Genomic DNA, 56,058 nt, shown 5'->3' with positions numbered 1-56,058 from the left:
TGGCCATCTTGGCGGCCTCCTCGGCCTTGTTCTTGCCGGCGGCCCGGCCAACGCCCATGTGAGCCATACCGGCATTCTGCATGACGGCGGTCACGTCGGCAAAGTCCAGATTGATGAAGCCGGTATTCTTGATCAGGTCAGAGATGGACTGCACCGCCTGGCGCAGCACATCATCGGCGATCTCGAAGGCATTCTGGAAGGTGATCTTCTGATCGGTGGCAAACTTCAGCCGCTCGTTTGGGATGATCACCAGGCTGTCCACCCGGGTGCGCAGCTCCTCAATGCCCTTTTCCGCCTGCATCATACGCCGGCGGCCCTCAAAGTTGAAGGGCTTGGTGACCACACCCACGGTGAGGATACCCATCTCCTTGGCAATGTCGGCTACGATGGGAGCCGCACCGGTGCCGGTGCCGCCGCCCATACCAGCGGTGATGAACACCATGTCGGCGTCCTCCAGTGCCTTGGAAATCGCGTTGCGGCTCTCCTCGGCGGACTTACGGCCCACCTCGGGGTCGCTGCCCGCGCCCTGACCGCCGGTGAGCTTTTCACCGATCTGAATCTTAAAGGTCGCGCTGGAAACGGCAAGCGCCTGCTTGTCCGTATTCACAGCGATAAAATCAACACCCTTGGTTCCGGATTTCACCATCCGGTTGACTACGTTGTTGCCGCCGCCGCCGACACCGATCACCTTGATCGTGACCACATTATCCGGCCCGGTGTCCAGTCCAAACGCCATAACTGCTCCTCCTATGTAGAACGTATTCGTGAAATACACACGTAGAAAAGGCAGGACCTGTTATCTTTGGTCCTCCTTGTGGGAAGATACTATATCTAGTTGATTTATTGTATCTCTCTTTTGCTTCGAGGTCAATAGTTCCCGCCGGATTTTAGCAAAGTTTTGGAACATACGGGTGCCAAAGACCACCACTGCCGCCAGGTACAGAGGGATGCCCAATTTCTGCCCCAACCAGGTGAGAAAAGCGGCGATGGCGGCGTTTCCGATGGTGCCCGACAGGAACACCGACAGCCGGAACTGTTTTTCCAGCCGGGCGCAGTAGCCGCCCAGGGCGGAGTCCAGCGCCGCCAGCAGTCCGGCGGCCACATAGAGGGAATATTGACTGGGAATGGTCCAGGGCACCAGAATGCCCACCAGCACACCCACCAGCAAACCGATCAATTCCAGCATTTACTCGCCCCCCTCTTCGCTCTCCGGCACCACAGTGTGGGCATATTGATACTCCACCGTGCCGTTGTACTTGGGGATGAGCAGCAAGTCGCTGGCTGTCACCTTCACCGAAATTCCCCACTGGCTCAGCACATCCACCACGCCGTTGCGCATGGTAAGCGCGCTGTACAGGGTATCCGGGTCGCCGATGGCAAAGATCACATAGGGGGCGGCATACCGACGGCCATTCACCGTCACCACCGCGCCGGTACAGCGGATCTCACTGTTGGCCAGCAACCGCTCCCCGTTGAGGGAGATGGCCTCCGCCCCAGCGGAGCGCAGCTCGTTGACCACCGACAGCAGGTCGTTGTCGTGAATGAGATAGTCCGCCTCTTCACCGGTCACATTGCTCTGGGTGGAGTCCTCCAGGATCACGGTAACACCCGGCCCCTCCACATCGGTGCGGCCGGCGGTGATCTCCAGCTGTTCCACTTCCTTCCGCAGGGCCTCGCTGCCCTCGTCGCCGGAGGCCGCCTGGTCCCGGTAAATGGCAAGCTCGCCCTGCAGCTGGGCCACCTGATCCTCCAGGGCGTCGTTCTGCTTGCTCTGCTCGTTATACAGCTCCTGCAGGGTCTCCAAGCGGCTGGCATTGGTGGCGTCCGCCGCACCGGTGAGCTGGACCGTCCGCAGCTGTGCTGCCAACAGATAGCCCACGATGATGCACACCACCACCACAGCAAACTCGCCTTTGTTGCGTCGTTTCTTTTCTGCCATGAAATACTCCTTGCTCTTATTGCTCCGGCGCCTGTTCCGGTACCGTGGGCGTATGGGACGGCTGGGCCGGCGCCTCCGGCTGGACCGATTCCTCCGGTTGCACGGATTCCTCCGGAGGAGTTGTGGTCTCCGTCTGGGTCTCTCCGCCAGAGCTCTCCGGCTGCTGCGTGGGCTCCGTGGGAACCTCCAGGGGACTCCAACCCTCTGGCAGCCACCGCTCAGGCAGCAGGTGGATCTTCCGCTCATCATAGTTCTGGTCCAGGGTACCTGTCCGGGGCAGGCCCCGCTCATCCATGGTCTCCAGGGCCAGCTTCAACTCATAGGTCTCCTCGTCAAAGTCGCCGTTCATAGGGAATACCACCGTCAGATTTTCGCCGTAGCCGAAGCGGATCTCATTGCCGGAGGACAGATCGATAAAGCTCTTCAGGCTTCCTGTCATCACCCGGCTGCGAATGGCCTTCAAAAAGGCCTGGAGCCGCTCCAGCTTGTCCTGCTGCTCAAGGGCCACGGTGAGCACATTGCCCACCGTTGGGTTGACCGGGTCCAGGCCCAGCACCTGGGGCTTGCCCTGGACCAGAACGGCATCTCCTACCTCCAGCAGCTTGCACTTGTCGTCCAGCAGCCAGTAACTGCCGCCGCTCTCTACCCAGGCTACACCGGTGCTCTCCGTCACCTCAAAAATCAGGGTGTCGGGCAATTTTCGGCTGATGGCCACGTCATCCACATAGGGCAGCTGAGTCAAAATCCGGTCGGCGATCTGGTACTTGTTCAGCGTGAACAGGTTGTCCCCCTTCTCCACGCCGGCGGCCGCCAGGATCTCCTCCTGGGTATAGCGGGAATTGCCCGCCACCACCATGGTGTTCACCCGGAAAAAGATGATGCAGCCTACCAAAATGGCGGCAAAGATGAGCAGAATGGACAGCAGCTTATAGAGGACGCCAAAGCGCCCCCGATTCCGCCGCCGTCTTTTTCTGTTCCGTCTTGCCGCCATTGTGCCGTTCTCCTGTTCTTTTTTCTCCATCCTCGCACAGAATGGTTGATTCTTTGCTAAGAAATTCTTACGATTTCCTCAAACTTATCTCACACCCGCCGGATCTGGGCCCCCAGCCGCTGCAAATCGTACTCCAGAGACTGATAGCCCCGGTCGATATGGTGCAAACCGGTGACGGTGGTGATTCCCTCCGCCCCCAGAGCGGCCACCACCAGAGCGGCCCCGCCCCGCAGGTCGGAGGCCATGACCGTGGCGCCGTGAAGCCCGGACACCCCGTACACCACCGCCACCCGGCCCTCCACCCGAATGTCCGCCCCCATACGGATGAGCTCATCCACATGGCGGTACCGGCTTTCAAACATATTTTCCACAAAGACCGTACAGCCGGTTCCGCCTGCCAGGGCCGCCATCAAAGGGGCCTGGGCATCTGTGGGAAAGCCGGGATAGGGCGCCGTCCGCACCGGACGCACTCCCTTCAGCACGCCGTCACTCCCAAGGCAGATCCGGTCCACCTCACTGTGTACCTGGCAGCCGGCCTCTTTCAGCACTGCCGTCACCGTGGACAGGGTGCGCCAGTCTACGCCGGTTACCTCTACGTCGCCTCCCGCGGCGGCAGCCGCCGCCAGGTAGGTGGCAGCCACGATCCGGTCACCCATCACCCGATAGGCTCCGCCGTGGAGGGGGATGCCCCCTTCCACCGTAATGACCGAGCTGCCCGCCCCCCGGACCTGGGCGCCCAAAGCCTGCAAAAAGCCCTGGAGGTCCACAATCTCCGGTTCCCGGGCGGCGTTGGTGATGGTGGTAGTGCCCTGGGCGCACACTGCCGCCAGCATGGCGTTCTCGGTGGCCCCCACGCTGGGCAGAGAGAGGACGATGTCCGCGCCCCGCAGCCTGCCGGAACAGGAAAGTCCCCCTTCCCGGTCCTCCACCCTGCCCCCCAGGGCACGGATGGCAGCCAGATGCAGGTCAATGGGGCGGGGTCCCAGCTCACAGCCGCCGGGCGCGCACAGCCGCGCCTGTCCCATCCGCCCCAGGATGGCCCCCAGGAAGATGACGGAGGAACGCATCTCCCGCATCAGAGCGTCGGGCACATCCCAGCGGCTGGGGGCGGAGGCGTCCACCACCACGCCGTCCCCCTGCCATTCCGCCCTGCAGCCCAGATGGCGCAGGATGGCCAGGGAGGCCTCCACATCGGAAAGGCGGGGACAATTCTGGATCACACAGGCCCCCGGAGCCAACAGACAGGCGGCCAGGATGGGCAGCACACTGTTCTTTGCTCCGTGGACCATCACGGAACCCTCCAGCGGCCGGCCCCCTTCTATCACGTATGCACTCATAGCTTCCATCCTCCGCATTCAGGATTTATGTACGCCATCCTATGCGTCCGATGGAAGGCCGGTTCATTTTGCCCGCTTTTCCAACAATTCCTTCAGAGTCTGATAGATTTTTTCCGCCGCGTCGGGAGAGCCCATCTCCCGCAAAGCCCGGCTCATCTTTTCCCGGCGGTCCGGGTCAGCCAGCAGCTGATTGACCAGATCGTAGAGCTTCTCGCCGCTGGACTCGCTCTCAGGCAGCAGCACCGCCCCGCCGGCATTGGCCAGCACCCGGGCGTTCTTGGTCTGATGGTCGGCCACCACATTGGGGGATGGTACCAGCACTGCCGGCCGGGCGATGGCGGTAAGCTCCGCGATGGTGGAGGCACCGGCCCGGCAGAGCACCAGGTCGGCCGCCGCCATCACCAGAGGCATATCATAGATGTACTGCCGCACCTCTATTCCTGGATACTGAGCCAGGTCAATGCCCTGCTCTTTCAACCCGGCCAGGACCTGCTCATAGTTGCGGCCTGCGCCGTGGATATGCCGCCAGGGCGCGCCCGCCCGGCACTCCCGGACGATGCAGTCGGTGATCTGCTCGTTCATTACCTTGGCGCCCAGGCTGCCCCACACCGACACCACCAGGGGCCGTCCGTCGGTAAAGCCCAGCTTTTCCCGGGCCTCCTTCCGGTTATAGCGGAAGAAGGCCTCCCGGACCGGGGTGCCGGTCACCACCACCTTGGAGGGGGCGTCATAGTGGCTGCGGCTCTCCTCAAAGCCCACCATCACCGCATCCACCACCTTGGACAGAGTCTTGGTGGTAAGGCCGGGAACGGCGTTGGACTCGTGGACGGCGGTAGGGATCCCACGGGCTGCCGCCGCGTTGACCACGGGATAGGAGGCATAGCCGCCGGTACCCACCACCAGGTCGGGCCGGAACCGATCCAGAATAGCGTTGGCCTGCTTCTTGGACTTATTCATATTCAACAGGGTCTTAATGTTGTGTCCAATGGCCGCCGGGGTGATGGACCGCTGGAAGTTGGTAATGGTCACTGTCTGGATCTCATAGCCCTCCTTGGGCACCAGCCGGGTCTCCATACCGCCGTCGGCTCCCACAAAAAGCACCTGACAGCCCGGATTGCGGGCCTGGAACATCTGGGCCAGGGCCACCGCGGGATTCACATGACCCGCGGTCCCGCCGCAGGTAAAGAGGATTTTCATTTACCCATTTCCCTCCTGCATCGCACTATTCTTGTTTGGGCGCCGGTATTTGTCGTGATACTGACAATACCATACCCATCTCCGCCAACTGGATCATCAATGCCGTGCCTCCATAGCTGAAGAATGGCAAGGAGATACCAGTGGAGGGGATCAGGTTGGTGACCACAGAGATGTTCAGAAAAACCTGTACAGCCGTCAGGGTAGTAATGCCTACCACCAGCAGGGCACCGAAGCGGTCCCGGGCATGGACGGCGATCCAGTACCCCCGGATCACCAGCAGGATAAACAGCAGAATAACAATGGCCGCCCCTACAAAGCCCATCTCCTCGCACCAGATGGAGAAGATATAGTCGTTTTCCGACTCGGGCAGGTAGAGGAACTTCTGGCGGCTCTTGCCGAAGCCCACGCCCAGCAGGCCGCCGGAACCAATGGCATAGAGGGACTGGATGATCTGGAAGCCCTTGTCCCGACCATTCATTCCGTCGTTCCACGGGTCCTTCCAGATGGCCAGACGGGTAGCCATGTAGCTGGTCTGGGTCATGATGAAGAAAAGACCTGCTGCCGCCACGGCGCCGCCGCCGATAAACCAGTACAGCTTAATACCCGCGGCAAAGAGCACCGACGCACCGCCCACCAGCACCAGGATGGTACCCGACATATGGGGCTCCATCAGCATCAGAATGGCCACCAGACCCAGGATGAGGAAATAGGGGATGGGTTCCAGGACCCCCTTCTCATCCAGCCAGGCATAGAGGCCGCTGAGGGGGTGACGGGGCGGCAGCCGCTTGTGCTTCTCCGTATTGCGCTTGGACAGGCGGGCCGCAAAATACATGATGACGCCCACCTTGGCAATCTCAGAGGGCTGGAAACCGCCGATGATGGGCAGACTGATCCACCGCTGGGCGCCCACGGTGCTCTTGCCGTAGCCGAAGGGAATGACCAGCACCAGCAGGATAATAGAGATGCCCAGCACGAAAATGGACAGGCCACGGAAGGTCTGATAGTTGATCTTGGAGATCAGGAACATGGCAATCAGGCCCACCACGCCAAACCCGGCCTGCTTGATAAAATAGTTGGCCGGATCCAGCCCCTCCTGCATGGCGGTGGGATAAGACGCAGAGAACACCGCAATCACACCAATGGCGGTAAGGATCACCACCAGCATCAGAAACGGGATATCGATAGGCCCCCGGGCCAGCTGCTGCATCACCGTCAGGTCTCGTCTGCGTTTTACCATGGTCTGTCACCTCCCGTATCACGATGCCAATGGGTCAGCGGTACATGACCCCCCAGAAAGCCAGCGCGCACATCACCAGGGTAATCCCGGTAAACACGCAGAATAGTTTGACCTCACTCCAGCCGCCCATCTCCAGATGGTGGTGAAGGGGGGCCATGCGGAAGATCCGCTTACCGTGGGTCAGCTTAAAGTATCCAACCTGTATAATGTCGGACAGGGTCTCCGCAATGTAGATGATGCCCACCAGGATAAGCACCAGAGGGATATCCAGGGCGAAAGCCAGGCCGCACACCGCGCCGCCCAGGAAGAGGGAGCCGGTGTCGCCCATGAATACCTTAGCAGGATGGAAATTGTAGATCAGGAAACCGGCCAGGCCGCCCAGCAGAGCACCGGAGAAAATACCCAGCTCATAGTGGCCCCACCAACAGGCCACGGCGGTGAAGAAGAGCATCACCGGCATGGTAACGCCGCTGGCCAGACCGTCGATGCCGTCGGTGATGTTGACGGCGTTGACGCAGCCCACCATGACAAAGGCGGCAAACACCATATATACCGGCCAGGGCACCGACAGGGTCACGTTGAAGAAGGGGATATACAGGTCGGGGGTCAGATAGCCGAAGTTGCGCATGAGCACCGTGAACAGGATGGCTGCCGCCAGCTGCAGAATGAACTTCTGGGGGGCGGTCAGGCCGGTGTTCTCATGCTTCTTTACCTTAAAATAGTCGTCGATATAGCCGATGATGCCAAACACCAGGGCAAAGAGCAGAACAAATCCGCCGCCGAACTTCCCAGCGGCAAAATCCTGCCAGCTCAGAGCGGCCACCGCCACGATGGCGGCGATGATAAACATGAGTCCGCCCATGGTGGGGGTACCCTGTTTGGACATATGCCAGGTGGGGCCAATCTCCTTGATGGACTGGCCAGCCTTCATGCGCCGCAGCACGGGAATGAGCACCCGGCCCGCCAGAGCGGCCACCACAAACCCGATCAGGCAGCTGATGACGATCCTCAACATCTCTTTTGCAACCTCCAAAGCCTCTTACAGCTCAAATTTTGTCCGTTCCAAATGGACCAACGTGGTATTCTATCACAGACTGTCCCTGGTTTCCACTCTAAAATGCAACAAAGTTCTGCTTCTCTCCGGCAAAAAAGGAAGCTACTTCCTCTCTCTCGTCCAGATGATACTGCACACCGCCGATCTCCTGATAGGTCTCATGGCCTTTACCCGCCAGCACCACCGTATCCCCAGCCTGGGCAAGGGAGAGGGCCAGAGCAATGGCCCGCCGCCGGTCTGGTTCCACATGGCGCTGGGCTCCGGTGCCCTCCATCCCCTTCAGGATGTCCTGAATGATGGCCTGGGGCTCCTCTGTGCGGGGATTGTCGGAGGTGACCACCGCCACATCGGCCAGCTGCCCGGCGATGGCTCCCATCTGGGGACGCTTGGACCGGTCCCGGTCGCCGCCGCAGCCGAAGAGACAGATCACCCGGCCCTGGGTGAAGTCCCGGACGGTGGTAAGAATGTTCTCCAGAGCATCCGGGGTATGGGCATAGTCAATGAGCACTGTGTAGTCCGCCGGTACCGGCACCACCTCAATGCGGCCCTTCACTCCCTTGGCATTGGCCAGGGAGGATGCGATCTGTCCCAGGGGCAGGCCCAGGGTCAGGCCACAGGCAATGACGCCCAGGGCGTTATAGATGGAAAAGCCGCCGGGGATGGGCAGACGTACCCGGGCGATGGAATCCATGGTCACCGCCTCAAATTCCACCCGGTCGGGAAAGAGCCGCAGATTTTTGGCGGTGAGATCCGCCTCATCCCGGCTCTCGGAGTAAGTAAAGGAGGGACAGGGTACGCTCTGGGCGTAATACCGCCCGGCCTCGTCGTCCAGGTTGAGCACCGCCGTCCCACACTGCCGGAACAGCAGGCCCTTTGCCTGACGGTAGGCCTCCATGGTTTTGTGAAAGTCCAGATGATCCTGAGTCAGATTGGTGAAGATGCCCGCCTGGAAGAAGATTCCGTCCAGCCGGTGGAGCACCAGGGCGTGGGAGGAGGCCTCCATCACCACATGGCTGCACCCGGCGTCCGCCATCTCCCGCAACAGCTTCTGCACCTCCCAGGACTCCGGAGTGGTGCGGTGGGCAGGCAGAACCTCCTGGCCGATCATATTCTGGTTGGTGCCGATGAGACCGACTTTCGCCCCCAGCACCCCCTCCAGCATGGCTTTCAGCAGATAGGTGGTGGTGGTCTTGCCGTTGGTACCGGTAACAGCCAGCACCGTCAGTTCCTCCGCTGGATGTCCAAACCAGTTGGCGGATACCGCAGCCAGGGCCGCCCGTGGGTTTTCTGTGACCAGCCACGGGCCCTCTTCCGCCGGCGGGCGGCGGCACAAGATGGCCGCCGCCCCCTGATCCAGCGCCTGCTGAATGTACTTGTGGCCGTCGGTCTTGTAGCCCGGCAGGGCCACGAAGAGGCAGCCGGAAATCATATCTCGGGTGTCATAGCAGACGCCTGAAATTTCCACATCCTGGATGTGGCGGGCCGTTAGTCTTACACCCGCCAACACTTCATTCAGCTTCATGCTCACACCCCGCTTTCTCCCCACAGGGAAAGGTAATTACAGGCCCGCGCCGCTGGCCGTGGAGTCGGTAAAGCGCACCTCAATGGTGGTGCCCCGGTCCACGCTGGTACCCGCCGGGGTGGATTGCTCATAAGCCACCACAGTGGAACCGAACTCAGAGGCGCCGCTGGCCTTCAGGTAGAGGCCCTGGGCGGACAGCTTCGCCTTGGCCTGCTCTACGTTCAGGCCGATGACGCTGGGCACCTGGACCTGGTCGGTGGGAACTTCGGCGCCCATATAGACCACCACTTCGCTGCCGCCGGGGATGGATGCTCCCTTGGCCGGGATCTGGCCGGTGACGGTGTCGCCGTCGCCCACCACCCGGATGGACAGGTTATTCTTCTTCAGGGATGTGGTGGCGTCAGCCAGATTCAGACCGGTCAGGTTGGGTACCATCACATCGGCGGTGGCAGAGTAGCTCTTCTCCACGCCCAGATAGTCCAGAATCTTTTCCATCAGCTCGCCAGCCTTGAGGGCAGCCATATTGCCGCCGCTGATGTACCAGTTGTCCGCCGTATAGTTGGAGCCGGGGCTCACCGGCTTGGGGCTGTCGTAAGCCAGCAGGATGACCACCTGGGGATCGTCCGCCGGGGCGAAGCCCAGGAAGGAAACGATGGTGTGGTCGTCGCCCTTCAGGGTCTGGGAGGAACCGGTCTTACCGCCGATGCGGTAGCCCTCCACGGCGGCGTTCTTACCGGTACCGCCGTCCACCACCTTTTCCAGGATGGCCCGGCACCGCTCGCTGGTCTGCTCGCTGATGACCTGCCGCACTTCGGTGGGCTCGGTGTGCTGGAGTACGTTGCCGTCGGCGTCGGTGATCTGGCTCACCACATAGGGCTGCATCAGGTGGCCGCCGTTGACCACGGCAGAGGCGGCGGTGATGAGCTGCAGGGGGGTAACCTGGAAACGCTGGCCGAAAGAGGCCACCGCCAGGTCTACATTGGTAAAATCGTCCCGGCTCCAAATCACGCCGGTGGTCTCACCCTGCATATCGATTCCGGTCTTTTCCAGGAAGCCGAAGTCCTCCAGATAGTCGTAGAACTTCTCCGCTCCCAGCCGCTTGCCGATCTCGATGAAAGCAGGGTTACAGGAGTTGGCCACCGCCTTGGCCAGATCCTGGTCGCCGTGGCCATCGCGCTTGGAACAGCGGATGGGGTCACCGTTCCACCCATCTACCTGGGCCACACCGCTGCAGTAGAAGTGGTCGCTCTCACTGATCACGCCCTCCTCCAAGGCGGCAGCCAGCACGATGGACTTGAAGGTGGAACCTGGCTCATAGGAGCTGGTTACCGCCTTGTTGGCCCACTGGCTGTAAAGGACCTCCTTCTCCGCCTCCTGGACGGCCGCGTCGTAGGCCTCCTGAGCGGTGGCGCCCTCAGCCAGCGCCTTCGTATAGGCCTCCTCCTTGGTGTATCCGCCGCTCTTGATGTCCTCCAGATACTGGAGAAGCACCGGGTCGCTGACAGTCCAGGGATCGTTCAGATCAAAGGTGGGGGAGTTGGCCCACCCCAGGATGGCCCCGGTATTGGGGTCCATTACCAGGCAGAAGGCACCGTCTTGTATATCGAACTGCTCCACACCCTCCTGGAGGATACTCTCACAGTAGGACTGAATGGTGGCGTCGATGGTGAGGGTCAGATTGTTGCCGTCGGTGGCGTCGTAGTAGTCCTCAAAGCGGTAGAGCAGCTCGGTGCCCACACCGTCCTTGGCGGTGACCACCCGGCCGGTCTGACCGGACAGTTCCTCTTCGAACTGGGCCTCCAGCCCGTAGGCGCCCACATTGTCGGTATTGGGGTTGACCCAGCCCACCACATGGGCTGCCAGGCTTCCCTTGGGGTAGTACCGCTTGCTGGTGGGCATCAGGTAGATGCCGTGGGACAGGTGATTCTCGGTGATAAATTCCTGTACCGCCTCCGACTCCTCTGGCTCCACCCGGTATTTGATGATCTCATACTGGGAGTTCTTGTTCTCCAGATGCTTCATCACATCCTCAACTTCCAGGTTCAGGATGGACGCCAGGTTCTCCGCCACAAACTGGTCGGTAGGCTCCGGATAGTCGGGCAGCGTGCCGCCATTCTCCTGAGCGTCCTCCACCTTCTCCCGATAGGTCTCCTGGGTCTCCAGCAGATCCTTGGGGGAGAGCTGCACATTGTACACCGTGGCGCTCATGGCCAGCACGGCCCCCTGGCTGTCATAGATGGTACCCCGGTTGGCGGTAACGGTGCTGTCTCTGGTTTGCTGCTGCACCGCCAGTTCCTGATAGTAGTCATGCTGGCTGATCTGGATCTGCCACAGTTTGAAAAACAGGGGGATAAACACCACCAGTCCGAACAGCACCATCAGGAACAGGCTGCGGATCAGAATGGTGCGGTTGGCCCGCCGGTCCGGCTTCTGCCGGATGATTCGAGTGCCTTTCTTTCTTTTTTCTGCCATTTCCGGCTCACCTCGCTTGGGATCATACAGCACTTGTATGCTGCTCCACGGCTTGAAATACCGCAGGAGGGCGTAAGAAAATTTCTTTTCTTACGCCCTCTCTCTCACTCACTTGCTGCCTTCTGCTATAGGCGTTCAAGGACGCCCGCTTCCTTTTCTGCCCGCTGATGCAGTATATGGCGCTGATCAACTGAAATATTCCACAATCTCCGTAAAGATGGAATGCATACTCTCCACGGCCCCCTCCACACCGGTGGCCTCCTCTTCCTGCTGGAAGTAGGTCACCGAGTCAGGCTCGGACAGGTCCACGTAGATGATTTGACCATTCTGGGGCTTGACCATGGCGCCGCTGTCGGTCAGGTTCTGCTCGATGCTCTCCAGATCGTAGGCCAGCTCATACTGGGCCCGCAGCTTGGCCTCCTCCGTCTTCAGGCCGGTCAGATCAGACCGCAGGCTTACCACCTGATCGGAGATCACCGCCAGCTGCACATAACTGAACAGCAGCAGCACCGCGAAAACCAGTACCGCCAGGAAACCCACCACGGCAAAGGGAGAGACGATACCCTCCTCCCGTACCCGAACCTTGGGACGGACCACCGCCCGTTCCCGGGGCCGGACCAGCGGACGGGGACGCAGGACCTCTTCCTGCTCCAGCTGCCGGGCTGCGGAGCCGTCATACATGGGGAAAGGGATGGTATCATATTTGGAATATTTTCTGCGCTTCACGGCAGTTGCCATGGCTGCTCCACTCCATTCTCATTTGTAAATCTGCCGTTATCTCTCTCTCAGCTTCTCCGCCACCCGCAATTTGGCGCTGCGGGCACGGGGATTCTCTTCCAGTTCTTCCGGACCGGATACAATGGGCTTCCGGGTAATCAATTTAATCTGAGGCTTTTTCCCGCACACACATACCGGGAAATCGGGGGGACAGGTGCATCCTTTTGCATACTCCGCCAGGCCGTTCTTGACGATGCGGTCCTCCAGAGAGTGGAAGGAGATCACCGCCAGCCGGCCGCCGGGGTTGAGGCGGGGCACTGCGGAGCGCACCATCTTGTCCACCGAGCCCAGCTCGTCGTTTACCGCAATGCGGATGGCCTGAAAGGACCGCTTGGCAGGGTGCTGCTTCTCCCGCAGGGCGGAGGCGGGCATAGCCCCCTTGATGATGTCTACCAGTTCCAGGGTGGTCTCCACCGGCTTTTTCTCCCGGGCGCGCACAATGGCTCCCGCAATGGCGGAGGAATAGCGCTCCTCGCCGTACTGCCACAGAATGCGCCGCAGTTCCTCCTGAGGCCACTCATTCACCACGATGCGGGCGGTCAGTCCGTCGGACTGGTCCATCCGCATATCCAGCGGCGCGTCCGCCATATAGGAGAAGCCTCTGGATCCGTCGTCCAGCTGGGGAGAAGACACACCCAGGTCGAAGAGCATTCCGTCCACACCCTCCAGACCCAGCCCGTCCAGAATGGCGTCCAGCTCGCAGAAGTTGCTGTGGACCAGGGTAACCTTGTCCCGCCACTGGGCCAGCCGCTCCTCTGCCGCGTCCAGGGCCGCCTGGTCCCGGTCCACGCAGATCAGCCTGCCGCTGGTCAGCCGCTTGACGATCTCCCGGCTGTGACCTGCCCGGCCCAGGGTGCCGTCCAGATAAACACCCTCCGGCTTGATATTCAGCGCTTCTATACATTCCGGCAGCAGTACCGGCTTGTGAGAAAATCCCGTTTCACTCATCTCAGAACCCCAGCATCTCCATACAGGCGGACATCTTCTCCGGCGTCATTTCTTCCTCTTCCTGGGCCTGCCAGGCATCGGCACTCCAGATCTCGGCCCGATCATTGACGCCGATGATGACCACGTCCTTGTCCAGTCCGGCATACTTCCGCAGCTTCTGCGGAATCACAATACGGCCCTGACTGTCCAGTTCGCACTTAGCGGCATTGGCAAAGAGGGGACGCATGGCTTTGGACTGGCTCATGGGAAGGGAGGAAAATTTTTCTGTAAACCGGTCCCAGGTGGACTGGGGATAGATGGCCAGACAGGCGTCCACGCCCATAGCCAGATAGAAGGTGACCCCCAGTTCCTCCCGGAGTTTGGCGGGAATGAACAGGCGTCCCTTGCCGTCGATGCTATGCTCGTAGGTACCGGTCACGCCCTTCACTTCCCTCCACTTTGGTGTTTTTAAGCGGGGTTTTCCCCCATTTCGCTCCACCGTCTCCTTCAGTATAAAGGTTCTGTAACGGAATTGCAATAGTTTTTTACTCTTTTTTAACCCCCAAACTCCCTGTTTTTCATACGAAAGTCGTGCTTTTTTGCATCAAAAACATACGTTCGATCTCTTTTCGTTTCCAATCGGCAGCAAAAAGCACCATACCTGGTGGTATGGTGCAAAAAAAATCACAATTTTATCGCATTATGTAAATAGGATAATGAAAAAAAACGGCTCCCCGCCGCAGTCGGTCAGGGAGCCGTTTTGCTGTTATTCGTCGGCCTCAGCATCGTAGGGCTGACGGCTGTTCTGGGGGCTGCTGCCGCCGGCCACCGCCCGGAACCGGGCACGGGACTTCTTGATCTCATCATAGGCCTCGGCCACCGCCTCCTCGGTGCGGCGGAGGGCGTCCTCACAGTAGTCGTTGGCCGCCTTCCGCAGGTCCCGGCTGCGCTCTTCGGCGGTACGCATCATCTCGTTGGCCTTCTGCTTGGTCTGGGCCAGCAGTTCGTTCTCAGACACCATCTGGCGGGCCTGCTCCTCGGCCTGCTTGCGGATGAGCTCGGCCTCCCGCTTGGCGGAATTGATATAATCGGTACGGGCGGCGATCAGCTTCTTGGCCTCGCTGAGCTCCATGGGGAACTGACCCCGCACTTCATCCAGCAGATCCAGAGCCTTGTCCCGCTCCAGAATGCACTTATCGCTGCTCAGGGGCATATTTTTGGCGTCTTCAATCATCTCATAGAGCATATCCAGTAATTCTTCCACACCGGTGGCCATCAGCGATCCCTCCCGCTTTCGATTTTTTGCCGGACATCCTCGATGATCTCACGGGGGAGAAAGTCCGACAGATCCGCTCCGTAACGGGCCATTTCCTTGACCACGCTGGAGCTGACATAGGTGTACTTGGCGCTGGACGGCAAAAACATGGTCTCCAGCCTGGGATTGAGTTTTCGATTGATGAGGGCCATCTGCAGCTCATTCTCATAATCGGACACTGCCCGCAGACCCTTCACCAGGGTGCAGGCCTTCTTCTGCCGGGCGTACTCCGCCAGCAGAGTGGAGGAGCAATCCACCTCCACATTGGGCAGCTTAGCCACCACCTTGCGGATGAGCTCCGTGCGCTCCTCCGGGGTGAAGAGGCCCCGGTTCACCTTCTCCGAGTTCACCAGCACGCAGACGATGAGCCGGTCAAAGCAGACGGCTGCCCGCTTGATAATATTGAGATGCCCCAGCGTGATGGGATCAAAGCTGCCGGGGTAGATGGCTGTCTTCATAAGGGCTTCACATCCTGTTGCCGACGGTACGGTGATAGAGGGTGAGTTTGATCTTGCCGTAGCGGTACTCCCGGCCCTTCTCGTAGGGGCCTTCCAGCTCCGGCAGCACCGACTCGGCGGCGCTTTCGCAGACTATTATACCATTTTCCGTCATGATGTCAATCTTGGCGATGGTCTCCAGGGCCTTTTCCAGCATACCGGTGCCGTAAGGCGGGTCCAGGAAAACCAGGTCAAATTTCTCCCGGCAGCCGGTGAGAAAGGCCAGATAATCCCCCTGGATCACCTTGGCACTGTCCGCCAGCTTGGTGTGGGCCAGGTTCTCCCGCACCACCGCCGCTGCTTCCCGCCGCAGATCCACGAAGGTACAGAAGGCCGCCCCCCGGGACAGGGCCTCGATGCCCATCTGGCCGGTGCCGGCAAACAGGTCCAGCACCTGCCGGCCCTCGATGTCAAACTGAACGATATTGAATACCGATTCCTTCACCTTGTCGGTGGTGGGACGGGTCTCCAGACCGGGCAGCTCCTTCAGCTTTCGGCCCCGGGCAATTCCGGTAATCACTCTCATGCGGGTCCTTCCCCTTTCGGATGAAAATAGTCAAATACCGCTTGAGCGGTGTTTTTGGGCACCACTTCCGCCAGCTGGGCCTGGGTGGCTTCCTTGATCTTTTTGATACTCTTGAAGTGCTTGAGCAGGTCGCTCCGCCGTTTCTCCCCCACGCCGGGGATCTGGTCCAGCACCGAGCCTTTCACCCGCTGGTTCTGCTGCTGACGGTGGAACTCGATGGCAAAGCGGTGGGTCTCCTCCTGGATCTGGCCGATGAGGGAGAAAATGGCCTGATTACCCTGGATGCCGATCTCCCTACCCTCCGGCGTCACCAGGGCCCGGGTACGGTGGCGGTCGTCCTTCACCATGCCAAAGATGGGAATGGACAGTCCCAACGTCTCCAGCACCTTCACCGCCACATTGGCGTGATTGACGCCGCCGTCGATGAGCAGCAGGTCAGGCTTGTCCGCGAATTTCTCGTCCCCTTCCAGGTAGCGCTTGAACCGCCGTGTCAGCACCTGTTCCATGGAGGCGTAATCATCAGGGCCGTCCATATCCTTCAGCTTGAAATGACGGTAATCCCGCTTCAGAGGACGGGCATTCACATACACCACCATAGAGGCCACGATGTCGTCGGCGCCCTGGTTGGAGATGTCGTAGGACTCGATGCGCCGGGGCGGAGCCGCCAGGTCCAGCATCTTCCCCAGCAGCTCCATCAGCTTGCTCTGCCGCTCCTCCCGAGTGGTCCAGCGCTCCACTTCCTCCACCGCGTTCTTGTTGGCCAGACGGATCAGGTCCATCTTGGCCCCCCGCTGGGGGGTCACCAACTCCACCTTGCGGCCTGCGTCCTCGGATAGCATCCGCATCAGAGGCACTTCGTCCTCCAGCTCACAGGGCAGCAGGATCTGCCGGGGCAGGTTTCCCCGGCCTCCATAGTATTGCCGCACCAGGGCGGACAAAATGTCCGCTGTTTCCTCCTCCATGGGGGTATCGATCAGGTCCCAGTCCTTGGCGGCCAGCTCGCCCTCCACAAAGTGGAGCACCACAAAGCAGCTCTTGGTGGCCTCTCCCTTGTGGAAGCCTACCACGTCGGTATCGGCCAGGGAACCGGCCACCACCTTCTGCCGCTTGCCCAGCAGTTCAATGGCCTTATAGCGGTCCCGCAGTTCGGCGGCCTTCTCAAAGCGCAGCTCCTCGGCGGCCAGTTCCATCTCCGCCTTCAGCTCGTCCCCCACCTCCTGAAACTTGCCCTCCAGCAGGCGGACGGCCTGGTCGATGGCCTCCCGGTAGCGGCTCTGATCCATGTCCTTCCGGCAGTAGCCGTCGCACTGGCCCATGTGGTAGTTGAGGCAGGGCCGCTCCTTGCCGATGTCCCTTGGAAACTTTTTGTTACAGGAGGGCAGGCGCAAGGCCACCCGCAGGGCGTCGATAATATTCTGGGTGTTGCCTCGGCTGCCGTAGGGACCGAAGTACCGGGCCCCATCCTCCGCCGCCCTGTTGGCTAGAGAGAACTTGGGGTACTCCTCCTTCACCGTCAGCCGGATGTAGGGATAGCCCTTGTCGTCCTTGAGCAGGATGTTATACCGGGGCTGGTGGCGCTTGATAAGGGAATTTTCCAGCACCAGAGCCTCAAACTCGGAGTCAGCCACAATGACGTCAAAGTGGTCGATCTGGCTTACCATGGCCCGGGTTTTTTCGGTGTGGGAGGCCAGGTTGGCAAAGTATTGGCTCACCCGGTTCTTCAAGGCCTTGGCCTTGCCCACGTAGATGACCACATTTTTGGCATCCTGCATGATATATACGCCCGGCTTCAGCGGCAGGGCATGGGCTTTCTCTTTTAATTCGTCAAAGGTCATAATAGAAGCTACAGGCCCTCCTCTTTGCCAGATTTATTATGCCCTGCCGCTGGGAGCGGCAGCGACCCGGCGCTCTGCGCCGTCCGAGCCTTTGGCCGTCGGCCAAACCTCGCCGCAGGGGCAATTCACTTGCCCCGAGGATGTCAAATCATCCCCTGGGGGTCCCCAAAAGGGCTCTGCGCTTTTGGGGGAATGGGGCATGGGCTTTTTCTTTCCGTTCATCCAGGGTCATAGAGGTGCGTCATGCCCTCCTTTCTGCGTAGCAGGGCGGTTATCTCATCATCGCCAGAAACGCATAGCCCAGAGTGGCTCCAAATCCATTTATAATCCCGTGGGTAATCATACTGGCGCCGATGCTTCTGGTCTTCCAGGCCACGAGTCCAAGGCCCAGCGCACCCAACGGCACTAAAAGAAAAGCGGATATGTTATAAACCCCCACATAGTAGACGTGGCCCGCTGCGAACAGCAGCGCCTGGAACAGCCAGATCCAGTGATCCTTCCAGCCACATTTCCGCAACCGCCCCCACAGAAAGCCCCGGAACAACGGCTCCTCCGCCGCAGCGGCATAGTCGATCTGATAGAGGACCCCATACGACAGCCGTCCCCCATGCAGCATCTGTCCTACAGACGGAAGTGTCGACACATCCACCATCTCCCGGAGCTGAAACGACGACAGGAATCCCCATATAATTGCCAACGCCGCACCGGCCAGCACCGCCGTACCGATGCAGCCTGCCGTCCGGCCTGCTCCCCGCCGGGGCAGCACCGGCCGCCGAAGGAGCAGTGCGATCAGAAGCATAACGGCAAGGACAGCCTTGATCTCCTGCCCGGGCAGGGCGTAGCCGCCCGCCATTCTCCCGACCAGCACGGCAATGGGCGCACACACCAGCAACACCAGAGCCAGTCTGTCCACATGGTACTCCGCCAGCCGCTTTCGCTCCAGAAAGATCAGGAGAAATGTCAGCAGGCAAGTCCCCACTTCAAAGATCACCGTAATCTGAATACTGTATGCAGGGGCAAAAACTCTACCCAGTATAATCCACGGAAACCGCAGGAACAGCAAGCCGCCTAATAAGATCCAGAACAGGGCTCGTTCTCGTTTCAGACACTTTGTCGTCTCCATGTCGGACCCCCATTATCCATTATCAAAAAAAGCGCCGCAGATGCGGCGCTTTTTTCTCTCGCTTTGGTCGCTTACTCAGAGAAGTTGGAGGAGATCAGCTCGATGAGAGCCTCCACAGCTTCCTTCTCGTCGGGGCCGTCTGCAATGAGGTTAATGGAAGTCCCCTTGACGATCCCCAGAGAAAGCACACCCAGCAGGCTCTTGGCATTGACTCTCCGCTCGTCCTTCTCCACCCAAATAGAGCTCTTGAACTCATTGGCCTTCTGGATGAAGAACGTAGCCGGTCTGGCGTGCAGGCCGACCTGGTTGTTCACAACTGCCTCTTTCATATACATAGCGTTTCCCCCCAAGATGCATTCGCATACTTCGTATAATAGGATAGCAAATTTATCCCAAACCGTCAATGACAAAATGCACAAAATCCGTGCAAGAATCTGTTTTGAATGACGAACCCTCTGGTTTTATTTCCGAATCAGAACGGAAACTCCATCACCGCAGCTCGGCGATGGTCACACCATCCTCCCCTTCGCCGTAGCGGCCGGGGCGGAAGGACTTCACATAGCGGCTGCGCTTGAGGTGCTCCCGCACCGCCTTGCGCACCGCGCCGGTGCCCTTACCGTGGATGATGCGCACCTCGTTGAGCCGTCCCAGCACCGCGTTGTCCAAAAACAAGTCCAGCGCACCGATGGCCTCGTCGGTCATCATGCCCCGCAGGTCTACCTCGGGAGAGGCTCCCAGGGAGCGCAGCTTGTGCTCTGCCCGGGCCACCACCTTCTTGGCGGCCTTGATGCTCTCCCCTTCCACCACCCGGACCTCGTCCTGTTTGGCGGTGATCTTCAGGATACCGGCCTGAAGCTGGAGGGAGCCATCCTTGTTGACGGAGAGCACGGTAGCCTGGGTGCCCATCTTTACCAGCTCCACTGTATCGCCAGCCTGGGCGGGGCGGGTGGGCGGCGGGACGGGTGCCTCAGGCCGCTGGCCCAGCTTGCCTTCGGCCTCGTTGAGTCTGTGACGCAGACCTGCCCGCTCGTCGTTGATCTTCTGCCAATCCTCTTCCTTCCGCTGGCGGCGGCGCATCTCGTTCAGTTCCTTGAACACCTGGTCGGCGGTGTCCCTGGCCTCGTCCAGGATGGCACGGGCCTCCGCCTGGGCCTTCTCCACCGCCTTCCGGCGCTGGGCATCCATCTGGGCCTTGTACTCCCGGGAGGCCTTGGCGGTCTCCTCCATCTCCCGGCGGAGGCGTGCTGCGGCCTCCTTCTCCTTCTCCATCTCCTGGCGCTGTTCGTCCAGCTGGGTGAGCACATCCTCAAAGCGAACGTTCTCCGCGTCAATGCGGGCGGCAGCCTTCTGGATGATGGACTTGGGCAGGCCCAGCCGCTCGGAGATGGCAAAGGCGTTGGACTTGCCGGGGATGCCGATGAGCAGCCGGTAGGTAGGCGCCAGGGAGTCCACGTCGAACTCGCAGGAGGCGTTCTCCACTCCCGGGGTGGTCATGGCATACACCTTCAGCTCGGCATAGTGGGTGGTGGCGGCCACCAGGGCCCCCATCTCCCGGGCGGACTCGATGATGGCGGCGGCCAGAGCCGCGCCCTCGATGGGGTCGGTACCAGCACCCAGTTCGTCGAAGAGGATGAGGGTGCGGTCGTCCGCCTCCTGCAAAATGCCCACAATATTCACCATATGGGAGGAAAATGTGGACAAGTTCTGGGCAATGGACTGCTCATCACCGATATCGGACAGCACCCGGTCAAAGACTTTTACACAGCTGCCGTCCCCCACGGGGATGTGGAGGCCGCACTGGGCCATCAGGGTCAGAAGGCCGATAGTCTTGAGGGTGACCGTCTTGCCGCCGGTGTTGGGGCCGGTAATCACCAGGGTGTCGAAGCTCTCTCCCAGCATCAGGTCGTTGGCCACCGCCTTGTTGGGGTCCAGCAGGGGGTGGCGGGCCTTTCGCAGATAGAGGCCCTGGTCGGACAGCCGGGGCGCACCCGCCCGCATCCGGTAGGCCAGCTTGGCCCGGGCAAAGATCACGTCCAGGATGATGAGCAGGTCGTAGTCCTGGCTGATGTCCTCTTTGTACTGGGCGCACTGGGCAGACAACTCCGCCAGAATGCGTTCAATCTCCTTCTCCTCCTTGGCCTGCAATTCCCGCAGCTCGTTGTTGGCCTTCACCACTCCCATGGGCTCAATGAAGAAGGTGGAGCCGGAGGAGGACACGTCATGGACCAGGCCGGGCACGTCGTTCTTGTGCTCCGACTTCACCGGCACCACGTAGCGGTCGTTGCGCTGGGTAATGATGGACTCCTGGAGGTACTTGGACTGGTTGGATGAGATCAGCTTGTTCAGGATGTCCCGCACCTTGGAGGCGGTAGCCCGGATGTGCCGCCGGATGGAGGCCAGCTCGGGGCTGGCGGCGTCGGCAATCTCGTCCTCCCCCACGATGGCCCCAGTGATGCGCTCCTCCAGGAACCGGTTGGAGGTGAGAGAGCGGAACAGGTGGTCGATGCAGGTCTTGGCCCGGTCCCCCTCTCCTTCGCCATACTCCTTGGCGGAGCGGGCGGAGCGCAGTACGGCTGCGATATCCAGCAGCTCCCGGGTATTGAGGGCGCCCCCCATGTTGGCACGCTGGAGGGAGGCTCCCACCGGCCGCACACCGGAGAAGGAGGGCGAGCCCCGCAGAGCGGTCATATTCACCGCGGCGGTGGTCTCGTCCAAAGCCCGCTGCACGTCGTCCACATCGGTCAGGGGGCGCAGGGCCAGACAGCGGTCCTTGCCCTCCTCGGTCACCGCCTGCTCGGCCAGCTTCTCCAGCACCCGGGGCAGTTCCAAAGTTTGAATGGATTTTTCAAATAAATCGGTCATGTAGGTTCTCCAAATTGCATGATATCCAGAGGCGGGCCAGTGTCCCGCCCCTGTGGGTTATCCCATCAGTTCACATTTCAGGGTAATCAGGGCCCGGCCTCCCACCCGTACCTTCACACTACCGTTGTCCTCGGTGATACGGCTCAGGATCTCAGAGGGCTTGCCCATCTTCTCTCCCTGCACAAAACGGTTATCCGCCCCGGCCTGGATCAGGCCTCGGCGGAACAGATAATAGGTCAGGGCCCCATTGGAGGTGCCGGTGGCCGCCTCCTCCGGGATGGCGTACAGGGGGGCGAAATTGCGGCAGTGGGCGGCGGCGTCTGGGGTGTGGGGGCAAAACATATGCACCCCCACCACGTTGTAGTGCTCCGACAGACGGGTGACCTCCGGCTCATTCTGGACGGCCCTGTCCAAGGTCTCCAGATCCCGCACCGGCAGCAGAATGTCCATGAGGCCGGTACTCACCGCCTGGGGCTCCAGGCCCTCCGGCCGGTCAGCCAGGGACAGGCCATAGGCGGCATACAGTTCCCCCTGCTCCTCCTCCGAAAAGGTACGTCCATCGGCGGGCGGTGCCATATCCATCCATACAGCGTCCCCTCCCACCCCGATCTCCAGATCTCCGGAGCGGGTATGGAGGGCGTAATCTCCGGGAACGATGGCCCCGGTATCCCGCAGGACAGTGAAGGCGGCGATGGTGGCGTGGCCGCACAGGTCCACCTCCTCGGCGGGGGTGAAGTAGCGGATATGGAAGGCCTTGTCCCCGGTCCGGCGGACAAAGGCTGTCTCGGAATGCTTCAATTCCCCGGCCAGGGCACGCATCAGGGATTCCTCCGGGAAGTCTCCCTCCCCCAGGAGAGCCACGCCGGCCTGGTTGCCGGAAAAGCGCACGGTGGTAAAGGCGTCTGCCACATACAGTTCCATGTTACATCCCCGCTTTCAGTTCATGATAAAAATCCAGGGTGCGGAATCTCCGGTCCAGCTGGGTGCGCAGGAAGCCCTCACACACCCGGGCCAGGCAGTCCAGCCCCCCTTGGTCCAGTTGAAAGGAGAACAGCCGCTTGGGATCGCCGTAGAGAATGTGCCGCAGGGCGGACAACGCCCCCTCCGTCAGGGGCAGGGAAGTGCCCTCCCCCACCTCGCTTTTGCAGGAGGCACAGTGGAGCACGCCCTCCGCCAGGTTCAGCATGGGCTTTTCCGGGTCAGGCCTGCCGCATACCGCGCAGGCATCGGCAAGAGGCTCATAGCCCTCCAGGGCCATGAGCTTCATCTCATAGGCTCCCTTCACCAGGGCCTGGGGCTTGTTCAGCTTGTCCAGAGCGTGAAGGCTGTTCAGAATGAGGGACATGGCGGCCGGATCGGGCCGTCCCTCCACCGCCACCGCTTCCATCACCTCGGCAAAATAGGAACCCAGGGCCAGCAGCTCCACGTCGGATTTGACGTGCCAGAACTGCCGGATGGACTCGGCCTCGTTGAGGGTGATCCGGTCCTGGTAGAGAAAGAGGGTCATATCGGAGTAGACCAGCAGCTGGGCGGAGGCCGCCAGGGGGCTGTTTTTCTTCCGGCAGCCCCGGGCCTTTACGGTGCGCTTGCCCCCCTCGGCGGTGAGGACGGTGAGGATCTTGTCGGACTCCTTGTAGTTGACCTCCCGCAGCACCAGGCCCTGTGTAGCGATGTGCATTTTACTCGTCCCGGTAGCCAAAGTTGTGGATGAGATTCAGGTTGTCCCGCCAGCCCTCCTTGACCTTGACCCAGGTCTGGAGGAACACCTTGGTGCCCATAAAGGCCTCGATGTCGGTGCGGGCCAGGGTGGAGATCTTCTTGAGCATGGCTCCCCCCTTGCCGATGATGATGCCCTTGTGGCTGGCCTTCTCACAGTAGATGGTGGCGTCCAGGTCGATGATCTCGTTGTCCCGCTCGGAGAAGCGGGTGATCTCCACGGCGGTGCCGTGGGGGATCTCCTTGTCCAGGCAGAGCAGCAGCTTCTCCCGGATAATCTCGGCGCACACCTGCCGCTCAGGCTGGTCGGTGACCATGTCGTCGGGGAAAAGCTGGGGGCCCTCAGGCAGGAACTCCGCCAGCAGGTCCAGCAGCTCATTCACGCCCTCATTCTGCTTGGCGGAAATGGGCAGGATGGCGTTAAAGTCGTTGGCCTGGCCGTAGGTCTGCATGACGGCCAGCAGGGCCTCCTTCTCCACCGTGTCCATCTTGTTGATGACCAGGATGGAGGGTACGCCCAGCTGCTTGATGCGGGCGATAAGCTCGGCCTCGGGGCCACCAATGTGGGGAATGGGCTCCACCAGCAGCAGGATGGCATCCACGTCGGCCACGCTCTCCTTGATCACCTTTACCATGTAGTCGCCCAGCCGGGTGCGGGCCTTGTGAAGGCCGGGGGTATCCAGGAAAACGTACTGGCACTCCCCCCGGTTGACCACGGCGCTGATGCGGTTGCGGGTGGTCTGGGGCTTGTTGGAGACGATAGCGATCTTTTCGCCCACCAGGGCGTTGGTCAAGGTGGACTTGCCCACGTTGGGCCGGCCCACAATGCTGATCATTCCGGATTTTTTGATTTCCATAGGTGATCCTCAACTTTCTTGAGCAATTTTATTCATATACGGTCTTTTTTCACAGACCGCATATTTTACTATCTGTCCTGCTTCTCCAGCAGGGTACGAATGGCGGAGAGTTCTTCTTTCAGCTCGGAGTGCTCTTTCGCAAGCTTTTCCCGCTCGGCCGCAGCCGTACCTACAACGATGCCCAGCAGGGCCATGAGGAGGAACATCATCACCAGTTCAATCAGGCCGTTCCCCCCGCCCAGGCCGCTCAGCACCATGAGGATGAGATAACAGAGGCCGATGGAGATAAATCCTCCGCCGATGATATATGCCAACCGCATTGTCACCCCTCCTGGTCTCTGGTAATCCCCAGTTGCTCCAGAATGGCCTCCTCACGCGCTCGCATTTGGGCCTTCATGGGGCCCTCATCCATGTGGTCGTACCCCAGCAGGTGGAGCACCGAGTGGACGGCCAGATAGGCCACCTCCCGACGGGTACCGTGGCCGTACTCCTCCCCCTGGGCGCGGGCCCGCTCCAGGGAGATCACCATATCCCCCAGAGGTACCAGGTTGTCGCCGGGGTCGGCGTCCTCCTGGGTGGGGTTCTCACCGGGCTGGAACTCGAACATGGGGAAACTAAGCACGTCGGTGGGCCTGTCCACCTCCCGCTGCTCCAGATTAATCTGGTGAATGCCCTCGTCGTCAGTGAACAGCACGTCCACCTCGCAGGGCACATCCACCCCCTGGACGTCCAGAGCGGCGGGGATCACCTGCCGCAGCAGGTCGGCATACTCCTCCGCCCCGTCTACCTCGGTCTCAATGATGATCTCGTGGTTCATGCCTTCCGGCCCTCCTTTTTGGCCCGGCGGTTCTCGTCGGCCTCATAGGCCTTGATGATCCGCTGGACGATGACGTGACGCACCACGTCGGACTCGTTCAGGCGGCAGATGGCGATATCCTCCACCCCGTCCAGCACCCGCATGGCCTCCTTCAGGCCGGACACAGTGTCGCGGGGCAGGTCGATTTGGGTGATGTCGCCGGTGATGACGATCTTGGAACCGAAGCCCAGGCGGGTCAAAAACATCTTCATCTGCTCCCGGCTGGTGTTCTGGGCCTCGTCCAGGATAATGAAGGAGTCATCCAGGGTGCGGCCTCTCATATAGGCCAGGGGAGCCACCTCGATGTTGCCCCGCTCCAGGTACTTCTGGTAGGTCTCGGGCCCCAGCATCTCAAAGAGGGCGTCGTATAGGGGCCGCAGGTAGGGGTCTACCTTGCTCTGCAAATCGCCGGGCAGGAAGCCCAGCCGCTCCCCCGCCTCCACGGCGGGCCGGGTTAGGATGATGCGGTTGACCTGCTTGTCCCGGAAGGCGGCCACGGCGGCGGCCACCGCCAGATAGGTCTTGCCGGTGCCCGCCGGGCCGATGCCCAGGGTAATGGTATTTTTCTTGATGGCATCCACATACCGCTTCTGGCCCAGGGTCTTGGCCTTGATGGGCTTTCCCTTGGCGGTGACGCACAGGACGTCCCGGGCGATGTCGTTGATGTGGGACTCATTGCCCGCCTTTACCAGATTGATGATGTAGCGCACGTTCTGTTCGGTGATGGTCTCCTTCCGCCCCGCCAGGCCCAGCAGGCCCTCAATGGCCTTGACGGCGTGCATCACGTTTTCCGCCTCGCCGGACACCTTCAGCTGGTCGTCCCGGCTCACCACCGTCACATCCAGTTCATGCTCCACCAGCTTGATATTCTCGTCAAAGGATCCAAAGACGTCTACCACGTCCTCCATCCGCTCGATATTGATGGTCTGTTCTATCATGGATCGGCCTCGTTTTCTTGTGTAGTGGAATCGGGCACAAATGTCCCGATCTCTTCCCGGCACTCTGCCTGGAGGGTCACGGTCAGCATCCCGTTCTCCGTCTCTACGGTAAACTCTGTGCTGACGATCTCCCCCTCCCCTACCGCCTCTTCCAGCGCCTCCAGCAGGCGCTCTTTCAGCATGGCCTCCGCCGCGTCCGGCTCCACGGCCAGCGTCTCCAGTTCATAGGCCCGGCAGGTCTCCCGCTGGACGGCCAGGGGCATCTCCTCGCCGCCGGGCAGGGTCAGGGTCCAGGTACAGCTTATTTTATCATACCTGTCGAAAGAAATTCCACCCTTTCCAAAAAAATCGGTCCGGCGGCCCAGGGCGGTGACTGACCACAGATTGGTCTCCTCCCCGGTGTACCGCTTCACCTGAGCCTCCAGGGGCAGCTGAGCCGCCATGGTGCGCCAGGTCCGGGCGTACACCCGGCCGGAGGCCCGCACCTGTATCTGTCCGATCTCCGGCTTATCGCTGTAGGCCGGGCCTTCCAGGTGGACAGTGCCCGAGATGAGAGTCTCCCCCTCCAGCACCGTATCCCCCACCTTCACCACCGCCTCGCCAGTGAGAGCCTCCACACGGGTTACAATGCCGGAGGCCCGGGCCACCACACTGCCATACTCCTGGGCGTCCACCAGTTCGGGCGCCTCCACCGCCTCCCGCACCAGCACTTCCGCCCGGGTGCCGTACAGATTGATGGACAGCCAGGACAGCTGGGGCAGCTGGAGCAGCACCTTGTTGCCCACCGTCCGCTCATCCAAACCGGGGCCGAAGGTACCGATACCCAACCCCTGCCGCCTCAGTTCGGTGAGGATCTGGGCGGTGGGCACGGTGGTGTTGCCCTTTACTTCAATGGTCAGCACAAAGGAGGACAGAACGCACACCGCCGCCATGGACAGGCCCATCCCCACCCAGAAGGCATACCGCTTCTTGAACCGGGCCAGGAAGTAGGGCATTCCGCTTCGTCCGGCAGGGGTAACGGTACACAGCGTCCGCTCCCCCAGGGCGGCGGCCTGACGGCTGCCCCGGCGGGTGACGGTGAGCCGCAGACGGGTGGCCTCCATCCACTCCACATTCCAGAACAAAATGCCCCGCTGAGCGCACAGGTTGAGGAACCGCTCTGGAAAGGCTCCCTCCACCTCCAGACGCACACTCCCCCGCAGGGCGTTCACCAGCCGCAGCAGCATTCCTCCACCTCCTTTTTCAGGTCAGATCCACCCCGTCGATCTCGCCGGTGATGAGCAGCTGGCTGGCGTTCATGGATTTCAGCTCCAGGTTGCTGCCCCGCACCTTGATGACCAGCTTGCCGCCGGAGATGTGGATCTCCTGGCTGCCATAGGCCAGGATGCCCTTGTGGTTTTCCATCCGCAGCTCCCGGCTGCCGGTGAGCTCCACCCTGGGCAGGCCGGCCACCACGTCCCCGGGCAGGTCCAGCACCTCCGCCGTCTTTTCCAGCAGACCGGGCCGTTTCCGGTCTCGTTCCATGGCCTCCACCCCCTCCGACCTATGCTTATGCGGGGTGGTTGTCCCATTTGACAGGAAAAGGGCGGGCCAGCGGCCCGCCCCAGAATGGGATATGCAGTTTTTACACGCCGGTCAGGTCAAAGGGCGGAATATATTCCGCCTGGGCGGCCTCCGTTCCCTGGGTAAAGCCCTCCAGCCCCAGATCCGCCATGTAGGCCTCCGCCGCCCGCACCTCCGAGGGGCGCACCCGGCGGTTGATCTCCGGATAATCCGCCGCACGGCCCCAGGGAATGTACTGGCTCATAAGGGAGAAGAGTACCTCTCCCGGCTCAAAATGCTCCGCCACCCAGTCCATCACCCGCTTGGCCTCGGCCAGCTTGCCGGGCAGCAGCAGGTGGCGGATGACCACCCCCTGTTTCAGCAGCCCGTCCTCATACCGGACGGGACCGGTCTGGCGGAACATCTCCAGGATAGCCGCCTCCGCCGCCTGGGGATAGTCCGGCGCATCGGAGTAGCGTCCGGCATAGTCGCCGGTGCGGTATTTATAGTCGGGCAGGTAGATCTGGACCTTGCCCTCCAGAGCTTTCAGGGTCTCCACCCGGTCGTAGCCGCCGGAGTTCCACACCACTGGCACCGGCAGAGGCTCGGCCAGCGCCGAGCGCACCACATGGGCGTAGTGGGTGGGGTTTACCAGATTGATGTTGTGGGCCCCCTGATCAATGAGTTCAAAGAAGATGGCCCGCAGCCGGTCCACCGTGATGGGTTTTCCGAAGTCCCGGTGGCTGATCTGCTCATTCTGGCAGAACACACACCCCAGGGAGCAGCCGGAGAAAAACACGGTGCCCGAGCCCTTTGTACCGGAGATGGGGGGTTCCTCCCACATATGGAGAGCCGCCCGGGCCACCACCGGGGCTTCTGGCATCCGGCAGCGGCCCTCACCCCGGTCGGCCGTACGCACCGCCCCGCACTTCCGGGGGCAGAGATTACAGATCATTTCAATGGTTCCTTTCCGCTTTCCTGGGACTTACTTTTGCTTGGGGCCCAGGTTGCCCTCTTTCCAGTGCTTACGGCACAGGCCGATGTATCGGTCGTTGGCCCCCAGCACCACCTGCTCGCCCTCCTTGAGCACATTGCCTTGCTCGTCGAAACGGGCGTTGCACAGGGCCTTCTTGCCGCACCAGCAGATGGTCTTGACCTCCTCGATCACGTCGGCGCTGGCCAGCAGCTCCGCCGAACCGGGGAACAGGTCCCCCTTGAAGTCGGCCCGCAGGCCGTAGCAGATCACCGGGATATTCCAGTCGTCCACCAGGTCGGTGAGGTAGCGCACCTCCTCCCGGCTGAGGAACTGGGCCTCATCCACGATGATGCAGGCATAGGGCTTCAGCTCCCGGGGGGTCATCTCCATCAGGTCAGAAAAATAGATGCAGTCGTGGCTCAGCCCCGCCCGGGAGGCCACAAACCGGGCCCCGTCCCGCTGATCGATGGCAGGCTTCACCAGCAGGGCATCCTGGCCCCGCTCCTCATAGTTGTAGCGCACCATCAGGGCGTTGGCGGTCTTGCTGGAGCCCATCACTCCATACCGGAAATACAGCTTTGCCATGGTTCCTCTCCTTCTCCTTTAAGCCGCCCCTCCACCGCAGGCTTGAAGGCCTGAAAGGCGTTGGGCACGGCGTAGTCCCGGTCCAGTTCCTCCAAAGTGGCCCACACCCAGCCCTCAGGCAGGGTATCGCCGGCCGTCTGGACCAGCACGGCCTTCATATGCCACTCGATATGGGTAAAAATGTGCTTGCCTGACGGCCCCTGCTCCAGGGAGAGGGCCTCCACCGGGCAGGGTGCGGGGGACAGCTCGTTGGGATACTCCCACAGTCCCGCCAGCAGGCCCCGGCTCTTCCGCCGCCGGAGGGCCACCGACCCATCCCGGAAGATGAGGAACACCGTCCGCTCCTCCACCCGCCGGGCCTTTTTGGCCGCCTTTACCGGCAGTTCCCCGGTGCGCTCCGTCAAACGGGCCATACAGAAGTCTCTGGCCGGGCACTGATCGCACAGGGGGGCGCCGTTGGGCAGGCACACGGTGGCCCCCAGCTCCATCAGGGCCTGGTTAAAGTCCCCGGGGGCATCCACCGGCATGACCCGCTTCAGAGCCGCTCCCATCCGGGCCTTGGTGTCCGGCTTCATAATATCCCCGTCGTCCCCGGTGATGCGGGCCACCACCCGCAGCACATTGCCGTCCACCGCCGGTTCTGGGATGCCAAAGGCGATGGATGAGATGGCTCCGGCGGTGTAGTCGCCGATACCAGACAGGGCGTGGATGGCCTCATAGGTATCGGGAAAGACGCCGCCGTGATCCTCCATGATCTGGCGGGCCGCCTTTTGCAGGTTGCGGGCCCGGTTATAATAGCCCAGCCCCTGCCACAGCTTCATGAGCCGATCCTCCTCCACCGCCGCCAGATCAGCCACAGTGGGCAGTTCCGCCAGAAAGCGTCGGTAGTAGTCCAGCACCGCCGCCACCCGGGTCTGCTGGAGCATGATCTCGCTGATCCATACATGGTAGGGGGTGGGGTCGCTGCGCCAGGGCAGCACCCGGGCATTTTCCCGATACCATTGCAGCAGCGGGATGGGAAGCAGTTCCAGGGGTTCCAAAGGCATACCTCCAAAGTCTGATTGTTATCCCGCTCATTATATAATGGCCGCCCTCCTTTTTCAATTCCCACGGTTCTACAAAATTTTCTTCGCCCCCTTGCGCTTACCAACAGGTTACCTCTATAATGTTAGATAAGCAATCAATCTCGACTGGGGGTATCTGTTGTGGCCGCGGGTTCCGGCATCAGGGGCTTTCCAGCGCTGTTCTGGCGCCGGTGGAAGGGGGCCTTTTCCACCATTTTGTTCTACGTGGTCCAGTTCCTGCTGGTAACTTGGATCTTCGGCAGCACCTACGCCATGGTGGTCTCCTGCTCCACCACCCTGTTTCAGCTCCGCCGGAAGGAGGCCAACCGGCTGGAGGACTACGCGGCCATGTGCCTCATGTCCCTGCTGCTGTGCCTGCTGGCCTTTGCCGCCGCCCTCAATGTGTGGCTGTGCGCCATCCTGAATTTCGCCGTACCCTTCTTCCTGGTGTTCTGGAAGTGCAGCCAGTTCACCCCCAAGGGCCACATGGGCTACGCCATGACCTTCGTCTTTCTGGAGCTGCGTCCACCCACGCTGGAGCAGCTGCCCATTCAGCTGGAGGCGGTGGGCTTCTGCTGCGTACTGCTGGTGATCGCTCTGCTCATCAACGCCAGGGTAACCCACATCACCAGTGACCCGGCGGGTCAGATTTCCGCCAGCCTGCTGCGGCTGGCCGATCTATTGGACGGACTGGCTGACGGCGGCGACGACAAGGCCGCCGGCAAGGAGCTCTACGACCTGGCCCGCAGTTTCCACCGGAAGGGCTATGACCGGCGGCACCTGCTCCACCTGCCTGACCGGCAGAAGCGATGCTATCATCTGCTGGCTCTGCTGTTTCAGCGGGCCTCCTATCTGGTCACCGACGGTCCCTCCTGGCAGGACGCCAAAAACACCCCGACTTTCCCCCATACCATGCACACCCTGGCGGAGGTGGTGCGGCAGCTGCAAAGCGCCTGGGAGCCCGCCGCCCGGCAGCGGCTGGCCGCCCGCATTCAGGCCCTGCTTGACAATACCGACCTGCCCCAGGGCCGTCTGCGCATCTTCTACCGCAGCGTACTCCACACCCTGCTGCTCCTGTGCCGGGAGTCCTTCCACGCCCAGCACGACCCCTTTTTCCGCAAGGTGCCCTGGCGGGCTGCCTGGAGCAGCCTGTGCCAGCGGTTCTCCCCCGCCCGGTTTGAGTTTCGCTTCGCTCTGCGTCTTGCGGTGGTTATGACCATCAGTACCACCGTCAGCTTCCTGTGGGAGTTTGAGCACACCTACTGGTTTCCCCTCCATGCCTTCCTGCTCCTCCAGCCCAGCTATGAGGAGAGCGCCCACCGGATGGTCACCCGCCCCGTGGGCACAGCCATCGGCTGTGTCATTGTCCATCTGGTGTATCCCTGGCTGCCCGGCCTACCAGGTATCTTTGTGTTCTCCCTCATTATGATCTCCCTGATGTACTGCTGTACCCCAGGCACCTGGGTCCATCCCATTTTCTCCACCTCCTTTGCTCTCACCATGGCCACTTTAACGGTACAGGAGACCGAAGCCATCGGCCTGCGGCTCATGTATCTGGGTATGGCAGTGGCGCTGGTGCTGGTGGTCAACACCTTCCTGCTGCCCAACCGGAAGGAGCCCCAGTTCCGCCGGAACTTCCAGGAGCTCTACCGGCTCCAGGCCTACTACTGGGAGGTCATCCGCCGCAGCCTCCGCCAGCCGGTGGACCCCGCCCTGTTCAGCGAACTGCTCTCCCAGTTCCACATGGTCTATCATGAAGCTGCCCAGTACACCGACCATCAGGCCCCCGAGGAGGCCGAATACCACCGGAAACGGCTGGTGATCCTGTGGAATATGTTCTCCGAGCTGGAGCAGACAGAAGGTCTTATCCAGTCAGGGGCCGTCACGCCGGAGGAGCAGACCGCCCTGGACAGCGTGGCCGCCGCCCTTGGCGCCCGGATCTGTCCCCTCACCGATCTGAACGGCGTCCCGGTGGAGACGCTGCCCCAAGGGGAACTGTGCTATGTGGTCCGCCGTTATATGGAAAACGCCCAGACCCTGGCAAACGCATAACAACAGCCGCGCCGCAGAAACAATTTGCGGCGCGGCTGATTTTTTCGCACCACGCAATGAAAAGGGCCCGCCAAATACTCTAATAGGCAGAAAGGGGGGCGCCACCCTTGACCGAACAGGAATTTGCGACCCGTACCGAGGCACTTAAGGCCAGACTGTAAAGGAGGCCATCCGCCGCCTGCCTCGGGATTTGCGGGCAGTCATCATCCTGCGCTACTTCCAGGGTCTCACCCTGGCGGAGACAGCGGAGGCCCTGGAGATCCCAACCGGCACCGTCTCCACCCGGCAGCGCAAAGCCCTGTCCCTGCTGAAACTGGAATTAAGCGAGGAGGCTTGAACCATGGACCGTATGGAAGAATACCGCCTGCTCCTGGATGAGCTGGAGCAGACGCCCTCCGGGCTGGAGTCCGCCCTGCCCCGGGCCAGGGCCAGACGTCGGCGCCGGCTGAGCCGATGGGTGGCCGCCCCCGCCGGCAGCGTGGCCGCCATGTTTGCCGTCTTTGTGCTGCTGGTCAACCTGGTAACTCCCTTCGCCCTGGCCTGCTCCAACATCCCCATCCTGAAGGAGCTTACCGCCGCCGTGGCCTTTTCCCCCAGCCTGAAAGCCGCCATTGAGCACGAATATGTCCAGCGGGTGGCGCAGAGCCAGACCGACGGCGACGTGACCATGAAGGTGGAATATCTCATTGTGGACCAGAAGCAGGTCAATGTCTTCTTCTCCCTGAGCAGTGACCGCTATTCCCAGCTGGACGGCTCCGGGGATATCCGAATGGCCGACGGCCAGCAAGCCCATGCCAGCCTCTCCTTCCCCCAGACCCCCAGCGACCCGAAGGAGCTGCGACGGATCTCCATCGACTTTCAGGAGGAGGACGTACCCGATACCCTGATCCTGGACTATAAGGTGTGGGCGGCGGACGACACCGAAGCCTCTGTTCCGTCGGAAGATTCCGGCCTGTGGAACGATCCACCCGCTGATCCCGATGCGGTGGCCAACTTCTCCTTCACCCTACAGTTCGACCCCAACTTTACCAGCCAGGGCAGTCAGATCACCCTGGACCAGCCCTTCACTCTGGACGGCCAACAGCTGAAAGTAGTGGGGCTGGAGATCTACCCCACCCACGTCCGGGTGGACATCCAGGAGGACGAGGCCAACACCGTTCAAATCAACAGCCTGACCTGCTGGCTGGAGGACGACAAGGGCGTGCGCTATGACCGGCCTCAGGGGCTGATCGCCCACGGCGATGGCGGCACCCCCCGGGTCACCTCCTACCGCTTTGAGAGCAGCTATTTTGAGGATGCCCAGCACCTGACCCTTCACATCGAAGGAGCCATCTGGCAGGACAAAGAGGAACACTGGGTCACGGTAGATCTGACCACTGGCCGGACTGATCCTCTGCCCGACGGCATCACTCTGGCTCGAATTGAGGAAATCGACGACATCCCCACCCTCACCTTCCGGGCCCCCACCCTGGCAGACGGCATGGTGTTCCGCCAGGTGGTAGGTCCCATCTACCGCGCTCCCGACGGAAGCGAGCACCACTTCAGTATGGCATCCCACACCATCGCCAGAGATGAGGACGGGACGGAGCTGGAGGGCATCTTTGAAGAGTCCGTTCCCCTGAAAGATTATCCCTTTGACCAGGTGGAACTGGAGATCCTGGATTACCACACCTCCACTTTGGACACTCCCATCACGCTCACTCTGAACTGAACCGCAAAAAGGGGCCCGGCCTGTTTGACAGGCCGGGCCCCTTTTTCACGCTTACTTCCGCTCCAGCTGCTCCTCCAGCAGTTCCACCGCCTCATACACCATCCGGTCGCAGTGGCACTTGCGCTCTTCGCCCCGCTCCTCCGCCAGGCGCAGCAGAGTAGCACAGTCCAGGGCCTGGTTATGCTCCCGGAACCGGCGCATCAGGTCCAGGGCGGCGTTGTTGTCGGCCCCCGCCATACCCAGGGCCATCAGGGCCCCGGTCACCGCGCCGCAGGTGGCGCCGTGCTTCATGCCCGCCCCGAAGTGGGCTCCCAGTTGGTAGGCTGCCTCCTTGCTCAGTCCGCACTGGTCGGCAAAGGGCACCAGCACCGACTGGCAGCAGTTGAAGTGGATATCGGTTCGGGCCCGCAGGCCCTTGGTCTCTTCCATACGGTCCATAGAATCTTTTCTGTCCTTTTCTTGTTAATTAAATACGTCCCCCTGCTCGGCAAAAAGACGTTTCACCCGTCCCAGCAGTCCGGTGTGCTCCGGCAGAGTCAGGCCGGGGTCGGAGCGGAGCAGTTCCTCGGCGGCAGTCTGTGCCTCCTTCAGCACCCGCATATCCCCCGCCAGATCGGCAATGCCCAGCTGAGGCAGGCCGTGCTGCCGGGAGCCGAAAAAGTCGCCGGGGCCCCGGAGGCGCAGATCCTCCTCCGCGATTTTAAATCCATCGTTGGTTTTTGACAAGACCCGCAGCCGCTCCCGGCTGTCCTGGCTGCGGGTGGAGGTCACCAGCACGCAGTAGGACTGGTGCTTGCCACGGCCCACCCGGCCCCGCAGCTGGTGGAGCTGGGAAAGGCCGAATCGGTCGGCGTTCTCCACGATCATCAGGGCGGCGTTGGGCACGTCCACCCCCACCTCGATGACGGTTGTGGATACCAGCACATCCAGTTCCCCGGCGGCAAAAGCGGTCATAACCGCGTCCTTCTCCTTGCTCTTCATCTTGCCGTGGACCAGGCCCACTCGCAGGTCGGGAAAGACCTGGGTCTGGAGGGTCTGGGCATAGGTGACAGCGGCTTTCAGGTCAGCTGCCGGGCCGCCGGGACCCGGTTCCTCTCCGTCAGCCTCCCCCTCTTCCACAGCGGGACAGACCATATAGACCTGACGCCCCTCTCCCACCAGCTTGCGGACAAAATTGTACATCCGCTGCCGCTTATCTTCCCCCACCACATAGGTCTCCACCGGGGAACGACCGGGGGGCAATTCATCCACCACCGACACATCCAGATCGCCGTAGATGATGAGGGCCAGGGTGCGGGGAATGGGGGTGGCCGACATGACCAGCACGTGGGGGGTACCGTTGGCCTTGGCCGCCAGAGCCGCCCGCTGGCCCACGCCAAAGCGGTGCTGCTCGTCGGTGACCACCAGCCCCAGCTTTGCAAAGGTCACTCCCTCACTCAAAAGGGCGTGGGTGCCGATAGCCAAATCCAGCTCGCCGCTCTCCAGGGCGGCATACACCGTCTTGCGGGCCTTGCCCTTCACCGCGCCGGTGAGCAGTCCTACCCGCAGTCCCGCCTGCTCCAGCAGAGGGGACAGTGAGCGGTAGTGCTGCTCGGCCAGCAGCTCGGTGGGGGCCATCAGGGCACACTGATACCCGTTTTTCGCCGCCAGCCAGGCCCCGTAGGCTGCCAGCATGGTCTTACCCGAACCCACGTCGCCCTGGACCAGCCGGTTCATGGGAGCGCCGGAGGTGAGATCGGCAGTCATCTCCCCAATCACCCGCCGCTGTGCCCCAGTGAGAGAGAAGGGGAGCAGATTTAGGAAGTCCTCCTCTGGGAACTGTTCAAAGGGCAGCCCTGCCGCCTTGTCCCGGCGGGTACGCAGCAGAGCCATGCCGCAGGTGAGATAGAACAGCTCCTCGAAAATGAGCCGCCGTCGGGCCACCGCCAGGGCATCCTCATCGGCAGGGAAGTGGACGTTGCGGACAGCAAACTCCGCCTCGGCCAGCTGGTGGGCCTGCCGCAGGTCATGGGGCAGGCTCTCCTCCACCTGGCCGGCACATTCCTCCGCGCACCGGAGGGTGAGCCCCGCCAGCAGGTTGTTGGACACCCCGTGGGTCAGGGAATATACCGGCAAAATGCGGCCGGTGAAGCGCACCTTGTCCACCCGCTCGCACACCGGGTTGGTCATCTGCCGCCGGGCGCCCTCACCTTCCACCTTGCCGAAACAGACGTAAGTTTCCCCCGTCCGCAGGGCATCCTTCAAATAGGCCTGGTTAAAAAAGGTGGCGGTGAGGCTGCCGGTGTCATCCACCAGGCGCACCTTCACCAGCTCCAGCCCCTTTCGGATACGGGAGAGTCGGGGCGGCTCGGCCACCATCAGAGTGAGGCATACCGGCACATCCGCCGGCGCCGAGGCAATGGAGGCGCTCTTCCGCCGGTCCTCGTAGTCCCGGGGATAGTAGCCCAGCAGATCACCCACGGTAGTCAGCCCCAGACGGGCCAGAGCTTTGGCCCGCGCAGGACCCACCCCAGGCAGGGCCTCCACGCCGGTCTTTAGTGTCAGCGACATGATCTCACCTCTTTTGCATCGTTCTATACCATTTTTGCATAAAAAGTTTCCAGGCTTCCATTTTCGGAAGGGAAGATAGTGTGAAAGGAAACCATCAGGGTGTCCTTTCGCGTCCAGTCAAAACTTTTTAAAACTTCTCAGAAGTTTTAAAAAGGCACTCAGTTTGTCGAAACCGCTTTTCGACAAACTGAGTGTAGCATATTTCCTATTTCCCGGCAAGCGGCCGGGAAGATTCCTGTAGTTCCCGCCAAGATTTGCAATTTTAAAGAAAAATGATTGCAAATACTTTAGCGTATAAGATATAATGTCACTACTGGTATAATATCATAGGGAATATGCCCGGAAAGGACCGGGCCCTCAGCCCCGGGCACGAAGGAGTGACCGGGGATTGCTTGCACAGTAAGAGATTTTTGTTAGAAAGGACGGACAGCATGGCGGAATGTAAGTTCAACAAGGTCCTGGTGGCAAACCGGGGCGAAATCGCCATCCGGGTATTCCGGGCCTGCTACGATCTGGGCCTGCACACGGTGGCCATGTATTCCAACGAGGACACCTTCGCCCTTTTCCGCACCAAGGCGGACGAGGCCTATCTCATCGGCGAGAACAAGTCCCCCCTGGGGGCCTATCTGGACATCCCCTCCATCATTGACCTGGCCAAGCGCCGCAACGTGGACGCCATCCACCCCGGCTACGGCTTCCTGAGTGAGAATGCCGACTTTGCCAAGGCCTGCGAGGATGCCGGCATCACCTTCATCGGCCCCTCCTCCAAGATTCTGGCTCAGATGGGCGACAAGCTGACGGCCAAGGCCATTGCCAAGGCCTGCAACGTGCCCACCATCCCCGGCTCCTCTGAACCACTGAAAAGCGGAGAAGAGGCCCTGGAGAAGGCCATCTCCTACGGCTTCCCCATCATTCTGAAGGCGGCCGGCGGCGGCGGCGGCCGCGGTATGCGCCGCTGCGACAAGCCGGAGGAAGTCATCCCCGCCTTCAATCTGGTGAAGAGCGAGGCCAAGAAGGCCTTCGGCAACGAAGACATCTTCATTGAGAAGTACCTGGTGGAGCCCAAGCACATCGAGGTACAGATCCTGGGCGACAAGCACGGCAATGTGGTCCACCTGGGCGAGCGCGACTGTTCCCTGCAGCGCCGCTACCAGAAGGTGGTGGAGTTCGCTCCCGCCTTCAGCGTGCCCGAAGCCACTCGCCAGAAGCTGTATGAGGATGCCGTCAAGGTGGCCAAGCACGTGGGCTATGTCTCCGCCGGCACCGTGGAGTTCCTGGTGGATAAGGAGGGCAACCACTACTTCATCGAGATGAACCCCCGTATCCAGGTGGAGCACACCGTCACCGAGATGGTCACCGGTGTGGACCTGGTGCGGGCCCAGATCCTCATTGCCGAGGGTCACCCCCTGTCCACCCCTGAGATCGGCATCCCCTCTCAGGATGCCGTCCACATGAACGGCTATGCTCTTCAGTGCCGGGTGACCACCGAGGACCCGGCCAACAACTTCGCCCCCGACACCGGCAAGATCACCGCCTACCGCTCCGGCGGCGGCTTCGGCGTCCGTCTGGACGGCGGCAACGCCTACACCGGCGCTGAGATCTCCCCCTATTACGACTCTCTGCTGGTCAAGGTCACCTCCTGGGACAACACCTTCGAGGGTGTGTGCCGCAAGGCCATGCGTGCCATCAGCGAGGAGCACGTCCGCGGCGTCAAAACCAACATCCCCTTCGTCACCAACATTCTGGCCCACCCCACCTTCCAGGCCGGCCAGTGCCACACCAAGTTTATCGACGAGACTCCCGAGCTCTTCGACATCGACACCGGACGGGACCGTGCCACCAAGATCCTCAAATATATCGCCCAGATCCAGGTGGACTCCCCCTCTGCCGAGCGTCCTCAGCATGACATTCCCCGTTTCCCGCCCTACGAGAACACCCCGCCCAAGTGTACCGGCCTGAAGCAGCTGCTGGACAGCAAGGGTCCCGAGGCGGTGCGGGACTGGGTGCTGGACCAGAAGAAGCTGCTCATCACCGACACCACCATGCGGGACGCCCATCAGTCCCTGCTGTCCACCCGGGTGCGTACCCGGGATATGCTGAAGGCCTCCGAGGGCACCGCCGAAATCCTCAACGATTGCTTCTCCCTGGAGATGTGGGGCGGCGCCACCTTCGACGTGGCCTACCGGTTCCTTCACGAGTCTCCCTGGGAGCGTCTGCGGCTGCTGCGGGAGAAAATCCCCAACATTCCCTTCCAGATGCTGCTGCGGGGTGCCAACGCCGTGGGTTACACCAACTACCCCGACAACCTGATCCGCGCCTTTATCAAGGAGGCCGCCATCGGCGGCATTGATGTGTTCCGCATCTTTGACTCCCTGAACTGGATCCCCGGCATGGAAGTGGCCATGGACGAGGTGCTCAAGCAGGGCAAGCTGTGCGAGGCCACCATCTGCTACACCGGCGACATCCTGGACCCCAAGCGGGACAAGTACACCCTGGAGTACTACGTCAACATGGCCAAGGAGCTGGAGAAGCGGGGCGCTCACCTGCTGTGCATCAAGGATATGTCCGGCCTGCTGAAACCCTACGCCGCCAAGAAGCTGGTGTCCACCCTGAAGCAGGAGATCGGCCTGCCCATCCATCTGCACACTCATGACACCTCCGGCAACCAGGTGGCCGCCTATCTGATGGCCGCCGAGGCCGGCGTGGACATCGTGGACTGCGCCATCGACTCCATGTCCTCCATGACCAGCCAGCCCTCCATGAACGCGGTGGTGGCCGCCCTCCATGGCCAGGAGCGGGACACCGGCCTGGACAGCGACAAGCTGCAGAAGCTGTCCGACTACTGGGCCGACGTGCGCCTGCGCTACAGCAAGTTTGAGGCGGGCATCAAGAACCCCTCCACCGACATCTACCGCTACGAGATGCCTGGCGGCCAGTACACCAACCTGAAGAGCCAGGTGGAGAGCATCGGCCTGGGCCACCAGTTCGAGGCGGTCAAGGAGATGTACAAGACCGTCAACCATATGCTGGGCGACATCGTGAAGGTGACTCCCTCCTCCAAGATGGTAGGCGACCTGGCCATCTTCATGGTGCAGAACGACCTGACTCCCGAGAATATCGTGGAGCGGGGCGAGGCCCTCACCTTCCCCGACTCCGTGGTCAGCTACTTCAAGGGCATGATGGGTCAGCCCGCCTGGGGCTTCCCCGAGGACCTGCAGAAGGTGGTCCTCAAGGGCGAGAAGCCCATCACCTGCCGCCCCGGCGAGCTGCTGGAGCCCATCGACTTTGAGAAGGCCCGGGAGGAGGTCCGCAAGTTCTATCCCGACGCTTCCGACCACAACGTCATCTCCTGGTGCCTCTATCCCAAGGTGGTGGAGGACTTCTACCGTCACCGTCAGGAGTACGGTTATATCATGCGCATGGGCAGCCATGTGTTCTTCAACGGCATGGCCCTGGGCGAGACCAACAAGATCAACATCGAGGACGGCAAGACCCTGGTCATCAAGTATATGGGTCTGGGCGACCTGAACGAGGACGGCACCCGCAACGTGCAGTTCGAGCTCAATGGTATGCGCCGCGAGGTGGCCGTGCCCGACAAGAGCGCTACCGCGCAGGCCCGCAAGGTCAATCTGGCCGATCCCTCCGACAAGAGCCAGGTGGGCGCCTCTATCCCCGGCATGGTGTCCAAGGTGAACGTCAAGCCCGGCGACAGGGTGGAGGAGAACCAGGTCCTGGCCGTCATCGAGGCCATGAAGATGGAGACCTCCGTGGTGGCCCGCATGGCGGGTACCGTGGACGAGGTACTCATCAAGGAAGGCGGCTCCGTCAAGGCCGGCGAGCTGCTCATCACTATTAAATAATACAGCGGGGGCCGGTCGTGAGACCGGCCCCCCTTTTTACATCATCTATACCTGGAGGCTTCATCTATGGAAACCATTCTCCACCTGCTCCCCCTCACCCCGGAAGAGCAGGACCGCTTCCGTACCGCCGCTCCCAGCGAGGAGCACCTCTTTCTCCCCACCAGCGACCGCCGAGGTGCTGCCGCCATCCCCCAGGACTGGCGGGAACGCACCACCATCCTCATGGGTTTCGTTCCCCCGGCAGATCTCAAAACCTTCCCCCGGCTGAAATGGGTCCAGAGCTGGAACGCTGGTGTGGACCCCTATCTGGCCCCGGGCGTGCTGCCCGAGGGGGTGCTCCTTACCTGCGCCGCCGGAGCCTACGGCCCCGCCGTCTCCGAGCATCTGCTGGCCATGCTGCTGGCCATCTACAAGCGGCTGCCCGCCTACCGGGATCAGCAAAACGCCCACACCTGGGCCGATTTAGGCCACGTCCACTCCCCGCGGGGGCAGACCGTTCTGGTGGGCGGTACCGGCGACATCGGCCGCCACTTCGCCCACCTGTGCCGGGCGCTGGGGGCCAAAACCGTCATGGGCCTCCACCGCTCCGACGCTTCCGTGGAGGACTTCGACCAGACTTTCCCCCTGTCCACCATCGACTGCCTGCTTCCCCAGGCCGATGTGGTGGCCCTGGTCCTCCCCCATAACAGGGATACCGCCGGACTCATGGACCGTCGCCGTCTGCTGCTGATGAAGTCCGATGCCGTGCTTCTCAACGCCGGCCGGGGCTCTGCCATCGACTGTGCCGCCCTGGCGGAAGTCCTGTCCCAGGGGCATCTGCTGGGGGCGGGACTGGATGTCACCGACCCGGAGCCCCTCCCTCCGGATCACCCTCTCTGGAGCGCTCCCCGGGCCCTCATCACCCCCCACACCGCCGGAGGCTACAACCATATGCAGGTCACCCTGGATCAGCTCCAGGCCCTGTTTTTGGACAATCTGGACCGCTTTTTGTCCGGCCAGCCCCTTCGCAGCCGCATGAAATAAAACCTCTGTTGACATACCTCGGGTTTCTAGGTATAATATACCTAGAAACCCGAGGTATTGTTTTTGATCTGAAAGGAGGTTTCCCATGAAAGCGGATAAATCCCTGCTGTCTGGCAGCACCACCCTGCTGGTACTCTCTCTCCTGTCCGGAGAGGACAAGTACGGCTACCAGATGATCGCCGAGCTGGAGGCCAAGAGCGACCACACCTTCTCCATGAAGGAGGGCACCCTCTACCCCATTCTCCACACCCTGGAGAAGGAGGGGGCGGTCCAGTCCTACGAGAAGGAGGCCCCCACCGGCCGCACCCGCAAGTATTACCACATCACAAAAAAGGGCTTTCGGCTGCTGGATGAGAAGAAGAAGGAGTGGACCACCTTCTCCCAGGCGGTGAACGCGGTGCTGGCCGGGTCCGCCCCGGCCATGGCCTGATGGACGCCCCCGGCGGTTCCCGGCTCACCATAAACCAATTCTGCGGTCAGGTATGTTCCTTCGTCCGGTTCTCTCCCGACCACGACGCCATTTCCGCAGAGCTAACCGGCCACATGGAGGAGCACCGGGACACCCTGCTGGAGGCCTATCCAAACATGACCCTGTGGGACGCCGAGTCCAGGGCCGTCCGGGCCATGGGAGACCCGGAAGAACTGGGCCGCTGGCTGGATCAGATCCATCATCCCCTGTTGGGCTGGTTTCAGATCTGGTTCCGCCGGGTGGTGTGGACTCTGGCCATCCTCATCCTGCTCTTCGCCCTACCCCAGGCAAAAGAGACGGTCACTAACCTGATCGCGCCCCCCAGTTACGACGGTGTGGGGATGGGCTATCTTCTGGAGCATTATGACGAGCACGACGTGGTGGCCGATTTCACCCCCGGCGCTGTTTGGCAGTATGAGAGCTACACCTTCTCCATCCAGCGGGCGGTTGTCACACACTCGGAGACCAGCGTATACCGTGACGAGGCCTTGCATCTGAGCTATCTGCTGAAGGTGACCCACTCCAACCCCTGGCAGCGGGGGCCGGAATTCCGGGAATGGCTGTGGGCCGAGGACGATCTGGGCAACCGCTACCCCTCCAGAGGTGAGCAGGGGCTGTACCAGCTGCCCACCTCCGCCGGGGATTCCTCCGGCAATCCATCCGCCGTCTATCCCTTCGCCTCCTACTATGATCTATGGGTGGGGGGTATTGATCCGGAGGCAACCTCCGTCACCCTCCACTTTGACCGCTTCGGAGAGAACGCCATCTCTCTGACCCTGCCGCTGAAAGGAGGGGACTGACATGGCCAGATCCTTTGTCACCCCCGCCCAGCGGAAGCGCCGCATCCTCCGGGACGCCCTGCTGCTGGCAGTAGTCCTGGTGGTGCTGATACTCCGGCTGGACTTTCCCATCCTCACCGCCGAACAGGCCCTGGAGGCCACCCAGGACCGCTATTTCTTCGGCCCCGGGGAGGTCATCACTACTCTGGACTATTCCCGGGAGGCCAACAAAGTCAAGATCGGCCAGTACGACCGCTACTACATTCTCCGCCACGGGGACTGGTACGCCTGGTGCGGCGTCAACCACTACGGCCTGTTCTGGCAGACCGGCGGCCTGGACGCTGTGGAGAACGATCCGGACCTGCCTCTGGTACCTCTGGTGGTCAGCGACTGGAACAGCGGAGCTGTGCTGGTGATCTCCAACGACCCAGAGATCACCCAGGTGGAGATCACGTTCCCCATTTCTGCTGAAACAAAGCAGGGCTACACCCTGCTCTCCGCCAGCCAGACCGAGAGTACAGAGAACTGCTTCCTGATCCCCTATACATCAGGTCCCGGCTTCTTCTTTCCGGAGGACCTCCAGGTCAAGGGCTACGACGCCGCCGGAGCCCTGCTCTACCAGTCACCCAAACCGGAATCCTGGGCCACCCGTTATGAATTGAGGTGAGTGTATGTCCTCCAATCGCTGCGAGACATTTTGCAGGCAGGTGTGCGCCTTTGTCCGCTTCTCTCCCGACCACGACGCCATCACCGCCGAACTCACCGCCCACCTGGAGGACCACCGGGACGCTCTACTGGAACTTCACCCTGACCTGCCCCCGGAGGAGGCCGAAGCGGCGGCAGTGAGTGCCATGGGAGACCCGGTGGAATTGGGCCGGGCCCTGAATGAGAGCCACAGTCCCCTACTGGGGTGGTTTCAGATCTGGTTCCGCCGACTGGTTTGGGGCCTGGCGGTGCTGGTGCTGCTTCTTACGTTACCCCAATTGGGGCAGCTGATCACCAATCTGACCGCCCCTCTCCAATACGATGGCCATATTGAAAACCTGCTGGAGCATTATGAGGCGTTTGATGTGGTATCCGATGACACTCCAGGTGCTGTGGGACAGTACCGGGACTATGATTTTTCCGTTCCGCGGGCCATCGTATTCCGGAACTCCGGCAGCAACACTCTGACGCTGCGCTATCTCCTGAAGGTGTCCCATCCCAACCCCTGGCAGGGTCGGCCGGAATTTATGGACTGGCTTTGGGCGGAGGACGATTTGGGCAACACCTATCCCTCTGAATGTCAGGTGGTACCCTATCAATTTTCTGATATTCACTCCGGAGGAAGCCTTACCAATTCGTATTTTTTTGCCTCCTATTACGGGCTGTGGGTAGACAACATCCCCCTAGAGGCCACCTCCGTCACCCTTCACTTTGACCGCTACGGAGAGGATATTCTCTATTTCACCCTGCCCCTGAAAGGAGGCGCATAACATGGTCAGACGCTTTGTCACGCCTGCCCAGCGTAAGCGCCGCATCGTCCGGGACACTCTGCTGCTTGTAATCATCCTGGTGATACTGACGCTCCGGCTTGACTTCCCCGTCCTCACCGCCAATCAGGCTCTGGAGGCCACTCAGGCCCGCTACTTTTTCGGTCCTGGGGAAGTCATAAGCACCCAGGATTATTCCATAAACCATCTTGTCAGCCGGCTCTTTGTCCGGAGCAGTGACCGGGTCGGCAGCTATGACCGCTACTACATCCTCCGCAACGGGGACTGGTACGCCTGGTGCGGAATCAACCGCCGCCTTCTGTTGTTCTGGCAGACCGGTGAACTGGGCGCTGTGGAAAATGATCCGGATCTTCCCCTAGTTCCCCTCATCGTCAGCAATCAGTATAACGGGATTGTACTGGTAATCTCCAATGATCCAGAGATCACTCAGGTGGAGATCACGTTCCCTATTTCTGCCGAAACAAAACAGGGCTACACCCTGCTCTCCGCCAGCCAGACCCAGAGCACGGAGAACTGCTTCCTGATTCCCTATACGTCAGGCCCCGGCTTTGTCTTTCCGGAGGATCTCCAGGTCAAGGGCTACGACGCCGCCGGAGCCTTGCGCTACCAATCCCCTATACCGGAATCCTGGGCCACCCATTATGAATTGAGGTGAGTGTATGGCCTCCAATCGCTGCGAGACATTTTGCAGACAGGTGTGTGCCTTTGTCCGCTTCTCTCCCGACCACGACGCCATCACCGCCGAACTCACCGCCCACCTGGAGGACCACCGGGACGCCCTGCTGGAACTTCACCCCGACCTACTCCCGGAGGAGGCCGAAGAGGCAGCTGTTCTGGCTATGGGAGACCCGGAAGAACTGGGCCGGGCCCTGAATGAGAGCCACAGTCTCCTGCTGGGGTGGTTCCAGATCTGGTTTCAAGCGGTGGTGTGGTTCTTGTCAGCCATCATTATAATATTTTCCCTGTTCCACCTGCCCGGCACCTTGGAGAACCTGACCGGAAAGCCCGATTCTGTCAGCAGCGATCCCGCCCTCTACTTTGAGCGTCATGTCCACCCGGACAATCTGGTGGCTCAGTATGAGACCAATGCTGTCTATCAGGACCCGCCCTATACCTACACCATAAAACAGGTCGGCATTGAGAACTACTCCGGCGCCCGCTATGTGGACTGTATCCTTCAGGTAACGCAATCCAATCCCTGGCTGCGCTGTCCCGCCTTTGGCTATGACTTGTGGGCGGAGGACGATGTGGGCAACCGCTATCCCTCTCCCCGGGAGTGGCAGGCTCTGGACGAAACCGTCTTTTCCAGAGTGCAGGTCAGCACCCCCATGGGTGATTTCCCCTTTGCCACTCACTACTGCCTCACCGTCACCAATGTGGACCCGGCAGCCTCCCAGTTGACCTTCCGCTTCGACCGCTATGGAGAAGTCCGCCTCTCCCTCACCGTTCCGCTGAAGGGAGGCGAAGCAGATGGCTGAACGTTCCATCTCCCGGCGAGGCCGCAAATGGCGCATCCTGCGGGACGCCGTAGTCCTGCTGCTTACTCTGGTTTTCCTGGCCGTCACCCTGGATTTCCCCATGCTTACCGCTGAACAGGCCCTGCGGGCCACCCAGACCCGGTATTACTGGGAGGACGGCCAGGTGGTGGCGGATCTGGGGTCCGGCCCTCTCTATGACCGCCAGTACCTGCTGCGCATGGGAAACTGGTACGCCTGGTGTGGTCTGTCCCGGGAAGGGCTGCTCTGGGATTCCGGCACGCTTGTGTCCCTTTACCGGGACCCGGAACAACCGCTGAGTGCCGTCACACCCTACAGTTGGGGGGCTGTTCTGGTGCTGGCCGGTGACCCGGACATTGTCCAGGTGGAGGTGGAGTACCCGGTGTTGGTCTCTGAGTCGGACGCCGGCAGAGTCTATGGCCTGAATACCCTCCGCCAGGGCCCGGTGGCAGACGGCTGCTTCTGGTTTCAGCTCACCGGGAACCTGCTCCCCGCCTATTATATGGACCGTATCCGCCTCCGTGGCTACGACGCCGACGGAAGGCTGATCTACCAGTCCCCTGAACCGGAATCCTGGACGACTCGTTATGAACTGAGGTGAGTGTATGTCCTCCAAAACCTTTGATAGTTTCTGCGATCAGGTGTGTGCATCTATCCGCTGGCCTCCCGCCCGGCATCTGGCCCGGGAAGAGCTGACCGCCCACCTGGAGGACCACGCCGCCGCGCTGGAGGAGAAAGGGATCTCTGCTGAGGAGGCCGCAGTCCAGGCCGTGGAAGCCATGGGAGACCCACAGGAGATCGGCCGCCAGCTGGACCGCTGTCACAGCCCTCTGCTCCCCCGGCTGTCCAAAATCTTTGCCCTGTGCGCCTGCGCCCTCTTTCTCATCGGCTTCTGCGCCAGCGTTCTGCATCAGACTGGTTTCTTCCGCTATGAAACCGTGCTGCTGCCCACCCCCACCCTGCCCGGCTGGGACGATGGAGACCTGCTCTGCGAGGGAGATGCCCAGGGCGGCGGCCATGTGGGGGGCTATACCATCCAGGCCAAAGACGCCGCTCTGGTCCACCGCCCCAGCACCAAATTCCGCCCCTCCATGCTGGAAATCCAGGCCGCTGTCACCGTCTCCCACTGGCAGCCCTGGCTGGACCACCTGACCCCCTCCATCCCCGCCGTCTGGACCGACTCCGACGGCGCCTCCGGTACGGTCTCCTGTTGCCCCATGGCCTCCACCCTTCTGGCTCAAAACTGGTATCTGGTTCTGGAGGACCCCACCCCCGGCTGCAGCTGGTTCTCCGTCACTCTGGGCAGGCCCGGCGATCAATGCACCCTGGAAATCACTCTGGATGAGGAGGTGCCTCCGGCATGAAACACTTTCGCTATTACATCCTGCCCCGCCTCCTGCTGGTCCTGAGTATCATAGCCGCTCTGTTCTGTCTCTTCTTCCTGTGGCTTTCACTGGATGCCCCGCTCCCCTCCCCGGCCGCCATCTGCGCCCGGATAGATCGGGAAAACTACAGCTCCGGCGGCGAGATCGTGGCCTCCGGCCCCATCGATATGACGGAGGAAGGGATCATCATCAAAAGTGATTATACCGACCGGGACTGCTGGTGGTTCATACGCCGCAGCGGCGATCGCTTTCAGCTCCAGGTGCTGGAGCGGCTGGCCGGGTTCCTGTGGCGCCCATTGGACCGCGCTACCCGTGGCCGTTCCTATCAGCTCTCCCTCCAGGATCAGCCCATCGGATGTACCTTTGATGTCTTTCAGCTGACCTCCCTGGATGGCTTCTCTGGTATGGATGCCTCAAAGGTCATTCCCATCCTCCTCTGTGCGGACCCCGCTGTGGTGCGGGTGGAGGCCCAACTGGTTGCCCTGTCAGAGGAGGACTGGGCCAATCCACAGGCCGCCATCGCCCAGCGCGGAGTCTCCCCCACCTTCACCAAGGCGGGAGACGGAGTATGGGTAGGTCCCTCCCCCTATGTCCTGATCCCCTGGGCATCCCCCAAGAGCAGCGGCTATCTCGTGGCCTTCTGCCAGGGCTATGACGCCGACGGCAATCTGGTCTGCTCCTATGATCCCACCAAAGACAGGGAATGAGGTGAATCCGCCTTGTGCCAGCCATTTGAACAATTCTGCGACCAGGTGTGTTCTGTCATCCGACTGCCGCTGGCAAAACGTCTGGCCCGGGAAGAGCTGACCGCTCACCTGGAGGATCACGCCGCCGCACTGGAGGAACAGGGCATCGAACCTGAGGTAGCCGCCCGCCGGGCGGTGGAGGCCATGGGAGATCCCTATCAGATCGGCCATGAGCTGGACCGCTGCCACAGTCCTCTGGTCCCCGGCCTGACCGCCCTCTTCACCGTGCTGGGCGTCATGCTCATTCTGGTCAGCACCGTGGCCAGCGGCCTGCATCAGACCGGCCTCTTTGCCCACACCTCCCTGCTCCCGCCCTCCTGCACCCTTCCCTCCCAGCCGGACGAAACTCTGGTGGTCTCCGGCTCCGCCTCCGGCAGCGGAACGGTGGGAGGCTATACTGTCACCGCCCACGACGCCGCCCTGATCCGCACGCCGGATTACCCCGACCATCCTCAGCTGGAACTCCAGGTTTCCCTCTCGGTCTCCCACTGGCAGCTGTGGCTGGATAACCTGGAACTGTACCAGGTGCCCTGTACCTGGATCGACTCCACCGGTGCCACCGGGGAGGCCTATTGCTCCACCTGGTCCACCTCGCCCTTGGCCGCCAGCGGGTATCTCACCATCACCGATCCCACCCCCGGCGCCCAATGGTTCACCATCACCCTGGGCAAACCCGGCGACCAGATCATACTCCGCATTGAGCTGGAGGAGGAGGTGCCGTTTTCATGACCCATTTTCGCTACTATACCCTACCCCGCATCCGCTGGGCCTTGAGCATCCTGCTGCTGTGCCTGGGACTGCTCTCCGTCTGGGTAGCCCTGGATACTCCCCTCCCCTCCTCCGCCGCCGCGTGTGAGCGTCTGAACCGGGAACACTATGTGATAGATAACACCATCCTGGCCTCCGGCCCCATCCAATACCAGGAGCTCCGGGGTGACTATGTACCAAAAAGCACCTGGTGGTTTGTGGGCCGCCAGGGGGACACCGTGCAGTTTTACACCCTGGACCGGCTGGCCGGTTTCCTGTGGCGGCCTGCGGACACCCTTCCCTTTTGGCAGCTGGATCTCACCCAGCAGGAAGATCCCATTTACTGCAATCTGTTCGGCTCTCAACCCAATATTGGCCTTGCCTTTGAGGCCACCCCCGTGGTGATCTGCACCGATCCCAGGGTGGTGCGGGTAGAGGCCCAGCTGATTTCTCTGGGTGCCAGTGAACGGGCCGATCCCCAGGCCGCCATCGACAGCCACGGCGTCTCTCCCACCTTTACCCAGGTGGCTGACGGCGTGTGGGCCGCTCCCTCCACCCTGGCACCCGGCCCATCCGATGACAGCGTTGCCATCTGGCTGGCCTGGTGCCAGGGCTATGACGCCGACGGTAATTTGATCTGCCAGGATTCCCCTACTTCCTGACCTGCTGGCAACTCTTCCAATGATTTACTTGCAGCCCTGTTGATGCTAACATTGCCTTGGGTGACCGGACCCTCTGTCCGGCCACACCGGGCAATATGGAACAGGAGGTCGGTCATTGTGAAGAAAAGCCAGTGGATGGGCCACGGGATGGCCCTGGTCTGCGTTGTGGTCTGGGGCTCCACTTTTATGGTGAGTAAGGGCCTGATGACCTTCCTCCAGCCCGTCCAGCTGATGCTGCTCCGCTTCATTCTGGCCTATCTTCTACTGTGGGTCCTCCATCCCAAGTGGTATTTCCGCTGGCGGGAGGAGTGGCGTTTCCTCCTGTTGGCCCTGTTTTCCAACACCCTCTACTGTCTGGCGGAAACCAACGCCATCACCCTGACCCAGACCTCCAACGTGAGCATCCTGGTCTCCACGTCCCCCATCATGATGGCCCTGCTTCTGGCGGTCATCCGGAAGGAGGAGCATCTGAAGCGGGGCCAGATCACCGGCTACGCCGTGGCCTTCGTGGGCGTGGTGCTGGTGGTCCTCAACGGTATGACCGCCCTCCATCTTCGGCCCCTGGGAGATCTGCTGGCCCTGTCCGCCGCCGCCTCCTGGTCGGTCTACTGCCTGCTGCTGCGCCGGTGGTCCCCGCTGTACGACGGCCTGCTCATCACCAGAAAGCTGATGTTTTACGGCATCCTGACGGTGCTTCCTCTGGTCCTGCTGGACGGTCATCCCATCCCCTTTGAATCGGTGTTCACCTGGGAAAATGGGCTGAAGCTGATGTATCTGGGCTTTGTGGGCAGCGCTCTATGCTACCTGTTCTGGAATAAGGCCACTCAGAAGATCAGCGTGCTGAAAGCCAGCCTGTACATCTACATGGTCCCCCTGGTTACCCTGGTGGTCAGCGCCGTGGCCCTCCATGAAACCATCACCGTCACCGGCGTGATCGGCATTTTCCTGGTGATTGCCGGCATGGTCCTGGGCACGCTTTAAACTACATAACCAACAAGAAGCACAGACGGTCAAACAGGCCGGTCTGTGCTTCTTCTGTTTGTTCTCCCCACCGGCTGTTACTCCACCATCTTCTCCAGTTCCTCCCAGGTGGGTCCCAAAGTCTCGATCTCGCCCCAAGTGGAAAACTTCTGTTCCATCAGTGCCCAGGTGATATACCAGTACACATATTCTACACCCAAATGGGCGGGCAGAATGCTCTCAATGATCTCCCGCAATTCTTCAAACCCATCGGGGATTCCGGGTACATCAGGGAAGTAAACCTCCACCGTCCCCGCCTTTCCGGTCTCTCTGGCCTGGGCATTGATGCCGCAACCTTTCAGATTGTCATTGATGGCCGCCAGAGTGAAGCTGTCTCCACCGATGCGGAGCAGGGCGGCCAAGGCCGCCCGCCGCATTTCCAGATCGGCGGTCACCGGCCGCCGGGTCAGCAGGCTCTCCACAGCCTCCAGCCCCCGGTCCTCCGCCGTGGAGAGCAGCATCTCCCGCTGGATCTCCTCCAGACCAGCTTCCACGCCGTCCAGCGCCTGACCCTGGGCCTCCAGCTCCCCGCCGTTGGCGGTGCCCTCCAGTTCATAAACCCGCAGGGGCCGCAGCAGTTCCTTCAGATATTGTGCATATCCGCTCATACCGTCCCCTCCGTACGGGTGACCGAGACAGTGTTCAGTTGGGGCAGTACATCGTGCTCCACCGTCACATCGGCGGCGGGGGCGGTAAGTGTGTAGTTTTCCACTCCGTCCACCTCATAGATCAGCTGGCCCAGCTTAGCCCGCAGGATGTTCTGGCCCAGTCGCTGTCCATTAAACCAGCTCCGAATGGCCTGCTCCACATTCTGCCGCACCGTCTCCCCGTCCCGGTTGGCCGCTGTCTGGATCTGAGCGGTCACATCCACATTCTGTACTTCCGGGGCACGCACCTGCACATCCACGGCGATCTCCCGCCGCTCCTCAAAATAGGCCTGCAATTCCTCCAGCAGCTCCTCATCGGGCACTCCGGCAGCGGTAGCCACAACCACATCCACCGAGCCCACCCCTCTGGGCCGGGACACCACCGCCGCAGCCGCCACCTGAGGAAAGGACATGGCGCTCTGCTCATAGTAGGCGGCGTTTGCTCCGTTGGGCATCCGCTGGAAGGTCTCCAGCACTCTGGCCCGCAGGGTCTCGTCGTCCTCCGCATCCAGGCCGCCGGAGAATCCCTCCGGATTGGTACACCGGCTGACCCCCACCGGGGCCACTGCCATGGCCCGGATGGCGCCTGCCGCCACATTGCCCGCCGTCCCCGGCTCCAGGGCGGTTGCCGGGGCGTCCATCTGGGTTTCACCGGCCTGGAGGGTAACCTCCTGGGTGGTCTCAAAACGGATCAGCCCCGCCGTCATACACACCGTCCCCGCCGGGATGGTCAGATCAGCCTGGGCGGCACTGTCCGTCTGGAAACGAATTGTCCCCTCCGCCGCCACAGCCTCACGGCGTTCCAGGCCCCGCAGCTGGGCGTGCTTGTCCAGATATTCCCCCTCCGCACTCTGGGGAAAGCACTGGCGGTTTAACCAGTCGGCCTGAATGTACAGGGCGTAGATCTGGGCAGCCACGGCGTACAGCCGCACCGCCATATCTCCGTCTCCGGCCAGAGCAATCCCCGTCTCTTTCTCAAAGATGGCCGTCATCTCTCCATAGATCTCGTCAATGGATCTCACCAAATCCCTCCCGTCTCAACCGACAGCTTCAGCTCCTCCCCCTGCCAGGTCAGCGCCACCTCCATGGTGCCGTCCTCCTTCAGGCTCACGGCAGTCACCGTCAGGTCAGGCTCGTCCTCCAGGGCCTGGGCCACATATTGCTGGGCCAGGTTCTGTCGCTGGGCGGGCTTGCAGCGGCCCAGCTGGTAGAGCTGGCTGCCCAGGTTGGGCAGAAAGGGGAAGCTGCCCCGCGGGATGGACAGCTTCCACAGCACCCTCTGGAGCAGCTCCTGGCTGCCCTCCGCCCGCCGGTAGCCGCCCCCCTCGTCGGGCACATAGTCGCCGTCCCTTACCATCAGTTCCATCTGCTCACTCCCTCGTCATGACCTCCTTGCCGTTGACCAGCAGTTTGCCGGTCACGGACACCGTGCCGTCCATGCCCAGGCGAATGGAGGTGCCTCCGCTGTAGAGCAGCACCTCACCTTCTGCCACGCCGTACTCCTCGGCACACCGTGCCCCCGCTACGCAGGGGGCCTCACCGTCGGCGCCGGTCTTGAGGACCAGCACCTGGTCACCCCGGGCTGGCCGCCATACATAGCCGCCGGGGGCAAATACCGGCAGGTCACGCCGCTCGCCGTCCAGGCATACCCCTGCCGGGTCGCCCCCCAGGGTAACGGTGCCCACCTGAGAACCTCCATCTTTTCTTCTACGCCGCTGCTGCTGTGCCAGCCACATCTTGTCTCCCTCCTACTTCAATGCCGCCGGGTCCCCCAGCACCAGCCGGGTGTAGGTTCCCTTTTCGTCCATTCCGCTCACCATTTCCGCTACCCGCCAGGTGCCCCGGCCTACCGGCTTGTTCAGGTGGACTTCCACCAGCTCCCCCGGCCAGGCCACAAAGGTCCCGGGCAATTCCAGCTCCAGCTGCCGCAGTTCCTCCGCCGACCGCTCCAGCTGGTAGTTGCCGGAATAGCGCATGGTCTGATAACTGCTCTTCCCCGGCATGGTAAGCACCCTCCGGCACCGTCCGCCCCGCCGGGCGAAGTCCTCGTTTTCCACCGTCTGCACCGCCCCGGTGGTCCTGTCACGCACCAGGATCTGGGACAGAACGCCGTACCGCTGATCCCGCAGGGTAAGTGCGGTCACCCCCGTGTCCTCGGACAGCACCAGCTTCTCCCCTGTCTCCCAAGGGGTGACCACCAGCCGCCCCAGCCGGTCAAACCGGGGGGTAATCCCGCCGTAATACCGGCAGAACTCATAGACCACCTGCCACTCGCTGCTTCCCACCGCCACGGAAAAGCCGGGCACGGCGGTGAGTTTGGCCCCCGGCGCCGCCTCCAGCCCGTAGGGCGTCACATGGTCCCGCAGGATGTCCTGCCAGGTGGCCACCTGGTAGTCCATACCCAGAGCCTCATTGTCCAGCAGCCGGGCCGCCATACCTCGACCAGATATGGTCAAAAAACCGCCCTGTTCATCCCAACCCCGCTCGCACTCGTCCACCAAGCCCGTGAATACCCGCTGACCTCCATCGTCGGCGGTAAAGCTGACTGCCTCCGCCAGCAGATCCTCCTCCGGCTCCCACAGGCAGCGCACCTCGAAGCTGTCGCAGGGGGTGCCCAGCCCATACTGAAACTTCCATTCCGTTACCTGGGGCAGAGCAATCTGACTTCCGTCCCAGCAATGCAGTACGGCCTCCATCACGCCACCCGCACTTTCTGCCCCGGGTAGATCAGGTTGGGATTTTTGATCTGGGGATTGAGGGCGATAAGGTCTGTCAGACTCACTCCATACCGCCGGGCAATCCCCCACATGGTGTCCCCCCGTACCACGGTGTACCACTGCTCTCCGGTGGAACCAGTCTGGGCGGTCCCTCCCGTCGTTCCGCCAGAGGCGGTGGTCACTCGGGTACCTGTGCTGTGCCCACCGAACTCCTCCCAGAAGGTAAAAGTGTACTTCACATAGTCCGCTCTGGGCTCCTGACTGAGGGAGAGCTCCACAAAGTAGGCGTTGGCCGTCTGCCACACCGGATGGACCAGGATACCCGGCCCCTCGTTGTAAAAGACGCTGGCCAACTTCTTGAATTCGTCGTAGGCCCCCTCCCCCACAAACTCTCCTTCTCCTCGCATGATGCGGTAAGAGGGTCCCAGATCCTGCAGGGCATAGTGGCCGAAGGGCACCTCCCTGGCCCCCACCTTCCGCTTGAAGGAGATGGAATACACCCTGGGATTGTGGGGCCATACATAGTTTTTATAGCGCATTGCCGCCAGTCTCACAGCAGTTGAAACCCCCCGTCAAATCTTCGTGCGTCCCGCCGCACCAGCCGGTCCAGCCGCCGCAGCCCATCCTGGCCGCCGTTCTGTTCTCTGCCCGGCGGCTCCAATGTCACCACTTGCGTCTGCCGCTCCGCCACCGGAAGGCCCGCCAGGCTGATCCGTACCGCCTGATCCAGCTCCCGGACAGCCTCCGTCCAGGCCCGGTCAGTCTCCGGCCCGCCATTCGTCCGGCGCTCCCCGGCCTGACCCAGTACGTCTAACCCCGCCGCCCACCGGCGGATATCTCCGCCGGTGACAGTTCCGGAACCGCCCGCCGTCAGAGCCAAACCGGCCCCGTCCCTGCCCTCCAGACTGGACAAGACAGCTTCTTCCGTGTTCTCTCCGCTCTGTCCGGCCTCTTCTTCTCCCACAGCAGGGAGGGGGACCCGCACCGGGCCGGTCTCCCAGGTCTCATCCCTTTCCTCCCGCTCCAGCTGCTGTTCCAGCAGCTGTCCAATATAGTCGATCATGCCCTCTCCCCCCGCATCAGCCGTTCAAACCGCTCCTGATCGAAGGAGGCGTTCTGTCCACCCACGGTGGCCCCCGCCGGCTGTCCGCACACCGGGCAGCACACCTCCTCCGCCTTCTGCCGGCAGGAGGCGCACAGCTGCTCCAGTACTTCCTCCCGGTCCAGCATCAGGTTGAGGGCGCACCACAGGTAGTCTCTGGCCTTCATTTTTTGAGCCCGCTCCTCCGTGGGAAGGGCCCCAAACGTCTTGAGCACACGCCAGCGAAGGCGCTCATAAGGCGTATGCTCCAGGCTTTTTTTAGGGCCCGGGCCTCCTCCCCATCCTCGGGGGAGGGATTTTCCGCCCGGTCCAGCTTATCCCACAGTCGGGCCAACTGGGCTACCTCCCGGGCGCTGAGGTGCTCCAGCACCGCCCGACCTGAGGAGAACAGGGGCTTGCCGTTCTCCTCCAGGGCCCGGGCCAGCAGGCAGGCGTTGGCGCACAGGGCCCGCTCTCCTTCGCCCTGGGCCAGTTCCTCCCCCTCCCGGCGTGCCTCCAGCACCTCCAGGGCGGAGAGCAGCCGCAGCTGGGTGCCGTCCTCCAGGGTCAGCCTGTCCCTCCGGCTCAGCAGCGATTCCATCCCTGTTTCACTCCTCATACCGCCGTCTCGATCCGCTTGGCCGCCACCACCGTGATCTTTTCCACCACCATGGCCCCCAGAGCGCCGGTCTCGCCGATGGCGCTCCACTGGCAGCCAGAGTAGATAATCTTCCGGTCGGGCTTGCAGATCACCAGGCTGAAATCTTCCAGGTCGTGGAAGTTGATGCCATCCCGGATGGCCTCGTCGGTGGCATACAGCCGGGTCAGTTCCAGCACATGGGTGCGCTGTCCGGGGATGGTAGCCACCGGCTCTTCCTCGCCGAAGGCCTCCACGCTCTGGCTGGAGCGGGTGGTTTTGGCGGTGTAGCTCTGGACCACCGCCACCTTCTTCCCGTCGATCTCCAGATAGATGTCGCTGCTGGTGGGAAAACCTGAAATCTTCATGTGCTTCCCTCCTTATACCGTGATGTGGGCGGTGAGCCAGATCTGGTTGAGGCCGTGGGCCACCGTAAAGGTGAAGTCCACCAGACAGACGGTGGGATTTTCCGTGTCCGCCTCCACCGTCACCTGATCGTAGCCGGTGATGATCTCCCTGGCCAGCTTGTTCTCCAGTTCCAGCACCACCTGGGAGCGGATAGCTCCCCGTGTCTGCTCGGTGTTCTTGGTCCTGCGGAACTTGGCCCGCAGGGAGTTGCGAATGGTGGGGATCACGTCATCCACAATGCGGATGGTAGTCAGTTCCCGCCAGGTGGCGTCCTCCGCCTCTCCGGTTTTGGTGCGGGTGGTGACACCCCGCACCACACTGACCACGCCGCTCACGTTCTCCAGGGGAGTGACGCCGCCCCGCACCAGGGTGTCGATCTCCAGATAGATGTCGCTGCTGGTGGGAAAACCTGAAATCTTCATGTGCTTCC

60 protein-coding genes and 1 pseudogene (1 of these 61 only partly in view) are annotated in these 56,058 nt (G+C 61.6%); 17 read left to right on the top strand and 44 right to left on the bottom strand.

Annotated elements, in window-relative coordinates; all coding sequences use genetic code 11:
* The 31 genes from ftsZ to mutY form a co-directional block, all read right to left on the bottom strand.
* Positions 1-736, bottom strand: the 5' portion of a protein-coding gene (gene ftsZ / locus B5G06_RS05675) for a cell division protein FtsZ (protein ID WP_087188121.1). 380 nt of this gene lie to the left of the window's left edge; 736 of the gene's 1,116 nt are visible here — the first part of the coding sequence; the start codon lies at positions 734-736; its stop codon lies beyond the left edge, outside the window.
* 60 nt (positions 737-796) lie between these two features.
* Positions 797-1,186 carry a small basic family protein gene (locus B5G06_RS05670; protein ID WP_087188120.1) on the bottom strand — a complete coding sequence of 130 codons (390 nt, stop codon included), beginning with the start codon at positions 1,184-1,186 and terminating at the stop codon, positions 797-799.
* On the bottom strand, positions 1,187-1,939 hold the full coding sequence (locus tag B5G06_RS05665; protein ID WP_087188119.1) for a DUF881 domain-containing protein: 753 nt from the start codon (positions 1,937-1,939) through the stop codon (positions 1,187-1,189).
* A 16-nt stretch (positions 1,940-1,955) separates the two neighbouring features.
* Complete coding sequence (locus B5G06_RS05660; protein WP_087188118.1) at positions 1,956-2,930, bottom strand: cell division protein FtsQ/DivIB; 975 nt, start codon at positions 2,928-2,930, stop codon at positions 1,956-1,958.
* A gap of 89 nt (positions 2,931-3,019) precedes the next feature.
* Positions 3,020-4,267 carry a UDP-N-acetylglucosamine 1-carboxyvinyltransferase gene (gene murA / locus B5G06_RS05655; RefSeq protein WP_087188117.1) on the bottom strand — a complete coding sequence of 416 codons (1,248 nt, stop codon included), beginning with the start codon at positions 4,265-4,267 and terminating at the stop codon, positions 3,020-3,022.
* Between the two features lie 63 nt (positions 4,268-4,330).
* Complete coding sequence (murG, locus tag B5G06_RS05650) at positions 4,331-5,464, bottom strand: undecaprenyldiphospho-muramoylpentapeptide beta-N-acetylglucosaminyltransferase (RefSeq protein ID WP_087188116.1); 1,134 nt, start codon at positions 5,462-5,464, stop codon at positions 4,331-4,333.
* A 25-nt stretch (positions 5,465-5,489) separates the two neighbouring features.
* Complete coding sequence (locus B5G06_RS05645) at positions 5,490-6,701, bottom strand: FtsW/RodA/SpoVE family cell cycle protein (protein WP_242955361.1); 1,212 nt, start codon at positions 6,699-6,701, stop codon at positions 5,490-5,492.
* A 34-nt stretch (positions 6,702-6,735) separates the two neighbouring features.
* Complete coding sequence (gene mraY, locus B5G06_RS05640; protein WP_087188115.1) at positions 6,736-7,716, bottom strand: phospho-N-acetylmuramoyl-pentapeptide-transferase; 981 nt, start codon at positions 7,714-7,716, stop codon at positions 6,736-6,738.
* Between the two features lie 97 nt (positions 7,717-7,813).
* The gene (locus tag B5G06_RS05635; protein WP_087188156.1) at positions 7,814-9,277 is read right to left on the bottom strand and encodes a UDP-N-acetylmuramoyl-L-alanyl-D-glutamate--2,6-diaminopimelate ligase; all 1,464 of its coding nucleotides are present in this window, start codon (positions 9,275-9,277) and stop codon (positions 7,814-7,816) included.
* A gap of 36 nt (positions 9,278-9,313) precedes the next feature.
* Complete coding sequence (locus B5G06_RS05630; protein ID WP_087188114.1) at positions 9,314-11,749, bottom strand: penicillin-binding transpeptidase domain-containing protein; 2,436 nt, start codon at positions 11,747-11,749, stop codon at positions 9,314-9,316.
* 186 nt (positions 11,750-11,935) lie between these two features.
* On the bottom strand, positions 11,936-12,487 hold the full coding sequence (locus B5G06_RS05625) for a hypothetical protein (RefSeq protein ID WP_087188113.1): 552 nt from the start codon (positions 12,485-12,487) through the stop codon (positions 11,936-11,938).
* A 36-nt stretch (positions 12,488-12,523) separates the two neighbouring features.
* Positions 12,524-13,474 (bottom strand): 16S rRNA (cytosine(1402)-N(4))-methyltransferase RsmH, encoded by a 951-nt coding sequence (gene rsmH, locus B5G06_RS05620; protein ID WP_087188112.1) that lies wholly within the window; start codon positions 13,472-13,474, stop codon positions 12,524-12,526.
* Between the two features lies 1 nt (position 13,475).
* Positions 13,476-13,901, bottom strand: a complete 426-nt coding sequence (gene mraZ / locus B5G06_RS05615) for a division/cell wall cluster transcriptional repressor MraZ (protein ID WP_242955360.1) — start codon at positions 13,899-13,901, stop codon at positions 13,476-13,478.
* Positions 13,902-14,219: 318 nt separating this feature from the next.
* Positions 14,220-14,729 (bottom strand): hypothetical protein, encoded by a 510-nt coding sequence (locus tag B5G06_RS05610; RefSeq protein WP_087188111.1) that lies wholly within the window; start codon positions 14,727-14,729, stop codon positions 14,220-14,222.
* On the bottom strand, positions 14,729-15,226 hold the full coding sequence (gene coaD, locus B5G06_RS05605) for a pantetheine-phosphate adenylyltransferase (RefSeq protein WP_087188110.1): 498 nt from the start codon (positions 15,224-15,226) through the stop codon (positions 14,729-14,731). Before coaD ends, B5G06_RS05610 begins: the two co-directional genes overlap by 1 nt.
* Positions 15,227-15,233: 7 nt before the next feature.
* Entirely contained in the window at positions 15,234-15,791 is a 558-nt protein-coding gene (gene rsmD, locus B5G06_RS05600) for a 16S rRNA (guanine(966)-N(2))-methyltransferase RsmD (RefSeq protein ID WP_087188109.1), read from the bottom strand.
* A complete protein-coding gene (gene uvrC / locus B5G06_RS05595) occupies positions 15,788-17,626 on the bottom strand; it encodes an excinuclease ABC subunit UvrC (protein WP_087188108.1) in 1,839 nt (612 codons plus the stop codon). The genes rsmD and uvrC overlap by 4 nt, the downstream gene beginning before the upstream one ends.
* Before the next feature lie 271 nt (positions 17,627-17,897).
* Entirely contained in the window at positions 17,898-18,749 is an 852-nt protein-coding gene (locus B5G06_RS05590) for a CPBP family intramembrane glutamic endopeptidase (protein WP_087188107.1), read from the bottom strand.
* A 71-nt stretch (positions 18,750-18,820) separates the two neighbouring features.
* On the bottom strand, positions 18,821-19,084 hold the full coding sequence (locus tag B5G06_RS05585; RefSeq protein ID WP_007495691.1) for an HPr family phosphocarrier protein: 264 nt from the start codon (positions 19,082-19,084) through the stop codon (positions 18,821-18,823).
* A gap of 154 nt (positions 19,085-19,238) precedes the next feature.
* Positions 19,239-21,611, bottom strand: a complete 2,373-nt coding sequence (locus tag B5G06_RS05580; protein WP_087188106.1) for an endonuclease MutS2 — start codon at positions 21,609-21,611, stop codon at positions 19,239-19,241.
* Between the two features lie 57 nt (positions 21,612-21,668).
* On the bottom strand, positions 21,669-22,532 hold the full coding sequence (locus B5G06_RS05575; protein WP_087188105.1) for a PhzF family phenazine biosynthesis protein: 864 nt from the start codon (positions 22,530-22,532) through the stop codon (positions 21,669-21,671).
* Between the two features lies 1 nt (position 22,533).
* Entirely contained in the window at positions 22,534-23,289 is a 756-nt protein-coding gene (gene recO, locus B5G06_RS05570) for a DNA repair protein RecO (RefSeq protein ID WP_087188104.1), read from the bottom strand.
* A 1-nt stretch (position 23,290) separates the two neighbouring features.
* Positions 23,291-24,184 (bottom strand): GTPase Era, encoded by an 894-nt coding sequence (gene era / locus B5G06_RS05565; RefSeq protein ID WP_087188103.1) that lies wholly within the window; start codon positions 24,182-24,184, stop codon positions 23,291-23,293.
* Positions 24,185-24,252: 68 nt separating this feature from the next.
* Positions 24,253-24,504, bottom strand: coding sequence for a hypothetical protein (locus B5G06_RS05560; protein WP_087188102.1), 252 nt, complete (start codon positions 24,502-24,504; stop codon positions 24,253-24,255).
* Positions 24,505-24,506: 2 nt separating this feature from the next.
* Positions 24,507-25,001: an rRNA maturation RNase YbeY gene (gene ybeY, locus B5G06_RS05555; RefSeq protein WP_087188101.1), complete on the bottom strand. Its 495-nt coding sequence runs from the start codon at positions 24,999-25,001 to the stop codon at positions 24,507-24,509.
* Positions 24,998-25,978 (bottom strand): PhoH family protein, encoded by a 981-nt coding sequence (locus B5G06_RS05550; RefSeq protein WP_087188100.1) that lies wholly within the window; start codon positions 25,976-25,978, stop codon positions 24,998-25,000. The genes ybeY and B5G06_RS05550 overlap by 4 nt, the downstream gene beginning before the upstream one ends.
* Entirely contained in the window at positions 25,975-27,204 is a 1,230-nt protein-coding gene (locus B5G06_RS05545) for a sporulation protein YqfD (RefSeq protein WP_087188099.1), read from the bottom strand. The genes B5G06_RS05550 and B5G06_RS05545 overlap by 4 nt, the downstream gene beginning before the upstream one ends.
* 16 nt (positions 27,205-27,220) lie before the next feature.
* Positions 27,221-27,502 (bottom strand): YabP/YqfC family sporulation protein, encoded by a 282-nt coding sequence (locus B5G06_RS05540; protein ID WP_087188098.1) that lies wholly within the window; start codon positions 27,500-27,502, stop codon positions 27,221-27,223.
* 100 nt (positions 27,503-27,602) lie between these two features.
* Positions 27,603-28,475, bottom strand: a complete 873-nt coding sequence (locus B5G06_RS05535; protein WP_087188097.1) for a 4Fe-4S cluster-binding domain-containing protein — start codon at positions 28,473-28,475, stop codon at positions 27,603-27,605.
* 30 nt (positions 28,476-28,505) lie between these two features.
* On the bottom strand, positions 28,506-29,081 hold the full coding sequence (locus B5G06_RS05530) for a thymidine kinase (RefSeq protein WP_087188096.1): 576 nt from the start codon (positions 29,079-29,081) through the stop codon (positions 28,506-28,508).
* Positions 29,051-30,121, bottom strand: coding sequence for an A/G-specific adenine glycosylase (gene mutY / locus B5G06_RS05525; RefSeq protein ID WP_087188095.1), 1,071 nt, complete (start codon positions 30,119-30,121; stop codon positions 29,051-29,053). Before mutY ends, B5G06_RS05530 begins: the two co-directional genes overlap by 31 nt.
* Positions 30,122-30,286: 165 nt before the next feature.
* Between mutY and B5G06_RS05520 the strand changes: the two genes are divergently transcribed.
* From B5G06_RS05520 to B5G06_RS05510, 3 genes and pseudogenes are all read left to right on the top strand, one after another.
* Positions 30,287-32,197, top strand: coding sequence for an FUSC family protein (locus B5G06_RS05520; protein WP_087188094.1), 1,911 nt, complete (start codon positions 30,287-30,289; stop codon positions 32,195-32,197).
* Between the two features lie 166 nt (positions 32,198-32,363).
* Positions 32,364-32,534 (top strand): annotated as a pseudogene (locus B5G06_RS05515) (sigma-70 family RNA polymerase sigma factor); the annotation flags it as partial.
* Between the two features lie 3 nt (positions 32,535-32,537).
* Positions 32,538-33,908, top strand: a complete 1,371-nt coding sequence (locus B5G06_RS05510) for a DUF4179 domain-containing protein (protein WP_087188093.1) — start codon at positions 32,538-32,540, stop codon at positions 33,906-33,908.
* A gap of 51 nt (positions 33,909-33,959) precedes the next feature.
* Here B5G06_RS05510 and B5G06_RS05505 read toward each other — a convergent pair whose 3' ends face one another.
* Both B5G06_RS05505 and recG read right to left on the bottom strand, forming a co-directional pair.
* Positions 33,960-34,346 (bottom strand): C-GCAxxG-C-C family protein, encoded by a 387-nt coding sequence (locus B5G06_RS05505; RefSeq protein ID WP_087188092.1) that lies wholly within the window; start codon positions 34,344-34,346, stop codon positions 33,960-33,962.
* Between the two features lie 24 nt (positions 34,347-34,370).
* Entirely contained in the window at positions 34,371-36,458 is a 2,088-nt protein-coding gene (gene recG, locus B5G06_RS05500; RefSeq protein WP_087188091.1) for an ATP-dependent DNA helicase RecG, read from the bottom strand.
* A 431-nt stretch (positions 36,459-36,889) separates the two neighbouring features.
* Here recG and B5G06_RS05495 point away from each other — a divergent pair, with 431 nt between their 5' ends.
* The 14 genes from B5G06_RS05495 (at position 36,890) to B5G06_RS05430 (ending at position 50,099) form a co-directional block, all read left to right on the top strand.
* Positions 36,890-40,318, top strand: coding sequence for a pyruvate carboxylase (locus B5G06_RS05495; protein ID WP_087188090.1), 3,429 nt, complete (start codon positions 36,890-36,892; stop codon positions 40,316-40,318).
* A 66-nt stretch (positions 40,319-40,384) separates the two neighbouring features.
* Entirely contained in the window at positions 40,385-41,341 is a 957-nt protein-coding gene (locus tag B5G06_RS05490; protein ID WP_087188089.1) for a D-2-hydroxyacid dehydrogenase, read from the top strand.
* Positions 41,342-41,426: 85 nt separating this feature from the next.
* Positions 41,427-41,771, top strand: a complete 345-nt coding sequence (locus B5G06_RS05485; RefSeq protein ID WP_087188088.1) for a PadR family transcriptional regulator — start codon at positions 41,427-41,429, stop codon at positions 41,769-41,771.
* A complete protein-coding gene (locus tag B5G06_RS05480) occupies positions 41,708-42,610 on the top strand; it encodes a hypothetical protein (RefSeq protein WP_242955359.1) in 903 nt (300 codons plus the stop codon). The genes B5G06_RS05485 and B5G06_RS05480 overlap by 64 nt, the downstream gene beginning before the upstream one ends.
* 1 nt (position 42,611) lies before the next feature.
* The gene (locus B5G06_RS05475; RefSeq protein ID WP_087188086.1) at positions 42,612-43,256 is read left to right on the top strand and encodes a DUF5044 domain-containing protein; all 645 of its coding nucleotides are present in this window, start codon (positions 42,612-42,614) and stop codon (positions 43,254-43,256) included.
* A gap of 4 nt (positions 43,257-43,260) precedes the next feature.
* A complete protein-coding gene (locus B5G06_RS05470; RefSeq protein WP_087188085.1) occupies positions 43,261-44,064 on the top strand; it encodes a permease prefix domain 1-containing protein in 804 nt (267 codons plus the stop codon).
* A 1-nt stretch (position 44,065) separates the two neighbouring features.
* Positions 44,066-44,737 (top strand): DUF5044 domain-containing protein, encoded by a 672-nt coding sequence (locus tag B5G06_RS05465; RefSeq protein WP_087188084.1) that lies wholly within the window; start codon positions 44,066-44,068, stop codon positions 44,735-44,737.
* Positions 44,738-44,741: 4 nt separating this feature from the next.
* Positions 44,742-45,560: a permease prefix domain 1-containing protein gene (locus B5G06_RS05460; RefSeq protein WP_087188083.1), complete on the top strand. Its 819-nt coding sequence runs from the start codon at positions 44,742-44,744 to the stop codon at positions 45,558-45,560.
* Complete coding sequence (locus B5G06_RS05455; RefSeq protein ID WP_087188082.1) at positions 45,553-46,179, top strand: DUF5044 domain-containing protein; 627 nt, start codon at positions 45,553-45,555, stop codon at positions 46,177-46,179. Before B5G06_RS05460 ends, B5G06_RS05455 begins: the two co-directional genes overlap by 8 nt.
* A 4-nt stretch (positions 46,180-46,183) precedes the next feature.
* On the top strand, positions 46,184-46,942 hold the full coding sequence (locus B5G06_RS05450) for a permease prefix domain 1-containing protein (RefSeq protein WP_087188081.1): 759 nt from the start codon (positions 46,184-46,186) through the stop codon (positions 46,940-46,942).
* Positions 46,939-47,670, top strand: coding sequence for a hypothetical protein (locus B5G06_RS05445; RefSeq protein ID WP_087188080.1), 732 nt, complete (start codon positions 46,939-46,941; stop codon positions 47,668-47,670). The genes B5G06_RS05450 and B5G06_RS05445 overlap by 4 nt, the downstream gene beginning before the upstream one ends.
* 12 nt (positions 47,671-47,682) lie before the next feature.
* Complete coding sequence (locus B5G06_RS05440) at positions 47,683-48,438, top strand: permease prefix domain 1-containing protein (protein ID WP_087188079.1); 756 nt, start codon at positions 47,683-47,685, stop codon at positions 48,436-48,438.
* Complete coding sequence (locus B5G06_RS05435) at positions 48,435-49,118, top strand: hypothetical protein (RefSeq protein ID WP_087188078.1); 684 nt, start codon at positions 48,435-48,437, stop codon at positions 49,116-49,118. Before B5G06_RS05440 ends, B5G06_RS05435 begins: the two co-directional genes overlap by 4 nt.
* A 117-nt stretch (positions 49,119-49,235) precedes the next feature.
* On the top strand, positions 49,236-50,099 hold the full coding sequence (locus B5G06_RS05430; RefSeq protein WP_158094664.1) for a DMT family transporter: 864 nt from the start codon (positions 49,236-49,238) through the stop codon (positions 50,097-50,099).
* Between the two features lie 77 nt (positions 50,100-50,176).
* Here the strand turns inward: B5G06_RS05430 and B5G06_RS05425 are convergent, their stop codons facing one another.
* The 11 genes from B5G06_RS05425 to B5G06_RS05375 all read right to left on the bottom strand — a co-directional run.
* Positions 50,177-50,746 (bottom strand): DUF2313 domain-containing protein, encoded by a 570-nt coding sequence (locus tag B5G06_RS05425; RefSeq protein WP_087188076.1) that lies wholly within the window; start codon positions 50,744-50,746, stop codon positions 50,177-50,179.
* The gene (locus B5G06_RS05420; RefSeq protein WP_242955358.1) at positions 50,743-51,807 is read right to left on the bottom strand and encodes a baseplate J/gp47 family protein; all 1,065 of its coding nucleotides are present in this window, start codon (positions 51,805-51,807) and stop codon (positions 50,743-50,745) included. The genes B5G06_RS05425 and B5G06_RS05420 overlap by 4 nt, the downstream gene beginning before the upstream one ends.
* Positions 51,804-52,151: a hypothetical protein gene (locus B5G06_RS05415; protein WP_087188075.1), complete on the bottom strand. Its 348-nt coding sequence runs from the start codon at positions 52,149-52,151 to the stop codon at positions 51,804-51,806. Before B5G06_RS05415 ends, B5G06_RS05420 begins: the two co-directional genes overlap by 4 nt.
* A gap of 4 nt (positions 52,152-52,155) precedes the next feature.
* Positions 52,156-52,521, bottom strand: coding sequence for a hypothetical protein (locus B5G06_RS05410; protein WP_087188074.1), 366 nt, complete (start codon positions 52,519-52,521; stop codon positions 52,156-52,158).
* Positions 52,522-52,533: 12 nt separating this feature from the next.
* Positions 52,534-53,481 (bottom strand): hypothetical protein, encoded by a 948-nt coding sequence (locus tag B5G06_RS05405; RefSeq protein WP_087188073.1) that lies wholly within the window; start codon positions 53,479-53,481, stop codon positions 52,534-52,536.
* The gene (gene safA / locus B5G06_RS05400) at positions 53,481-54,056 is read right to left on the bottom strand and encodes a SafA/ExsA family spore coat assembly protein (protein ID WP_343286352.1); all 576 of its coding nucleotides are present in this window, start codon (positions 54,054-54,056) and stop codon (positions 53,481-53,483) included. Before safA ends, B5G06_RS05405 begins: the two co-directional genes overlap by 1 nt.
* Positions 54,053-54,565 carry a hypothetical protein gene (locus B5G06_RS05395; RefSeq protein WP_087188071.1) on the bottom strand — a complete coding sequence of 171 codons (513 nt, stop codon included), beginning with the start codon at positions 54,563-54,565 and terminating at the stop codon, positions 54,053-54,055. Before B5G06_RS05395 ends, safA begins: the two co-directional genes overlap by 4 nt.
* A complete protein-coding gene (locus tag B5G06_RS05390; protein ID WP_087188070.1) occupies positions 54,562-54,771 on the bottom strand; it encodes a molybdopterin oxidoreductase in 210 nt (69 codons plus the stop codon). The genes B5G06_RS05395 and B5G06_RS05390 overlap by 4 nt, the downstream gene beginning before the upstream one ends.
* Entirely contained in the window at positions 54,768-55,184 is a 417-nt protein-coding gene (locus B5G06_RS05385; protein WP_242955357.1) for a hypothetical protein, read from the bottom strand. Before B5G06_RS05385 ends, B5G06_RS05390 begins: the two co-directional genes overlap by 4 nt.
* A 14-nt stretch (positions 55,185-55,198) precedes the next feature.
* Positions 55,199-55,588 (bottom strand): hypothetical protein, encoded by a 390-nt coding sequence (locus B5G06_RS05380; RefSeq protein WP_087188069.1) that lies wholly within the window; start codon positions 55,586-55,588, stop codon positions 55,199-55,201.
* A 12-nt stretch (positions 55,589-55,600) separates the two neighbouring features.
* Positions 55,601-56,058: phage tail sheath C-terminal domain-containing protein (locus B5G06_RS05375; RefSeq protein WP_275531980.1), on the bottom strand; the 458-nt coding region annotated here is incomplete at its 5' end.

The organism is Flavonifractor sp. An52, assembly GCF_002159385.1.
Lineage (GTDB): Bacteria > Bacillota > Clostridia > Oscillospirales > Oscillospiraceae > Flavonifractor > Flavonifractor avicola.
The sequence above is the reverse complement of the archived record's forward strand: the minus strand, read 5'-3'. Positions and strand labels throughout refer to the sequence as shown.

Coding starts and splice junctions, on each gene's coding strand:
- B5G06_RS05450 (WP_087188081.1), top strand. CDS start 46,184: ATGTCCTCCAAAACCTTTGATAGTTTCTGCGATCAGGTGTGTGCATCT.
- B5G06_RS05455 (WP_087188082.1), top strand. CDS start 45,553: ATGGCTGAACGTTCCATCTCCCGGCGAGGCCGCAAATGGCGCATCCTG.
- recO (WP_087188104.1), bottom strand. CDS start 23,289: ATGCACATCGCTACACAGGGCCTGGTGCTGCGGGAGGTCAACTACAAG.
- ybeY (WP_087188101.1), bottom strand. CDS start 25,001: ATGAACCACGAGATCATCATTGAGACCGAGGTAGACGGGGCGGAGGAG.
- B5G06_RS05670 (WP_087188120.1), bottom strand. CDS start 1,186: ATGCTGGAATTGATCGGTTTGCTGGTGGGTGTGCTGGTGGGCATTCTG.
- rsmD (WP_087188109.1), bottom strand. CDS start 15,791: ATGAGAGTGATTACCGGAATTGCCCGGGGCCGAAAGCTGAAGGAGCTG.
- B5G06_RS05625 (WP_087188113.1), bottom strand. CDS start 12,487: ATGGCAACTGCCGTGAAGCGCAGAAAATATTCCAAATATGATACCATC.
- mraY (WP_087188115.1), bottom strand. CDS start 7,716: ATGTTGAGGATCGTCATCAGCTGCCTGATCGGGTTTGTGGTGGCCGCT.
- B5G06_RS05395 (WP_087188071.1), bottom strand. CDS start 54,565: ATGATCGACTATATTGGACAGCTGCTGGAACAGCAGCTGGAGCGGGAG.
- B5G06_RS05485 (WP_087188088.1), top strand. CDS start 41,427: ATGAAAGCGGATAAATCCCTGCTGTCTGGCAGCACCACCCTGCTGGTA.
- B5G06_RS05530 (WP_087188096.1), bottom strand. CDS start 29,081: ATGGCAAAGCTGTATTTCCGGTATGGAGTGATGGGCTCCAGCAAGACC.
- B5G06_RS05475 (WP_087188086.1), top strand. CDS start 42,612: ATGGCCAGATCCTTTGTCACCCCCGCCCAGCGGAAGCGCCGCATCCTC.
- B5G06_RS05585 (WP_007495691.1), bottom strand. CDS start 19,084: ATGTATATGAAAGAGGCAGTTGTGAACAACCAGGTCGGCCTGCACGCC.
- B5G06_RS05390 (WP_087188070.1), bottom strand. CDS start 54,771: ATGAAGGCCAGAGACTACCTGTGGTGCGCCCTCAACCTGATGCTGGAC.
- B5G06_RS05435 (WP_087188078.1), top strand. CDS start 48,435: ATGACCCATTTTCGCTACTATACCCTACCCCGCATCCGCTGGGCCTTG.
- murG (WP_087188116.1), bottom strand. CDS start 5,464: ATGAAAATCCTCTTTACCTGCGGCGGGACCGCGGGTCATGTGAATCCC.
- B5G06_RS05535 (WP_087188097.1), bottom strand. CDS start 28,475: ATGATCTGTAATCTCTGCCCCCGGAAGTGCGGGGCGGTGCGTACGGCC.
- B5G06_RS05635 (WP_087188156.1), bottom strand. CDS start 9,277: ATGAAGCTGAATGAAGTGTTGGCGGGTGTAAGACTAACGGCCCGCCAC.
- murA (WP_087188117.1), bottom strand. CDS start 4,267: ATGAGTGCATACGTGATAGAAGGGGGCCGGCCGCTGGAGGGTTCCGTG.
- uvrC (WP_087188108.1), bottom strand. CDS start 17,626: ATGACCTTTGACGAATTAAAAGAGAAAGCCCATGCCCTGCCGCTGAAG.
- B5G06_RS05510 (WP_087188093.1), top strand. CDS start 32,538: ATGGACCGTATGGAAGAATACCGCCTGCTCCTGGATGAGCTGGAGCAG.
- B5G06_RS05470 (WP_087188085.1), top strand. CDS start 43,261: ATGTCCTCCAATCGCTGCGAGACATTTTGCAGGCAGGTGTGCGCCTTT.
- B5G06_RS05460 (WP_087188083.1), top strand. CDS start 44,742: ATGGCCTCCAATCGCTGCGAGACATTTTGCAGACAGGTGTGTGCCTTT.
- rsmH (WP_087188112.1), bottom strand. CDS start 13,474: ATGAGTGAAACGGGATTTTCTCACAAGCCGGTACTGCTGCCGGAATGT.
- B5G06_RS05380 (WP_087188069.1), bottom strand. CDS start 55,588: ATGAAGATTTCAGGTTTTCCCACCAGCAGCGACATCTATCTGGAGATC.
- B5G06_RS05590 (WP_087188107.1), bottom strand. CDS start 18,749: ATGGAGACGACAAAGTGTCTGAAACGAGAACGAGCCCTGTTCTGGATC.
- B5G06_RS05575 (WP_087188105.1), bottom strand. CDS start 22,532: ATGGAACTGTATGTGGCAGACGCCTTTACCACCGTGCGCTTTTCCGGC.
- B5G06_RS05495 (WP_087188090.1), top strand. CDS start 36,890: ATGGCGGAATGTAAGTTCAACAAGGTCCTGGTGGCAAACCGGGGCGAA.
- B5G06_RS05660 (WP_087188118.1), bottom strand. CDS start 2,930: ATGGCGGCAAGACGGAACAGAAAAAGACGGCGGCGGAATCGGGGGCGC.
- era (WP_087188103.1), bottom strand. CDS start 24,184: ATGGAAATCAAAAAATCCGGAATGATCAGCATTGTGGGCCGGCCCAAC.
- B5G06_RS05445 (WP_087188080.1), top strand. CDS start 46,939: ATGAAACACTTTCGCTATTACATCCTGCCCCGCCTCCTGCTGGTCCTG.
- B5G06_RS05465 (WP_087188084.1), top strand. CDS start 44,066: ATGGTCAGACGCTTTGTCACGCCTGCCCAGCGTAAGCGCCGCATCGTC.
- B5G06_RS05610 (WP_087188111.1), bottom strand. CDS start 14,729: ATGGCCACCGGTGTGGAAGAATTACTGGATATGCTCTATGAGATGATT.
- B5G06_RS05490 (WP_087188089.1), top strand. CDS start 40,385: ATGGAAACCATTCTCCACCTGCTCCCCCTCACCCCGGAAGAGCAGGAC.
- B5G06_RS05415 (WP_087188075.1), bottom strand. CDS start 52,151: ATGGAACTGATGGTAAGGGACGGCGACTATGTGCCCGACGAGGGGGGC.
- B5G06_RS05505 (WP_087188092.1), bottom strand. CDS start 34,346: ATGGACCGTATGGAAGAGACCAAGGGCCTGCGGGCCCGAACCGATATC.
- coaD (WP_087188110.1), bottom strand. CDS start 15,226: ATGAAGACAGCCATCTACCCCGGCAGCTTTGATCCCATCACGCTGGGG.
- B5G06_RS05630 (WP_087188114.1), bottom strand. CDS start 11,749: ATGGCAGAAAAAAGAAAGAAAGGCACTCGAATCATCCGGCAGAAGCCG.
- B5G06_RS05545 (WP_087188099.1), bottom strand. CDS start 27,204: ATGCTGCTGCGGCTGGTGAACGCCCTGCGGGGGAGTGTGCGTCTGGAG.
- B5G06_RS05410 (WP_087188074.1), bottom strand. CDS start 52,521: ATGTGGCTGGCACAGCAGCAGCGGCGTAGAAGAAAAGATGGAGGTTCT.
- B5G06_RS05385 (WP_242955357.1), bottom strand. CDS start 55,184: ATGGAATCGCTGCTGAGCCGGAGGGACAGGCTGACCCTGGAGGACGGC.
- B5G06_RS05550 (WP_087188100.1), bottom strand. CDS start 25,978: ATGATAGAACAGACCATCAATATCGAGCGGATGGAGGACGTGGTAGAC.
- recG (WP_087188091.1), bottom strand. CDS start 36,458: ATGTCGCTGACACTAAAGACCGGCGTGGAGGCCCTGCCTGGGGTGGGT.
- B5G06_RS05540 (WP_087188098.1), bottom strand. CDS start 27,502: ATGGAACGAGACCGGAAACGGCCCGGTCTGCTGGAAAAGACGGCGGAG.
- B5G06_RS05560 (WP_087188102.1), bottom strand. CDS start 24,504: ATGCGGTTGGCATATATCATCGGCGGAGGATTTATCTCCATCGGCCTC.
- B5G06_RS05665 (WP_087188119.1), bottom strand. CDS start 1,939: ATGGCAGAAAAGAAACGACGCAACAAAGGCGAGTTTGCTGTGGTGGTG.
- B5G06_RS05580 (WP_087188106.1), bottom strand. CDS start 21,611: ATGACCGATTTATTTGAAAAATCCATTCAAACTTTGGAACTGCCCCGG.
- B5G06_RS05425 (WP_087188076.1), bottom strand. CDS start 50,746: ATGAGCGGATATGCACAATATCTGAAGGAACTGCTGCGGCCCCTGCGG.
- B5G06_RS05645 (WP_242955361.1), bottom strand. CDS start 6,701: ATGGTAAAACGCAGACGAGACCTGACGGTGATGCAGCAGCTGGCCCGG.
- B5G06_RS05405 (WP_087188073.1), bottom strand. CDS start 53,481: ATGGAGGCCGTACTGCATTGCTGGGACGGAAGTCAGATTGCTCTGCCC.